Source organism: Streptomyces sp. NPDC058955 (assembly GCF_042741435.1).
GTDB lineage: Bacteria > Actinomycetota > Actinomycetes > Streptomycetales > Streptomycetaceae > Streptomyces.
Map to the genome: position 1 here is coordinate 17,494 of NZ_JBHYKM010000008.1, position 41,845 is coordinate 59,338.

The 41,845-nt window shown below is 71.9% G+C and carries 40 protein-coding genes and 4 tRNA genes; 13 read left to right on the top strand and 31 right to left on the bottom strand.

The window, feature by feature from the left end; genetic code table 11:
• Nucleotides 1-113 precede the first annotated feature (113 nt).
• The 9 genes from rpoB to ACFW1I_RS05775 all read right to left on the bottom strand — a co-directional run bounded on the left by rpoB (nt 114) and on the right by ACFW1I_RS05775 (nt 9,337).
• Nucleotides 114-3,596 carry a DNA-directed RNA polymerase subunit beta gene (gene rpoB, locus ACFW1I_RS05735; RefSeq protein WP_384666382.1) on the bottom strand — a complete coding sequence of 1,161 codons (3,483 nt, stop codon included), beginning with the start codon at nt 3,594-3,596 and terminating at the stop codon, nt 114-116.
• Nucleotides 3,597-4,143: 547 nt separating this feature from the next.
• Nucleotides 4,144-4,530, bottom strand: coding sequence for a 50S ribosomal protein L7/L12 (gene rplL / locus ACFW1I_RS05740; protein WP_384666384.1), 387 nt, complete (start codon nt 4,528-4,530; stop codon nt 4,144-4,146).
• Nucleotides 4,531-4,649: 119 nt separating this feature from the next.
• Entirely contained in the window at nt 4,650-5,180 is a 531-nt protein-coding gene (rplJ, locus tag ACFW1I_RS05745) for a 50S ribosomal protein L10 (RefSeq protein WP_384666387.1), read from the bottom strand.
• Between the two features lie 258 nt (nt 5,181-5,438).
• A complete protein-coding gene (locus ACFW1I_RS05750) occupies nt 5,439-6,368 on the bottom strand; it encodes a hypothetical protein (protein WP_384666389.1) in 930 nt (309 codons plus the stop codon).
• Nucleotides 6,369-6,534: 166 nt separating this feature from the next.
• Nucleotides 6,535-7,263, bottom strand: coding sequence for a 50S ribosomal protein L1 (gene rplA / locus ACFW1I_RS05755; protein WP_189847014.1), 729 nt, complete (start codon nt 7,261-7,263; stop codon nt 6,535-6,537).
• Between the two features lie 82 nt (nt 7,264-7,345).
• Nucleotides 7,346-7,780 (bottom strand): 50S ribosomal protein L11, encoded by a 435-nt coding sequence (rplK, locus tag ACFW1I_RS05760; RefSeq protein WP_030494213.1) that lies wholly within the window; start codon nt 7,778-7,780, stop codon nt 7,346-7,348.
• Nucleotides 7,781-7,953: 173 nt separating this feature from the next.
• The gene (nusG, locus tag ACFW1I_RS05765; RefSeq protein WP_384666391.1) at nt 7,954-8,826 is read right to left on the bottom strand and encodes a transcription termination/antitermination protein NusG; all 873 of its coding nucleotides are present in this window, start codon (nt 8,824-8,826) and stop codon (nt 7,954-7,956) included.
• Between the two features lie 44 nt (nt 8,827-8,870).
• Nucleotides 8,871-9,161, bottom strand: a complete 291-nt coding sequence (secE, locus tag ACFW1I_RS05770; protein WP_384666393.1) for a preprotein translocase subunit SecE — start codon at nt 9,159-9,161, stop codon at nt 8,871-8,873.
• 103 nt (nt 9,162-9,264) lie between these two features.
• Nucleotides 9,265-9,337: transfer RNA gene (locus ACFW1I_RS05775), tRNA-Trp, on the bottom strand.
• Nucleotides 9,338-9,540: 203 nt separating this feature from the next.
• Here ACFW1I_RS05775 and ACFW1I_RS05780 point away from each other — a divergent pair.
• Both ACFW1I_RS05780 and ACFW1I_RS05785 read left to right on the top strand, forming a co-directional pair.
• Entirely contained in the window at nt 9,541-10,767 is a 1,227-nt protein-coding gene (locus ACFW1I_RS05780) for a pyridoxal phosphate-dependent aminotransferase (RefSeq protein WP_384666395.1), read from the top strand.
• A gap of 119 nt (nt 10,768-10,886) precedes the next feature.
• Entirely contained in the window at nt 10,887-11,915 is a 1,029-nt protein-coding gene (locus ACFW1I_RS05785) for an adenosine deaminase (RefSeq protein ID WP_384666397.1), read from the top strand.
• Here the strand turns inward: ACFW1I_RS05785 and ACFW1I_RS05790 are convergent, their stop codons facing one another.
• The 6 genes from ACFW1I_RS05790 to ACFW1I_RS05815 all read right to left on the bottom strand — a co-directional run bounded on the left by ACFW1I_RS05790 (nt 11,916) and on the right by ACFW1I_RS05815 (nt 14,460).
• Nucleotides 11,916-12,989 carry a UDP-N-acetylmuramate dehydrogenase gene (locus ACFW1I_RS05790; protein WP_384666398.1) on the bottom strand — a complete coding sequence of 358 codons (1,074 nt, stop codon included), beginning with the start codon at nt 12,987-12,989 and terminating at the stop codon, nt 11,916-11,918.
• Between the two features lie 34 nt (nt 12,990-13,023).
• Nucleotides 13,024-13,452 carry a MaoC family dehydratase gene (locus ACFW1I_RS05795; RefSeq protein ID WP_031009344.1) on the bottom strand — a complete coding sequence of 143 codons (429 nt, stop codon included), beginning with the start codon at nt 13,450-13,452 and terminating at the stop codon, nt 13,024-13,026.
• Nucleotides 13,453-13,454: 2 nt separating this feature from the next.
• Nucleotides 13,455-13,907, bottom strand: a complete 453-nt coding sequence (locus ACFW1I_RS05800; protein ID WP_384666400.1) for a MaoC family dehydratase N-terminal domain-containing protein — start codon at nt 13,905-13,907, stop codon at nt 13,455-13,457.
• A gap of 82 nt (nt 13,908-13,989) precedes the next feature.
• On the bottom strand, nt 13,990-14,154 hold the full coding sequence (gene rpmG, locus ACFW1I_RS05805) for a 50S ribosomal protein L33 (protein WP_003956487.1): 165 nt from the start codon (nt 14,152-14,154) through the stop codon (nt 13,990-13,992).
• A 116-nt stretch (nt 14,155-14,270) separates the two neighbouring features.
• Nucleotides 14,271-14,343: transfer RNA gene (locus ACFW1I_RS05810), tRNA-Met, on the bottom strand.
• 44 nt (nt 14,344-14,387) lie between these two features.
• Nucleotides 14,388-14,460, bottom strand: a tRNA-Thr gene (locus ACFW1I_RS05815).
• A gap of 207 nt (nt 14,461-14,667) precedes the next feature.
• Here ACFW1I_RS05815 and ACFW1I_RS05820 point away from each other — a divergent pair.
• Both ACFW1I_RS05820 and ACFW1I_RS05825 read left to right on the top strand, forming a co-directional pair.
• The gene (locus ACFW1I_RS05820) at nt 14,668-15,927 is read left to right on the top strand and encodes an amidohydrolase family protein (protein ID WP_384666401.1); all 1,260 of its coding nucleotides are present in this window, start codon (nt 14,668-14,670) and stop codon (nt 15,925-15,927) included.
• A gap of 16 nt (nt 15,928-15,943) precedes the next feature.
• Complete coding sequence (locus ACFW1I_RS05825; RefSeq protein ID WP_384666403.1) at nt 15,944-16,600, top strand: NAD(P)H-binding protein; 657 nt, start codon at nt 15,944-15,946, stop codon at nt 16,598-16,600.
• A 64-nt stretch (nt 16,601-16,664) separates the two neighbouring features.
• On the opposite strand, the gene ACFW1I_RS05830 is transcribed toward ACFW1I_RS05825, so the two are convergent.
• Nucleotides 16,665-16,746: transfer RNA gene (locus ACFW1I_RS05830), tRNA-Tyr, on the bottom strand.
• Nucleotides 16,747-16,928: 182 nt separating this feature from the next.
• Between ACFW1I_RS05830 and ACFW1I_RS05835 the strand changes: the two genes are divergently transcribed.
• The 4 genes from ACFW1I_RS05835 (at nt 16,929) to ACFW1I_RS05850 (ending at nt 19,859) form a co-directional block, all read left to right on the top strand.
• Nucleotides 16,929-17,420 carry a YajQ family cyclic di-GMP-binding protein gene (locus ACFW1I_RS05835; protein WP_031009290.1) on the top strand — a complete coding sequence of 164 codons (492 nt, stop codon included), beginning with the start codon at nt 16,929-16,931 and terminating at the stop codon, nt 17,418-17,420.
• Between the two features lie 74 nt (nt 17,421-17,494).
• Entirely contained in the window at nt 17,495-18,001 is a 507-nt protein-coding gene (locus ACFW1I_RS05840; RefSeq protein ID WP_384666405.1) for a methylated-DNA--[protein]-cysteine S-methyltransferase, read from the top strand.
• The gene (locus ACFW1I_RS05845) at nt 17,998-18,624 is read left to right on the top strand and encodes an alpha-ketoglutarate-dependent dioxygenase AlkB family protein (protein ID WP_384666406.1); all 627 of its coding nucleotides are present in this window, start codon (nt 17,998-18,000) and stop codon (nt 18,622-18,624) included. Before ACFW1I_RS05840 ends, ACFW1I_RS05845 begins: the two co-directional genes overlap by 4 nt.
• An 8-nt stretch (nt 18,625-18,632) precedes the next feature.
• Nucleotides 18,633-19,859 carry an APC family permease gene (locus tag ACFW1I_RS05850; RefSeq protein ID WP_384666522.1) on the top strand — a complete coding sequence of 409 codons (1,227 nt, stop codon included), beginning with the start codon at nt 18,633-18,635 and terminating at the stop codon, nt 19,857-19,859.
• Here ACFW1I_RS05850 and ACFW1I_RS05855 read toward each other — a convergent pair.
• From ACFW1I_RS05855 to ACFW1I_RS05920, 14 genes are all read right to left on the bottom strand, one after another.
• Nucleotides 19,825-20,841 carry a hypothetical protein gene (locus ACFW1I_RS05855; RefSeq protein WP_384666407.1) on the bottom strand — a complete coding sequence of 339 codons (1,017 nt, stop codon included), beginning with the start codon at nt 20,839-20,841 and terminating at the stop codon, nt 19,825-19,827. The genes ACFW1I_RS05850 and ACFW1I_RS05855 overlap by 35 nt on opposite strands.
• Nucleotides 20,842-20,854: 13 nt before the next feature.
• On the bottom strand, nt 20,855-21,253 hold the full coding sequence (locus tag ACFW1I_RS05860) for a YccF domain-containing protein (protein WP_384666409.1): 399 nt from the start codon (nt 21,251-21,253) through the stop codon (nt 20,855-20,857).
• A complete protein-coding gene (htpX, locus tag ACFW1I_RS05865; protein WP_384666410.1) occupies nt 21,250-22,113 on the bottom strand; it encodes a zinc metalloprotease HtpX in 864 nt (287 codons plus the stop codon). The genes ACFW1I_RS05860 and htpX overlap by 4 nt, the downstream gene beginning before the upstream one ends.
• A 155-nt stretch (nt 22,114-22,268) precedes the next feature.
• Nucleotides 22,269-22,724, bottom strand: coding sequence for a large conductance mechanosensitive channel protein MscL (mscL, locus tag ACFW1I_RS05870; protein ID WP_384666412.1), 456 nt, complete (start codon nt 22,722-22,724; stop codon nt 22,269-22,271).
• Nucleotides 22,725-22,757: 33 nt separating this feature from the next.
• On the bottom strand, nt 22,758-24,284 hold the full coding sequence (locus ACFW1I_RS05875) for an NADH-quinone oxidoreductase subunit N (protein WP_384666414.1): 1,527 nt from the start codon (nt 24,282-24,284) through the stop codon (nt 22,758-22,760).
• On the bottom strand, nt 24,281-25,840 hold the full coding sequence (locus ACFW1I_RS05880; protein ID WP_384666416.1) for a NuoM family protein: 1,560 nt from the start codon (nt 25,838-25,840) through the stop codon (nt 24,281-24,283). The genes ACFW1I_RS05875 and ACFW1I_RS05880 overlap by 4 nt, the downstream gene beginning before the upstream one ends.
• 206 nt (nt 25,841-26,046) lie before the next feature.
• Nucleotides 26,047-28,026 (bottom strand): NADH-quinone oxidoreductase subunit L, encoded by a 1,980-nt coding sequence (locus tag ACFW1I_RS05885; protein WP_384666418.1) that lies wholly within the window; start codon nt 28,024-28,026, stop codon nt 26,047-26,049.
• Nucleotides 28,023-28,385: an NADH-quinone oxidoreductase subunit NuoK gene (nuoK, locus tag ACFW1I_RS05890; protein WP_384666420.1), complete on the bottom strand. Its 363-nt coding sequence runs from the start codon at nt 28,383-28,385 to the stop codon at nt 28,023-28,025. The genes ACFW1I_RS05885 and nuoK overlap by 4 nt, the downstream gene beginning before the upstream one ends.
• A complete protein-coding gene (locus ACFW1I_RS05895) occupies nt 28,385-28,936 on the bottom strand; it encodes an NADH-quinone oxidoreductase subunit J (RefSeq protein ID WP_384666422.1) in 552 nt (183 codons plus the stop codon). The genes nuoK and ACFW1I_RS05895 overlap by 1 nt, the downstream gene beginning before the upstream one ends.
• Nucleotides 28,933-29,502 carry a NuoI/complex I 23 kDa subunit family protein gene (locus ACFW1I_RS05900; protein ID WP_384666424.1) on the bottom strand — a complete coding sequence of 190 codons (570 nt, stop codon included), beginning with the start codon at nt 29,500-29,502 and terminating at the stop codon, nt 28,933-28,935. The genes ACFW1I_RS05895 and ACFW1I_RS05900 overlap by 4 nt, the downstream gene beginning before the upstream one ends.
• Nucleotides 29,503-30,471, bottom strand: a complete 969-nt coding sequence (locus tag ACFW1I_RS05905; RefSeq protein WP_031009261.1) for a complex I subunit 1 family protein — start codon at nt 30,469-30,471, stop codon at nt 29,503-29,505.
• Complete coding sequence (locus ACFW1I_RS05910; RefSeq protein WP_384666426.1) at nt 30,468-31,763, bottom strand: NADH-quinone oxidoreductase subunit C; 1,296 nt, start codon at nt 31,761-31,763, stop codon at nt 30,468-30,470. Before ACFW1I_RS05910 ends, ACFW1I_RS05905 begins: the two co-directional genes overlap by 4 nt.
• On the bottom strand, nt 31,760-32,350 hold the full coding sequence (locus ACFW1I_RS05915) for an NADH-quinone oxidoreductase subunit B (protein ID WP_384666427.1): 591 nt from the start codon (nt 32,348-32,350) through the stop codon (nt 31,760-31,762). The genes ACFW1I_RS05910 and ACFW1I_RS05915 overlap by 4 nt, the downstream gene beginning before the upstream one ends.
• Complete coding sequence (locus ACFW1I_RS05920; RefSeq protein ID WP_031009254.1) at nt 32,341-32,733, bottom strand: NADH-quinone oxidoreductase subunit A; 393 nt, start codon at nt 32,731-32,733, stop codon at nt 32,341-32,343. Before ACFW1I_RS05920 ends, ACFW1I_RS05915 begins: the two co-directional genes overlap by 10 nt.
• A 155-nt stretch (nt 32,734-32,888) precedes the next feature.
• On the opposite strand from ACFW1I_RS05920, the gene ACFW1I_RS05925 reads away from it, so the two are divergent.
• The 5 genes from ACFW1I_RS05925 to ACFW1I_RS05945 all read left to right on the top strand — a co-directional run bounded on the left by ACFW1I_RS05925 (nt 32,889) and on the right by ACFW1I_RS05945 (nt 39,612).
• Nucleotides 32,889-34,073, top strand: coding sequence for a sensor histidine kinase (locus ACFW1I_RS05925; protein WP_384666429.1), 1,185 nt, complete (start codon nt 32,889-32,891; stop codon nt 34,071-34,073).
• A 160-nt stretch (nt 34,074-34,233) separates the two neighbouring features.
• Nucleotides 34,234-35,520, top strand: coding sequence for a sensor histidine kinase (locus tag ACFW1I_RS05930; protein WP_384666431.1), 1,287 nt, complete (start codon nt 34,234-34,236; stop codon nt 35,518-35,520).
• A gap of 172 nt (nt 35,521-35,692) precedes the next feature.
• Nucleotides 35,693-36,352: a LuxR C-terminal-related transcriptional regulator gene (locus ACFW1I_RS05935; protein ID WP_384666433.1), complete on the top strand. Its 660-nt coding sequence runs from the start codon at nt 35,693-35,695 to the stop codon at nt 36,350-36,352.
• A gap of 277 nt (nt 36,353-36,629) precedes the next feature.
• Entirely contained in the window at nt 36,630-38,567 is a 1,938-nt protein-coding gene (locus ACFW1I_RS05940; protein WP_384666434.1) for a 2-oxoacid:acceptor oxidoreductase subunit alpha, read from the top strand.
• Nucleotides 38,560-39,612 carry a 2-oxoacid:ferredoxin oxidoreductase subunit beta gene (locus ACFW1I_RS05945; protein WP_384666436.1) on the top strand — a complete coding sequence of 351 codons (1,053 nt, stop codon included), beginning with the start codon at nt 38,560-38,562 and terminating at the stop codon, nt 39,610-39,612. The genes ACFW1I_RS05940 and ACFW1I_RS05945 overlap by 8 nt, the downstream gene beginning before the upstream one ends.
• A 43-nt stretch (nt 39,613-39,655) precedes the next feature.
• Here the strand turns inward: ACFW1I_RS05945 and ACFW1I_RS05950 are convergent.
• Nucleotides 39,656-41,845: bifunctional serine/threonine-protein kinase/ABC transporter substrate-binding protein (locus ACFW1I_RS05950; protein WP_384666439.1), on the bottom strand; the 2,190-nt coding region annotated here is incomplete at its 5' end.

Genomic DNA, 41,845 nt, shown 5'->3' on the forward strand with positions numbered 1-41,845 from the left:
TTTCCCGTCGACCACTTTGCTCAACCCCCCCACGGGTTTGTCTGGTGGGGGGTGTTTGTGGGGGGGACGGGGGGCCGGCGCACCTGACACCAACTCGGCCCCCCGGACTCCCGTCAGACCTCTTCGACGCTGCTCGGCTCGCGCCGGGACAGGTCGATGCCGAGCTCCTCCGCTGCGCGGAAGACGTCCTCGTCGGTGTCGCGCATCTCGATGGACATGCCGTCCGAGGACAGCACCTCCACGTTGAGGCACAGGGACTGCATCTCCTTGATGAGCACCTTGAAGGACTCGGGGATGCCGGGCTCAGGGATGTTCTCGCCCTTGACGATGGCCTCGTAGACCTTCACGCGGCCGGTCACGTCGTCGGACTTGATCGTCAGCAGCTCCTGGAGGGCGTACGCGGCGCCGTAAGCCTCCAGCGCCCACACCTCCATCTCACCGAAGCGCTGGCCACCGAACTGGGCCTTACCACCCAGCGGCTGCTGGGTGATCATCGAGTACGGACCGGTCGAACGCGCGTGCAGCTTGTCGTCGACCAGGTGGTGCAGCTTGAGGATGTACATGTACCCGACCGAGATCGGGTCCGGGAACGGCTCGCCGGAGCGGCCGTCGAACAGGCGCGCCTTACCGGTCGGGAGCACCATGCGCTCGCCGTCGCGGTTCGGGATGGTGTGCTGGAGCAGACCGGCGAGCTCGTCCTCACGGGCACCGTCGAAGACCGGGGTCGCGACGTTGGTGCCGGGGGCGACCTGGTCGGCGCCGATGGCCTGCAGGCGCTGCGCCCACTCGTCCGCGAGGCCGGAGACGTCCCAGCCGCGGCTGGCGAGCCAGCCGAGGTGGATCTCCAGGACCTGTCCCGGGTTCATTCGGGACGGGACACCCAGCGGGTTGAGGATGATGTCGACCGGGGTGCCGTCCTCGAGGAAGGGCATGTCCTCGATCGGGAGGATCTTGGAGATGACACCCTTGTTGCCGTGGCGGCCGGCGAGCTTGTCACCGTCGGTGATCTTGCGCTTCTGGGCGACGTAGACGCGGACCAGCTGGTTCACGCCCGGGGGAAGCTCGTCGCCCTCCTCGCGGTCGAAGACGCGGACGCCGATGACCTTGCCGGTCTCGCCGTGCGGGACCTTCAGCGAGGTGTCACGGACCTCACGGGCCTTCTCGCCGAAGATCGCGCGGAGCAGGCGCTCCTCCGGGGTCAGCTCGGTCTCGCCCTTGGGCGTGACCTTGCCGACCAGGATGTCGCCGGCGACGACCTCGGCACCGATGCGGATGATGCCGCGCTCGTCGAGGTCGGCGAGGACCTCCTCGGAGACGTTCGGGATGTCCCGGGTGATCTCCTCGGGGCCGAGCTTGGTGTCACGGGCGTCGACCTCGTGCTCCTCGATGTGGATCGAGGAGAGGACGTCGTCCTGCACGAGGCGCTGCGACAGGATGATCGCGTCCTCGTAGTTGTGGCCCTCCCACGGCATGAACGCCACGAGCAGGTTCTTGCCGAGCGCCATCTCGCCGTCTTCGGTGGCGGGACCGTCGGCGAGGACCTGGCCCTCGATGACGTGGTCGCCCTCGGAGACGACGACCTTCTGGTTGACCGAGGTGCCCTGGTTCGAGCGGGAGAACTTGTGCAGGCGGTACGTGTTGTACGTGCCGTCGTCGTTGGCGACCGTGATGTAGTCGGCCGACAGCTCCTGGACGACACCGGCCTTGTCGGCCTTGAGGACGTCACCGGCGTCGGTGGCACAGCGGTACTCCATGCCGGTGCCGACGAGCGGGGCCTCCGCCTTGATGAGCGGGACGGCCTGGCGCATCATGTTCGCGCCCATGAGGGCACGGTTGGCGTCGTCGTGCTCGAGGAAGGGGATCATGGCGGTCGCGACCGACACCATCTGGCGCGGCGAGACGTCCATGTAGTCCACGTCCGACGGCTCGACGTAGTCGACCTCGCCGCCACGCTTGCGGACCAGGACGCGCGGCTCGGTGAACTGCAGGTCGTCGTTGAGCGCGGCGTTGGCCTGCGCGATGACGAACCGGTCCTCCTCGTCGGCGGTGACGTAGTCGACCTCGTCGGTGACCTGGCCGTCGACGACCTTTCGGTACGGCGTCTCGATGAAGCCGAACGCGTTGACGCGGCCGTACGAGGCGAGCGAACCGATCAGACCGATGTTCGGGCCTTCGGGGGTCTCGATCGGGCACATGCGTCCGTAGTGGGACGGGTGCACGTCTCGGACCTCGAAGCCGGCCCGCTCGCGGGAGAGACCACCGGGGCCCAGCGCGGACAGACGACGCTTGTGCGTCAGACCCGAGAGCGGGTTGTTCTGGTCCATGAACTGGGACAGCTGGCTGGTGCCGAAGAACTCCTTGATGGAGGCGACGACCGGCCGGATGTTGATCAGGGTCTGCGGCGTGATCGCCTCGACGTCCTGGGTGGTCATCCGCTCGCGGACGACGCGCTCCATACGGGCCAGACCCGTGCGGACCTGGTTCTGGATGAGCTCGCCGACGTTGCGCAGACGACGGTTGCCGAAGTGGTCGATGTCGTCGGTCTCGACGACGATCTCGTTGCCGTTCTCGCCGATCGTCTCGGTCTCGCCCGCGTGGAGCTTCACGAGGTACTTGATCGTGGCGATGATGTCGTCGGTGGTGAGGATGCCGGCGTCGAGCGGCTCGTCGGCGCCGAGCTTCTTGTTCACCTTGTAGCGGCCGACCTTGGCGAGGTCGTAGCGCTTCGGGTTGAAGTAGAGGTTCTCGAGCAGCGTCTGAGCGGCCTCACGGGTCGGCGGCTCGCCCGGACGGAGCTTGCGGTAGATGTCGAGCAGCGCGTCGTCCTGGCCCTGGGTGTGGTCCTTCTCCAGGGTGGCGCGCATGGACTCGTACTCGCCGAACTCCTGGAGGATCTGCTCGGTGGTCCAGCCGAGGGCCTTCAGGAGGACGGTGACCGACTGCTTGCGCTTGCGGTCGATGCGGACGCCGACGAGGTCACGCTTGTCGATCTCCATCTCCAGCCAGGCACCCCGGGACGGGATGATCTTGGCGGAGAAGATGTCCTTGTCGGACGTCTTGTCGATGGAGGAGTCGAAGTAGACGCCCGGGGAGCGGACGAGCTGCGACACGACGACACGCTCGGTGCCGTTGATGACGAAGGTGCCCTTGTTGGTCATGAGCGGGAAGTCGCCCATGAAGACCGTCTGGGACTTGATCTCGCCGGTCTCGTTGTTGGTGAACTCGGCGGTGACGAAGAGCGGGGCGCCGTACGTGAAGTCACGGTCCTTGCACTCGTCGATGGAGTTCTTCGGCGGCTCGAAGCGGTGGTCGCGGAAGGTCAGCGACATCGACCCGGAGAAGTCCTCGATCGGGGAGATCTCCTCGAAGATCTCCTCCAGACCGGACTTCGTGGGGACGTCCTGTCCCGACTCAAGGGCAGCCTCGACGCGAGCCTTCCAGGCGGCGTTGCCGAGCAGCCAGTCAAAGCTCTCGGTCTGCAGCGCGAGGAGGTTCGGAACCTCGAGGGGCTCCTTGATCTTTGCAAAGGAGATGCGCAGCGGGGCGGTGCTTGCGCCGGTGTTCATGTTGTTCGAGGCGTTGCGCGAGGCGGCCAAGAGGGGGTCCTTCCGAGGGCTCGGACTCACTACGCGCGTACCGGTCCCCAGCAACGCTTCACGGCAGACGTTTCCTGAAGTGACCAAAAGGCCAGGTCAGACGGGGTCGGTCCACGAAGCTGATGCGAAGGTATGCCCCTGGTGACGGGCAGGGGGCAGCTAACAGGCAGCGCAAAGGGTCAGTGTAGCCACTTGGCTCACTGATGTCCAGGGCGACTGCTTCGCGACCCTCGTTGCTCTCAACTCCGCGGTACTCGCGCCGTGCGGCGCACCTCGATACTGCCCGTTCGGTCGTCGATCCATGCCTCGGAAACGGATCGTTGTGACGACGCGTCCTGAGAATTGCGCGCGGCGTGCCGTTCGTCAAGGCCCCCGCCCGCGAGCGGCGCACGGCGAAGATCACCATACTCCGCTTCCGGAGACCCGTACGACCCCCGCCACGCGGGTCCCGGGAACGCCGAAAGGCGACCACCCAGATGGATGATCGCCTTTCGTACCGCGAGCGTTACACGCTCAGCGGTGAAGAGTCGCTGCGCGCGACGAGGTGTTACTTGACCTCGACGGTGGCGCCGGCGCCCTTGAGGGCCTCGGCGGCCTTCTCGGCGGCGTCCTTGGCAACCTTCTCGAGGACCGGCTTCGGGGTGCCGTCGACGAGGTCCTTGGCCTCCTTCAGACCCAGGGAGGTCAGCTCGCGCACGACCTTGATGACCTGGATCTTCTTGTCACCGGCGCCGGTGAGGATGACGTCGAACTCGTCCTTCTCCTCGACCTCGGCAGCGGCGCCACCAGCGGCACCACCGGCGACGACGACCGGGGCGGCCGCAGCGGCGGTGACGTCGAACTTGTCCTCGAACGCCTTCACGAACTCGGAGAGCTCGATGAGGGTCATCTCCTCGAACTGCGCGAGCAGGTCTTCCTGAGAGAGCTTCGCCATGATGGGCGATCCTTCCACTAATTCGGCAGGTGCCGGATGTTCATGTGAGGCGGGCGTACAGACGGCCCGCTGCGACCCGCCGCGCCGTACCGGCGCCGCGGATCAATGCGCGAGCCGAATTACTCGGCACCGCCCTGCTCGGCCTGCTTGGCACGGAGCGCGTCCACGGTGCGGACGAGCTTCGACGGCAGAGCCTGGAAGAGCGAGGCAGCCTGAGACTGCTTGCCCTTGAAGGCGCCGGCCAGCTTGCTGAGCAGAACCTCGCGGGACTCGAGGTCCGCAAGCTTCTTGATGTCGTCGGCGGAGAGAGCCTTACCGTCAAGGACACCAGCCTTGATGATGAGGTTCGGGTTCTCCTTGGCGAAGTCACGCAGAGCCTTCGCCGACTCCACCGGGTCACCGGTGACGAAGGCGACCGCCGTCGGACCAGCGAAGTGGTCGTCCAGCGCGGTGATCCCAGCCTGGTTGGCCGCAATCTTGGTCAGCGTGTTCTTCACCACGGCGTACTGGGCGTTCTCACCGAGAGAACGACGCAGCGTCTTGAGCTGCGCGACGGTGAGACCCCGGTACTCGGTCAGCACCGCGGCGTTGGAGCTCTGGAACGCGTCCGTGAGCTCGGCCACCGATGCAGCCTTGTTGGGCGTCGGCATAGTGCGTCAGCCTCCTTCCGGGTGATGAGGACCGCTCAGAAGGGGCTGAACAAACGAAAACGCCCCGGGCGCAGGCGCACGGGGCTTAGCTCGACCTGATCGGGGTGAACCGAACCGGGAACTCTTCCACAGTCACCTGCGCGGGTCGCTCGCATCTCTCAGCGAATCCTTCGGCCACCGCGCCCTGACGGGCACAGCGACGACCAGCGGTCTTTGGCTTCTGTGGAAGCGTACGTGACGTCGGGCGTCAGGGGCAAATCAGCCCTCGGCGCCCGCGGCGTCCTCGGCGTCCTTCAGGCCCTCGCCCATGTCCTTGAGCATCTGGAACAGGTCGACGGTCTCGTCGGCCGGCGGGGCCTGGACGGCGGCCTTGGTGCCGTAGTCGCTGTAGTCGGCGCGGATGTTCACCTTGCCCTCGTCCATCTCCATGGCGATGTCCATGCGGGCCGGGTAGCCGTTCCCGTCGACCCAGACCTCGGTGTCGTAGCCCTTGAGACCGGTCTTCTTCACGTTCTCGACGAGCTGGGCGTGCTCCTCCTTGGAGAGGAGCTTCGAGGACTCGTTCGCCGCCAGCATCTGCTCGAAGGTGAGCGTGCCCTTGTAGTGCTCGGTCTCCATGCCGTTGACCTTCTCGGCACCGACGTGCTTGAGGTCCGGGGAGTCGAGCAGCAGGGCGAGCTGCTGGGCCGGGTCCTGGTTCATCTGGTCCAGGTTGCCGGTCATCTGCTTCTGGAGGGCCTTGTCGCCGGAGGCGTCGGCGGCCGCCTTCATGTCCAGCTTCATCCAGCGCTTGCCGTCCATCTCGGCGGCCTGCTTCTCGCCCATGTCCATGCACATGACGTTGCCGAGCATCAGCATGCGCATCTGCTCGGGGGCGTCCGGGCCGCCGGCGCTCAGCATGGAGCCCTTGATCGTGTAGTCCGCGACCATGGGGTCCCAGCCCTGCACGCCGGACATCTCCATCGTCCCGGACTCGGCGCCGACGCCCTCCATGCTCAGGGTCATCTTGACCTTGGCCGCCTTGGCCGCCGAGGTCTTCTCGTACGCCGCCGTCAGCACCTGCGTGACGTCCCCGGCCTTCGCCGCGCCCGCCGCCTTGCCGTCGCCCTCGTTACAGCCCGCGAGACCCGCCACGAGGCCCGCGGCGGTGAGCGCGACGCCGGCGCGCTTCCAGGTCGACTTGCCCATAGGTGTTCCCCACCCCTTGATCTTCGTCTTTGCGATCTTCGACTTTGCGTTCTCTTGAACCGTAACGCACCCGTACGACAGCGAGGACGCAATAAAAGCCGCCCCCCGTTCCTCCGGAGAGGAACGAGGGGCGGCTTGGGGACTGACTGCGTCAGAGCCGGAAGGCTCAGACCGCGGCCGGGTCCTCCTCGACGAGGAGGTTGCGGGTGCGGTTCGAGTCGACCGGGATGCCGGGGCCCATCGTGGTGCTGATGGCGGCCTTCTTGATGTAGCGACCCTTGGCGGCGGACGGCTTCAGACGGAGGATCTCCTCCAGGGCCGCGCCGTAGTTCTCCACCAGCTGCGTGTCGTCGAAGGACGTCTTGCCGATGATGAAGTGCAGGTTCGAGTGCTTGTCGACGCGGAACTCGATCTTGCCGCCCTTGATGTCGTTGACAGCCTTGGCGACATCGGGGGTCACGGTGCCGGTCTTCGGGTTCGGCATGAGACCACGCGGACCGAGCACGCGGCCGAGGCGGCCGACCTTGCCCATGAGGTCCGGGGTGGCGACCACGGCGTCGAACTCGTTCAGGCGCTGGCCCTTGGCGATCTCGTCGATCAGCTCGTCGGAGCCGACGATGTCGGCGCCCGCGGCGACCGCGGCCTCGGCACGCTCACCGGTCGCGAAGACCAGGACCCGGGCGGTCTTGCCGGTGCCGTGCGGAAGGTTCACGGTGCCACGGACCATCTGGTCGGCCTTGCGCGGGTCGACGCCCAGACGGAAGGCCACCTCGACGGTGCCGTCGAACTTGGTGGTGGAGGTCTCCTTGGCGAGACGCACGGCCTCGAGCGGGGCGTACAGCTTCTCCCGGTCGATCTTGGCGTCGGCAGCCCGGAGGGACTTGCTGCGCTTCACTTCTGCTCCTGTGATGTTTCAGGTGTGGAGTCGTGGTGCGGACCAAGCGCTGGTCCTACCACTGAGGTCACGAGGGGGGTGATCAGCCCTCGACCGTGATGCCCATGGAACGGGCGGTGCCGGCGATGATCTTCGACGCGGCGTCCAGGTCGTTCGCGTTGAGGTCGGGCATCTTCGTGGTGGCGATCTCGCGGACCTGCGCCTCGGTGATCTTGGCGACCTTGGTCTTGTGCGGCTCGCCGGAGCCCTTCTCCACGCCCGCGGCCTTGAGGATCATCTTGGCGGCCGGCGGAGTCTTGGTGATGAAGGTGAAGGAACGGTCCTCGTAGACCGTGATCTCCACCGGGATCACCCAGCCACGCTGCGACTCGGTCGCGGCGTTGTAGGCCTTGCAGAACTCCATGATGTTGACGCCGTGCTGACCGAGCGCGGGGCCGACCGGCGGGGCCGGGTTGGCCGCACCGGCGTTGATCTGGAGCTTGATGAGCCCCGTGACCTTCTTCTTCTTGGGAGGCATTGCTCTCTCCGGGTCCTAGTGAGAGTTTTCAGCCGATCCATCGGTTAAACGGTCTGGCGGAATACCCCACACAGATACCGGTTTTGGCGGCGCTCCCACAACCCGACCCGGTCTGCGGGGTTGTGAGAGCCCCTCTGACCTGTCCGGAAATCTGTGCTGGATCCCGAGAACGATCAGTTCTTCTGGATCTGGTCGAAGCTGAGCTCGACCGGGGTCTCGCGACCGAAGATCTCGACGAGGCCCTTGACCTTCTTCGAGTCCGGGTTGATCTCGTTGATCGTGGCCTGGAGGGTGGCGAAGGGGCCGTCGGTGACGGTGACCGAGTCGCCGACCTCGAAGTCGAGGACCTGGACCTCCAGCTTGCGGGCCGGAGCCGGCTTGCCCTCGGCCTCGGCGGCCTCGCGGGCGGCCTTCTCCTCGGCCTCCGGGGCGAGCATCTTGACGATCTCGTCCAGGGTCAGCGGGTACGGGTCGTAGGCGTTGCCCACGAAGCCGGTGACGCCGGGGGTGTTGCGGACGACGCCCCAGGACTCGTTCGTCAGGTCCATGCGGACGAGGACGTAGCCGGGGAGCTTGTTCTGCTTGACGTTCTTCCGCTCGCCGCCCTTGATCTGGACGATCTCTTCCTCGGGCACCTCGGCCTGGTAGATGAAGTCCTCGACGTTGAGCGAGACGGCGCGCTGCTCCAGGTTGGCCTTCACGCGCTTCTCGTAGCCCGCGTAGGTGTGGATGACGTACCACTCGCCGGGCAGGGTGCGCAGTTCCTCGCGGAGGGCGGCGACGGGGTCGACCGGGGCGGCCGGCTCGGCCTCCTCCTCGGTCTCCTCGACCTCGACGGCCTCGTCCTCGTCGGTCTCCTCGACCTCGTCGGCGAGCTCGGACTCGTCGTCCTCGGCGTCCTCGACGGCGGAGTCCTCGGCGGCCTCGTCCGCCGCGGCGTCCGCAGCCTCGGCCTGGTCCTCGTCCTCGTCGGCGGCCTCGATGACGTCCAGCTCGTCCTCGGCGGGCTCGGACTCGAAGGCGTCGTTCAGGTTCGCGTCAGACACGGTGGCTGCTTCTTCCTGCGATACAGATGGGGTGGAACAAAAAGTCAGCCGAAGACGTACTTGACTGCTTCCTGGAAGCCAAAGTCAATCACGGTGACCAGGCCGATCATCACGACCACGAAGACGATCACGACGGTGGTGTACGACGTCAGCTGGCTGCGGGTGGGCCAGACGACCTTGCGGAGCTCCGCGACGATCTGGCGGTAGAAAACGGCGAGACGGCCCAGGGGGCCCTTCTTCCCGCGCTTGCCGCCCTTGCGGCTCTTCTTCTTCGACTCAGCGGAGGCGTCGTCTTCGGCATCAGGCATGTCGATGGAGCCTACGGCGTCCGTCACGATCTCTCACCTGATTCCGGGTCGGCCGTGCCGCGCCCGGGTGGAGCCGCACGGCGGTGCAATGAAGTACGTACATGCGCACAACACCTGGCGGTGTGTGTAGCAGGGCCGGAGGGACTTGAACCCCCAACCGCCGGTTTTGGAGACCGGTGCTCTACCAATTGAGCTACGACCCTTTGCGGTGTCCCCCAACCTACCCCATCAGTGATCGGGTCGGTGCGGGCCAACGAGGAGTGAGTGTACGTGGTCTTGGGGCCTCACGTCGAACAGGAACCCCGACGACCTGCCGACGGGCCCCTTCCCGACCGGTATCGACCGCTCCTGTCCGCTCCCTGAAACCTGCGTGCCGGGCCGGGAAACGGTCTGGGACGATGGCCGTATGAGCGCTGCTACCCCTCCCACCGAGCGTCGGGTCTCCGCCCGGATCGGTGCGATCTCCGAGTCCGCCACCCTCGCCGTCGACGCCAAGGCAAAGGCCCTCAAGGCCGCCGGGCGCCCGGTGATCGGCTTCGGTGCCGGTGAGCCCGACTTCCCGACCCCGGACTACATCGTCGACGCGGCCGTCGAGGCCTGCAAGAACCCGAAGTACCACCGGTACACGCCGGCCGGCGGCCTGCCCGAGCTGAAGGCCGCGATCGCCGCCAAGACGCTCCGCGACTCCGGCTACGAGGTCGACGCCTCGCAGGTCCTGGTGACCAACGGCGGCAAGCAGGCGATCTACGAGGCGTTCGCCGCGATCCTCGACCCGGGCGACGAGGTCATCGTCCCCGCCCCGTACTGGACCACCTACCCGGAGTCGATCCGCCTCGCCGGCGGTGTCCCGGTGGAGGTCGTCGCCGACGAGACCACCGGCTACCGCGTCTCGGTGGAGCAGCTGGAGGCGGCCCGCACGGAGAAGACGAAGGTCGTCCTCTTCGTCTCCCCGTCGAACCCGACCGGCGCCGTCTACAGCGAGGCCGAGACCGAGGCGATCGGCCGCTGGGCCGTCGAGCACGGCCTGTGGGTCCTCACCGACGAGATCTACGAGCACCTGGTCTACGGCGGTGCGACCGCCGCCTCGCTGCCGGCGGTCCTGCCGGAGCTGCGCGACAAGTGCATCGTGGTCAACGGCGTCGCCAAGACGTACGCGATGACGGGCTGGCGCGTGGGCTGGATCATCGGCCCGAAGGACGTCGTGAAGGCCGCGACCAACCTGCAGTCGCACGCCACCTCCAACGTCTCCAACGTGGCCCAGGTGGCCGCGCTGGCCGCCGTCTCCGGGAACCTGGACGCGGTCGAGGAGATGGGGCGGGCCTTCGACCGCCGCCGCCAGACCATCGTGCGGATGCTCAACGAGATCGAGGGCGTCGTCTGCCCGACCCCCGAGGGCGCGTTCTACGTGTACCCGTCGGTGAAGGGCCTGCTCGGCAAGGAGATCCGCGGCAAGCGCCCGGAGACCTCGGTCGAGCTGGCCGCGCTGATCCTGGACGAGGCCGAGGTCGCGGTCGTCCCCGGCGAGGCGTTCGGCACCCCCGGCTACTTGCGCCTGTCGTACGCGCTCGGCGACGAGGACCTGGTCGAGGGCGTGTCCCGGATCCAGAAGCTGCTGGCCGAGGCCCGCGACTGACCGAGCCGTACAGGGCGGGCCCCGGTTCCTCCGGAACCGGGGCCCGTTTTTGCGTTCGGTCGGGTATCGATCGGGGAATCGCCGTGCATACCGCCAATCGGGTAAGGCAGGATCGGGCGATGGAGCACCCCCGCGATCTCACCCTGTTGCCCAAGGCCCACCTGCACCTGCACTTCACCGGTTCGATGCGGCCCTCGACCCTCCTCGAACTGGCCGACAAGTACGGGGTGCACCTGCCCGAGGCGTTGAAGAGCGGTACGCCCCCGCAGCTGCGGGCGACCGACGAGCGCGGCTGGTTCCGCTTCCAGCGGCTGTACGACATCGCCCGCTCCTGCCTGCGGTCCCCGGAGGACATCCAGCGGCTGGTGCGGGAGGCGGCGCAGGAGGACGTGCGGGACGGTTCGGGGTGGCTGGAGATCCAGGTGGACCCGACCTCGTACGCGCCGCACCTGGGCGGTCTGATCCCGGCCCTGGAGATCATCCTGGACGCGGTCGACTCGGCGGCCCGGGACACCGGGCTCGGGATGCGGCTGCTGGTCGCCGCCAACCGCATGAAGCACCCGCTGGAGGCGCGGACGCTCGCGCGGCTCGCGGTGCGGTACGCGGACCGGGGCGTGGTGGGCTTCGGACTCTCCAACGACGAGCGCCGGGGCATGGCCCGTGACTTCGACCGGGCCTTCGCGATCGCCCGCGAGGGCGGTCTGCTCGCGGCCCCGCACGGCGGCGAGCTGACCGGCCCGTCCTCGGTGCGGGACTGCCTGGACGACCTGCGGGCGGCCCGCGTCGGGCACGGCGTACGGGCGGCGGAGGACGAGCGGCTGCTGCGGAAGCTGGCCGAGCGGGGCGTGACCTGCGAGGTGTGCCCGGCGTCGAACGTCGCGCTGGGCGTGTACGAGAAGCACGAGGACGTCCCGCTGCGGACCCTCTTCGAGGCGGGTGTGCCGATGGCGCTGGGCGCCGACGACCCGCTGCTCTTCGGCTCCCGGCTGGCGGCCCAGTACGAGATCGCCCGCCGCCACCACGGCTTCACGGACGCGGAGCTGGCGGAGCTGGCCCGCCAGTCGATCCGGGCCTCGGCGGCCCCGGAGGACACCCGGGAGAAGCTGCTGTCCGGGGTGGACGACTGGCTGGCCGCGCCGGTGGCGTGACTAGAGGCTGACGCCGACCGTCACGGGCTCGTTGACGAGGGTGACGCCGAAGGCGGCGTGGACGCCGGCGACGACCTCACGGGCGAGGGCCAGCAGGTCCTCCGTGGTCGCCTCGCCGCGGTTGGTGAGGGCGAGGGTGTGCTTGGTGGAGATCCGGGCGGGCCCGGAGCCGTACCCCTTGGTGAAGCCCGCCTTGTCGATGAGCCAGGCGGCGGAGGTCTTGGTGTGGCCGTCGCCGGCCGGGTAGGCGGGCGGGGCGACGTCGGGGCCGAGCCGGTCGGCGACGCGCGTGAGGAAGGTCTCGTACTCCGCCGCCGTGAGGATCGGGTTGGTGAAGAAGGAGCCGGCGGACCAGGTGTCGTGGTCCTCGGGGTCGAGGACCATGCCCTTGCCGGCGCGGAGCCTCAGCACGGTCTCGCGGGCGTGGGCGAGCGGCACCCGCTCGCCGGCCTCGACGCCGAGGGCGCGGGCGGTCTCCGGATAGGCGATCGGCGCGGAGAGCCCGCCGGCGTCCTCCAGGGCGAAGCGGACGCGCAGCACGACGTACCGGTCGGGGTGCTGCTTGAAGAGGCTGTGGCGGTACGAGAAGGCGCACTCGGCGTTGGTGAGGGTGACGGTCTCCTCGGCCCGGCGGTCGTAGGCGACGACCTCGGTGATCGTGGCGGAGACGTCCTGGCCGTAGGCGCCGACGTTCTGGATCGGGGTGGCACCGGCCGAGCCGGGGATGCCGGCGAGGCACTCGACGCCGGCGAGCCCGGCCTCGACGGTGCGGGCGACGGCGTCCGTCCAGACCTCGCCCGCGGCGAGTTCGAGGCGGGTCCCGTCGCGGGAGAAGCCGGTGGTGGCGATGTGCAGGGCGGTGCCCTCGAAGCCCTTGTCGCCGATGACCAGGTTGGAGCCGCCGCCGATGACGAGCAGCGGGGTCCCGGCCGCGTCGGCCTCGCGGACCGCGGCGATCACCTCGTCGTCGGTGGTGGCCGTGACGAGCCGGGTGGCGGGGCCGCCGAGCCGGAAGGTGGTCAGGGGGGCGAGGGGGGCGTCCTTGAGCTGCTGCACGGGCTCAAGGGTACTCACGTGAGTACGCCGCCCCCCTGACCGAAGGCGTCGGTCAGGCCAGGCGTACGACGGCCCGGCTCATGCCCAGCACCTTCTGGCCCGCGCTGGTCGCGGTGAGGTCCACCCGGACCCGGCCGTCGTCGAGCTTGGCGGCGACCTTGGCGGAGACCTCGATCACGGCGCCGACGCCGTCGTTCGGGACGACGACCGGCTTGGTGAAGCGGACGCCGTACTCGACGACGGCGGCGGGGTCGCCGGCCCAGTCGGTGACGACGCGGATCGCCTCGGCCATGGTGAACATGCCGTGGGCGATGACGTCCGGGAGGCCGACCTCGACGGCGAACTTCTCGTTCCAGTGGATCGGGTTGAAGTCCCCGGAGGCGCCCGCGTACTGGACGAGGGTGGCGCGGGTCACGGGGAAGGTCTGCGCGGGCAGCTCGGTGCCGACCTCGACCTCGTCGTAGGCGATCTTCGCGGTCATGGTCATGCCTCCTCGGGGGCGCGGGAGACGAGCTTGGTCCAGGCGGTGACGACGTGCTCGCCGGTCGCGTCGTGGACCTCGCCGCGGATGTCCAGGATGTCGTTGCCGGCCAGCGACTTGATCGCCTCGATGGTGGAGGTGACCGAGAGGCGGTCGCCGGCGCGGACGGGCCGGGTGTAGGCGAACTTCTGGTCGCCGTGGACGACGCGGCTGTAGTCGAGGCCGAGCTGCGGGTCCTCGATCACCTGGCCGGCGGCCTTGAACGTGATGGCGAACACAAAAGTCGGAGGGGCGATCACATCGGGGTGGCCGAGTTCCTTGGCCGCCTCGGTCTCGGTGTAGGCGGGATTCGCGTCGCCGATCGCCTCGGCGAATTCGCGGATCTTCTCGCGGCCGACCTCGTAGGGCGCGGTGGGCGGATAGGTCCGTCCCACGAAGGACTGGTCGAGCGCCATGCCTCGATACCTCCTGTGATGTGGTGCCGACAAACGCCACGAGGCCGCCCCCTGGTGGGGACGGCCTCGTGAACGAGCCTGATTAGCGCGTCTCGCGGTGCGCGGTGTGCGAGTTGCAGCGGGGGCAGTGCTTCTTCATCTCAAGACGGTCCGGGTTGTTACGCCGGTTCTTCTTGGTGATGTAGTTCCGCTCCTTGCACTCCACGCAGGCCAGCGTGATCTTCGGGCGGACGTCGGTGGCAGCCACGTGAGTGCTCCTTGACGGACGGATGGATGGATGGGCGCACCCCCGCACTCGAAAGTTTGGGGGAGCATGAAAGAGTAGCCGATCGCAGGACCGACCCCACAATCGGCTACCGTGTGTAGCGGTGACCGGACTTGAACCGGTGACACAGCGATTATGAGCCGCTTGCTCTACCGACTGAGCTACACCGCTTTGATGTCGGTAGCCCCGCCCGAAGGCGGGATTCCCTACACCAGAGCCCCAATACGGAATCGAACCGTAGACCTTCTCCTTACCATGGAGACGCTCTGCCGACTGAGCTATTGGGGCGAGCGAGGAAGACATTACACGGTCTGCGGCCCATCACCCAAATCCGTTTCGTCCGCCCGCCCGGGCGGGCCGTCACCCCCGCCCCGTACGCCACTCGTGGACTCATCGGTACGACTATTGCGCTCCTCCTCGAAGGCGGCGCCGCCCGCCCCTAGGCTCTGCCCCACGCTGCGTGATCTCGATCTTGGTGACTTGGTGAGGAGCCCGATGTCGGCCGACAGCAAGCAGCCCCGTCAGCCCTCGGACGACGGGGGGCGCGCGGCGACCGAGGACGCGAACTCGCTCCTGCTGTCGAACGCGCGGCTGACCGACGGACGCACCGTGGACGTGCGTCTCGTGCGGGGCCGGATCGAGGCCGTCGGCACCGCGGGGAGCCTGAGCACCGCCGGCGCCCGGGTGGACCTGGCCGGCCATCTGCTGCTGCCGGCGCCGGCCGAGCCGCACGCCCACGCCGACACGGCGCTCTCCGCCGACACCCCCGGCCCGGTCTCGTACGCCCCCGAGGAGGTGCAGCGGCGGGCCACCGAGGCGGCGCTGCTCCAGCTCGGCCACGGGGCGACCGCGCTGCGGGCCCATGTGCGGATCGGCGGGGTGGACGCGCTCGGCCCGCTGGAGGCCGTCCTCCAGGCCCGGCGCTCGCTGCGCGGCCTGGCGGACCTGACCGCCGTGGCGGTCCCCCGGCTGCTCACCGGGGCGGCGGGCGCGGACGGGCTGGCGATGCTGCGGGACGCGGTGAAGATGGGCGCCGGGGTGGTCGGTGGCTGCCCGGACCTGGACCCGGACCCGACGGGGTACGTGGAGGCGGTGCTGGAGGTCGCGGCCGAGCACGGGGTGCCGGTGGACCTGCACACGGACGGCGACGACCCGGCGCGGCTCGCCCGGTTCGCGGCGATGGCGGGCGGGCTGCGGCCCGGAGTGGCGATCGGCCCGTGCGCGGGGCTGGCCAGGCTGCCGGAGGACGTGGCGGGCCGGACGGCGGACCGGCTGGCGGCGGCGGGCGTGACGGTGGTCTGCCTGCCGCAGGGCGGCTGCGCGGGGACCGAGCGGCGGGGTACGGCCCCGGTGCGGCTGCTGCGGTCGGCGGGGGTGCGGCTGGCGGCCGGCAGCGGCTCGCTGCGGGACACGGCGAACCCGGTGGGGCGCGGGGACCCGCTGGAGGCGGCCTTCCTGCTGGCCTCGCAGGAGGGGCTCGACCCGGCGGAGGCGTACGGGGCGGTGAGCGCCGCGGCGCGGCGGGCGATGGGCCTTCCGGAGGTACGGGTGGAGGCCGGTTTCCCGGCGGAGCTGGTGGCGGTGCGGGGCGAGCGGCTCGCGGGCGTGCTGTCGCTGGCGTACAGCCGGATCGTGGTGCACCGGGGGCGGGTGGTGGCGCGGACGAGCGCGGTGCGGGAGTACTGCGACTCGGCGGCGGCCCTCGACCTGCCCCGCCAGGCCAGGACCGATCCGGGAGGCCCGGCGGCCCGCTGAGCCGTACGGTCGGAACATGCGCATCGTCATCGCTGGAGGACACGGTCGGATCGCCCTGCGCCTGGAGCGGCTGCTCTCGGCGGGCGGACACGAGGCGGTCGGGCTGATCCGCCGCCAGGAGCAGGCGGAGGACCTGCGGGCGGCGGGCGCGGAGCCCGTCGTGCTGGATCTGGAGTCGGCTTCGGCGGAGGAGGTCGCGGAGGTCCTGCGGGGCGCGGACGCGGCCGTCTTCGCGGCGGGCGCGGGCCCGGACAGCGGGGCCGCCCGCAAGGAGACGGTGGACCGCGCGGCGGCGGTCCTGTTCGCGGACGCGGCGGAGCGGGCCGGGGTCCGGCGCTTCGTGGTCGTCTCGTCGATGGGCGCGGACGCCCACCACCCGGGCGACGACGTCTTCGACGTCTACCTGCGGGCGAAGGGCGCGGCGGACGACGCCGTCCGGTCCCGGACGGGCCTGGAGTGGACGATCCTGCGCCCCGGCATGCTCACGGACGACGCCGGCACGGGCCTGGTCCGCCTGGAGGCCGCCACGGGCCGCGGCCCGGTCCCCCGCGACGACGTGGCGGCGGTCCTCGCGGAGCTGGTGGACTCCCCCGGCACGGCCGGCCTGACCCTGGAACTGGTCTCGGGCTCGACCCCGATCGGGGTGGCGGTCACGGACGTGGCCGGCAACTGACCGCGGGCCCGCCCCCGGAAACGAGTGAAGGTCCCCGGTGCGAACACCGGGGACCTTCTTCACGTGGCGACGCCAGGATTCGAACCTGGGTAGGCTAAGCCGACGGATTTACAGTCCGCTCCCATTGGCCACTCGGGCACATCGCCATGGGTTGCTGCCTTGGTTCACCGCTGTTCTGCGGTGTTCCCCGGCAACGACGTAAACAATACCTGATCCCGCGGGGTGGTTCGCCACCGGATGGAGCGACGGGTGATCAGAGGTTCGGGCGGTGGCTCACCCCCTAGGCTTTGGGGGTACCCCACAGCACCCGAGCAAGGAGCCACTAGTCATGGCCGACTCCAGTTTCGACATCGTCTCCAAGGTCGAGCGGCAGGAGGTCGACAACGCCCTCAACCAGGCCGTGAAGGAGATCTCGCAGCGCTACGACTTCAAGGGAACCAACGCCTCGATCTCGTGGTCGGGCGAGAAGATCCTGATGCAGGCGAACGGCGAGGAGCGCGTGATGGCGATCCTCGACATCTTCCAGTCCAAGCTGATCAAGCGCGGGATCTCGCTCAAGTCGCTGGACGTCGAGGGTGAGCCGCAGCTGTCCGGCAAGGAGTACAAGCTCTTCGCGTCGGTCACCGAGGGCATCTCGCAGGAGAACGCCAAGAAGGTCGCGAAGACCATCCGGGACGAGGGCCCCAAGGGCGTCAAGGCGCAGGTGCAGGGCGACGAGCTGCGGGTCAGCTCGAAGAGCCGGGACGACCTGCAGGCCGTGCAGGCGCTGCTCAAGGGCAAGGACTTCGACTTCGCGATCCAGTTCGTGAACTACCGCTGATCCCGCGTCCGGCCGGTCAGGGTCGTGTCCGGAAGCCGCCAGCCGTGCGGCGGCGGGGCTCGCACACTGGAGGCATGGACGACATCACCGTGTACGCGTACGCCGACGGCCCCCTGGGCGAGATGCTGCTGACCGGGCAGGTCTCGACGGGGGGCCGCGCCGTGCTGCGGTCGCTCTCGCTGCCGGGGCAGAAGGGGGCCGTGGCGGTCGGGGACGGCTGGGTCCGCGACCAGGCGGCCTTCGCCGGGGTCGCGGCGCAGCTGGAGGAGTACTTCGCGGGGCGGCGGGAGCGGTTCGACGTGCCGCTGGCCGCGGACGCCGGGACGGAGTTCCAGCGGCGGGTCTGGGCGGCGCTGGAGGAGATCCCGTACGGGACGACCGTGAGCTACGGCGAGATCGGGCGGCGGGTCGGGGCCGGCGGGGCCGGGGTCCGGGCCGTGGGGACCGCGATCGGGCGCAATCCGCTGCTGGTGGTGCGGCCCTGCCACCGGGTGATCGGCGCGGACGGGAGTCTGCGCGGGTACGCGGCCGGGCTCGACCGCAAGCGGTCGCTGCTGGATCTGGAGGGAGCCCTCGCGTGACCGAGGGGCTGTTCCCGCGCGAGCGGGCGGAGCCGGCGCCGGGCGCGGTGCACGTGCCGGGGTGGCTGCCGGTCGAGCGGCAGCGGGAACTGGTCGAGGCCTGCCGGGAGTTCGGGCGCGGGCCGCTGGCGTACCGGCACACCGTGCTGCCCGGCGGGGGCGTGATGTCGGTGCGGTCGCTCTGTCTGGGGCGGCAGTGGGTCCCGTACCGGTACCTCGACTCCGTCGCGGTCGAACTGCCGGACTGGCTGGTCGCCTTGGGGCGGGCCGCGGTGGCCGAGGCGTACGGGGAGGACGGCGGTTTCGCGCCGGACACCGCGCTGGTGAACTTCTACGGGGACGGCGCCCGGATGGGCATGCACCAGGACAAGGAGGAGCGGTCCGGGGCGCCGGTGGTGTCGCTGAGCCTCGGCGACCGGTGCGTCTTCCGGCTGGGCAACGCCGAGGGGCGGGGGCGGCCCTGGAACGATGTGGAGCTGGGCTCGGGGGACCTGTTCGTCTTCGGCGGGGAATCGCGGTGGGTGTACCACGGCGTGCCGAAGGTGTTTCCTGGGACCGCCGATCCGTCGCTCGGGCTCACCGGGCGGCTCAACATCACTCTGCGGGAGACAGGTCGATCGTGACCACGGAAATGCGCCGGTCCCTCGGCGTCGTCGACGCCGTCGTCATCGGGCTCGGCGCCATGGTGGGCGCCGGGATCTTCGTCGCCCTCGGGCCGGCGGCCGGCGCCGCCGGGACCTCGGCCGGGCTGCTGACGGCGCTGGGTCTGGCCGCCGTGGTGGCGTACTGCAACGCGATGGCCTCGGCCCGGCTGGCCGCCCTGTATCCGGAGAGCGGCGGTACCTATGTGTACGGTCGCGAACGGCTGGGTCCCTTCTGGGGGTATCTGGCGGGCTGGGCCTTCGTGGTGGGCAAGACGGCCTCCTGCGCGGCGATGGCGCTGACCGTGGGGGCCTATCTGTGGCCGGACCAGGCGCACGCGGTCGCGGTGGCCGCCGTGGTGGCCCTGACGGCCGTCAACTACGGGGGCGTGCAGAAGTCGGCGCTGCTCGCGCGGGTGATCGTGGTGGGGGTGCTGGCGGTGCTCGCGGCGGTCGTCACGGCCTCGTTCGCGGGCGCCCCGGGGGGCCGGTCCGGGCTCGGCGGGGAGGTCACGGCGGGCGGGGTGCTCCAGGCCGCGGGTTTGCTCTTCTTCGCGTTCGCGGGGTACGCGCGGATCGCCACGCTCGGCGAGGAGGTGCGCGATCCGGCGCGGACGATCCCCCGGGCGGTGCCGATCGCGCTGGGGCTCGCGCTGGGTGTCTACGCCCTGGTCGCGGTGGCGGTGCTGGTCGCGCTCGGGCCGGTCGCGCTGGCCGACTCCGCCGCGCCGCTCGCCGACGCGGTCCGGGCGGCGGACGCCTCCTGGCTGGTGCCGGTGGTGACCGCGGGGGCGGCGGTGGCGGCGCTGGGCTCGCTGCTCTCGCTGATCCTCGGGGTGTCCCGTACGACGCTGGCGATGGCCCGGGACGGGTATCTGCCCGGCGGGCTCGCCGCGGTGCACCCGCGGTTCCGGGTGCCGCACCGGGCGGAGCTGGCGGTGGGCGCGGTGGTGGCCGTGGTGGCGGCGACGGCGGACGTGCGGGGCGCGATCGGCTTCTCGTCCTTCGGCGTCCTCGCCTACTACGGCATCGCCAACGCCTCGGCGTGGACGCTGGGCGGCCGGAACCGGGTCCTGGCGGCGCTGGGGATCGCCGGGTGCGCGGCGCTGGCCGGGGCGCTGCCGCTGGGGTCGGTGCTGGCGGGGGCGGGGGTGCTGGCGGCGGGCGTGGTGGCGTACGCGGTCAGTCGAGGACGACCCGGACACCCTCGGCCCTGAAGCCGTCGACCCATTCGCGGAAGGTGGCCGGGCGGGGCTCGGTGCGGAGCGGGGTGACGCCGAGGCAGGCGCGGGCGATGTCCGCGTGGTGCCAGATCAGGGTGCAGCCGGAGAGTTCGGCGCCGAGGGCGCGCGGGGAGCTGAAGGGGTAGGCGAGGCCGGGGCCGTGGACGGCCTCGGTGAGCGCGCAGACGAGGCCGTCCTCGTCGGTGATCCCCCGGCCGTCGAGCGTGTACGTGGCGCCGGGGACGGGTTCCGGAAGGTCGTACGAGCGGAGGCCGGCCTCGTGCCGCCAGACGGCGCGGGCGGCTCCGGTGAAGCGGCGCCAGGTGCCGGGCTCGGCGGGGCCGCGGCGGTCGTGGAAGAGGTCCCAGACCTCCCGGGTCCGCGGCGGTATCAGTCCGGTGCGGGGGAAGGCCACGGTGAGGTCGAGCAGGCCGTGGTGGCCGCGGGCGGCGTCCCAGCCGGTGACGGGGCCCGCCGTGCCCTCGTGCCGGTGGCTCCCGCTGCGGCGGAGGACCTGGTAGCGGAGCTCCTCGAAGCCCGGGGTGCCGGTGGCGAGGGCGTCGCGGAGGGCGCCGCGCGGGGAGCAGCCGAGGAAGGTGACCTCGGTGGGGAGGGGGTCGGGGCCGGGGAGCGGGATGAGGTGGGCGCAGGGGACCGCGCCGGTGGCGCCGCCGTGCAGGCGGCGCGGCGGGCCGGCCGCCTCGATGGTGACGACGTCGCCCCGGGCGTCGAGGACGCGGACGGCGGTGAACCGCCAGGGGCCGTCGGGGGTCTCGACGTCGAGGGTGCCGAGCGGGGCGGTGCCTTCGACGATGGCCTGGGTGACGGCGCGGGCCAGCTCGCCGCGGGGTTCGCAGCCGCGGAGTTCGTGGCGGAGGCGGGGGTGCGGGGCGGGGTCGCCGTAGAGGCCGTCGACGTCGTGGCAGAGGGCCAGCACGTGACGGCCGGAGAGCAGGGCGTAGCGCGGTTGGTGCACGGTGCGGCCGGCCTCAGAAGCCGGGGCGGCCGTACGCCTGGTCGGTGGGGACGATGTCCTTGCCGAGGGGCAGCAGGGAGACGGGGATGAGCTTGAAGTTCGCGATGCCGAGCGGGATGCCGATGATCGTGATGCAGAGCGCGATGCCGGTGACGATGTGGCCGATGGCGAGCCACCAGCCGGCGAGGACCAGCCACAGGACGTTGCCGACGCAGGAGGCGGCGCCGGCGTCGGGCTTGTCGACGACGGTGCGGCCGAAGGGCCAGAGGGCGTAGAGGCCGATCCGGAAGGCCGCGAGGCCGAAGGGGATGCCGATGATCGTGATGCAGAGGAGGAGGCCCGCGGCGAGGTAGCCGAGGAACAGCCAGAAGCCGGAGAGGACGAGCCATATGACGTTGAGGATGGTCTTCACGGACGGCGACCTGCCATCTCTTCGAGGCGAGCGATCCGCTCGGCCATGGGCGGGTGGGTCGAGAACATCTTGGACAGCCCCTGCCCCGGACGGAAGGGGTTCGCGATCATCATGTGGCTGGCGGTCTCGATCCGCGGCTCGGGGGGCAGCGGGAGCTGTTTGGTGCCGGCTTCGAGTTTCCGGAGGGCGGCGGCGAGGGCGAGGGGGTCGCCGGTGAGCTGGGCGCCGGAGGCGTCGGCCTCGTACTCGCGGGAGCGGGAGATGGCGAGCTGGATGATCGAGGCGGCGATGGGGCCGAGGATGACGATCATCAGGTAGCCGAGGAGGCCGGGTCCGTCGTCGTCGTTGGAGCGGCCGACGGGGATGAGCCAGGCGAAGTTGACGAGGAACATCACCACGGAGGCGAGCGCGCCGGCGACCGAGGAGATGAGGATGTCCCGGTTGTAGACGTGGCTGAGCTCGTGCCCGATGACGCCGCGGAGCTCGCGCTCGTCGAGGAGGGCGAGGATGCCCTCGGTGCAGCAGACGGCGGCGTTGCGCGGGTTGCGGCCGGTGGCGAAGGCGTTGGGGGCCTGGGTCGGCGAGATGTAGAGCCGGGGCATCGGCTGGCGGGCCTGGGTGGAGAGCTCCCGGACCATCCGGTAGAGGGCGGGGGCCTCGAATTCGCTGACGGGGCGGGCGCGCATGGCGCGCAGGGCCAGCTTGTCGCTGTTCCAGTACGCGTACGCGTTGGTGCCGATCGCGACGACGAGTCCGACGATCAGGCCCGTACGGCCGAAGAAGCTGCCGATGACGATGATGAGGGCGGAGAGCCCTCCGAGGAGTACGGCGGTCCTCAGCCCGTTGTGCCGGCGGTGCACGGTACGCCCTCCAAGTGGTGCGGCAGGGGAACCCTTTGCTTCGTGGTCCACGCGTCCAGTGGACCCTCACGTACTGGTCAACGCCAGGCGGGAGGCTGCGGTTCCCCCGGCCGCACCGGGGGCGTGTTGCGCCGTTCGGGTGATCCTGGCCCGGGTCAGCGGGCGGCGGGGATCTTCTCCAGGTCCGCGCCCGCGCGGGTGGGCTCGACCTCGCTGGTGCAGTGGGCGCAGCGGGTGGCGATGGCGGGGATCTCGGTGAAGCAGCGGGGGCAGTCGCGCTTCTCGGACTTGGGGTCGGCCGCCTCCTCCTTGGCGAACCTCTCCTGGACCTTCGCCATGGGGACGACGAAGAGGAAGTAGAGGACGAGCGCGGTGATGACGAAGGCGATGGTGGCGGAGATCGCGAGGCCGTAGGGGAAGACGGTCTTGCCGACCTGGAACCTCGCCTCGCTGAAGTCGCCGACGGAGCCGGTGGCGAGGCCGATGAGCGGGGTGATGAACGCCTTGCTGAAGCCGGTGACGACGGCCGTGAACGCCGAGCCGACGGCGAGGCCGATCGCCATCGAGACGACGTTCCCGCGAAGTATGAAGTCCTTGAATCCGTTCAGCACGGCGTGTTGCTCCTAGGGGGTTTCCGTGGGGGGTCAGAAGAGGCCGGCCGTGGCGAAGCGGAGGGCGAACTGCGGGTAGCCCGACAGGACGGCTCCGACGACGGCGGTCAGCGCGATCGCCAGGGTGACGGGCGTGGGGGCCCGGCGCGGTTCGGCGGGGGGCGCGCCCTCCGGGGTGCGGAAGAGCAGGGCGGTCCACCGCAGGTAGTACGCGAGGCCGATGACGACGTTGACGCCCATGACCACGGCCAGCCAGCCGAGGCCCGCGTCGACGGCCGACGAGAACACGGTCACCTTGGCGAAGAGGCCGATGATACCCGGGGGCAAACCGGCCAGATTCAGGAGGAAGAAGGCGAGCGCGAGGGCGGCGGCGGGGCTGGTGGCGTAGAGGCCGGCGTGGTCGGCGATCCGCTTGCCGGGGTGGGTGCGGGCGACGAGGGCGACGACCGCGAAGGCGCCGAGGTTCACCACGGCGTACATGAGGGCGTACGCGACGGTGGCGCCGATCTGGTCGTCGCCGGAGTACGCGGCGGCGGCGATCGGCACCAGGAGGTAGCCGGCCTGGGCGACGGAGGACCAGGCGAGCAGCCGGATCGCGCTCCCCGCGCGCGTGGGGTCCTGCCGGAGCGCGGCGACGTTGCCGGCGGTCATGGTGAGGGCGGCGAGGACGGCGAGGGCGGGGCCCCAGACGTCGGCGTACGCGGGGAAGGCGACGACCGTCACCAGGATGAGGCCGGTGAAACCGACGGCCTTGCCGACCACCGACAGGTAGGCGGCGACGGGCAGCGGGGCGCCGCTGTAGGTGTCGGGGACCCAGAAGTGGAAGGGGACGGCGGCGACCTTGAAGGCGAAGCCGACGAGGGTGAGGGCGACGCCGGCCTCGGCGAGGGTCTGGAGCTGTCCGGGCACCTCGTCGAGGCGGGCGGCGATCTCGGTGAGGTGGAGGGTGCCGGTGGCCGCGTAGACGAAGCTGACGCCGAGGAGGGTGACGGCGGTGGCGGTCACCGAGGAGAGGAAGAACTTGAGGGCGGCCTCGCTGGAGCGCCGGTCGCCGCGCTTGAGGCCGACGAGGGCGAAGGCGGGCAGCGAGGCGACCTCCAGGGCGACCACGAGGGTGGCGAGGTCGCGGGAGGCGGGCAGCAGGGCGGCGCCGGCGGCGGAGGAGAGCAGCAGGAACCAGTACTCGCCGGCCGGGAGCTTCGCGCGCGTGGCGGGCAGCGAGAGCAGCGCGGTGAGGAGGGCGCCGCCGAGCACCAGGAGCTGGATGACCAGGGTGAAGTGGTCGGCGGTGTAGCTGCATCCGGCGGTCTGGGCGTGGCTGTCGGTCTGGGCGCCGGCGGTGAGGCAGAAGGTGGCGCGGTCGCCGGAGCGCAGCGGCAGGAGCAGGGCGAGGGCGGCGGCGAGGCCGGTGAGGGAGATCCAGCCGAGGAGCTGCTTGCGCTCGGCGGGGACGAAGAGGTCGGCGACGAGGACGCCGAGCGCGACCAGGGCGGTGAGCGTCGGGGGCGCGATCGTCAGCCAGTCGACGGACTGGACGAGAGAGGCGTCGGCGGTGATCACTGGGTGCCTCCCGCGAGGAGCTGCTGGACGGCCGGGTCGGTGAGGCCGAGGAGGACCGCGGGCCAGAGTCCGGCGAGGACGGTGAGGGCGACGAGCGGGGTCCAGGCGGCCAGCTCGTACGGCTGGACGTCGGCGAGCTCCGGTTCGCCGGCCGGGCGGGGGCCGCCCATGCAGACCCGGCGGACCACGATCAGCAGGTAGGCGGCGGTGAGCAGGGTGCCGAGGCCGCCGAGGGCCATGAAGACGAGGTACGCGGGGCGGCTCAGCCCGTCGGCGGGGTCGAAGGCGGCGAACAGGGCGAGCATCTCGCCCCAGAAGCCGGCCAGGCCCGGGAGGCCGAGGGAGGCGACGGCGGCGAAGGCGAGAAGGGCGCCGAGGCGGGGGGCGCGGCCGTAGAGGGCGGCGCCGGTGGCTCCGGCGAGGGTGTCGAGGTCGGCGGTGCCGTACCGGTCCTTCACGGCGCCGACGAGGAAGAACAGCAGGCCGGTGATGAGGCCGTGGGCGATGTTGGCGAAGAGCGCGCCGTTGACGCCGGTGGGGGTCAGGGTGGCGATGCCGAGGAGGACGAAGCCCATGTGGCCGACGGAGGAGTACGCGATCAGCCGCTTGAGGTCGCCCTTGGCGCCGGGCCGCGCGAGCGCGAGGCAGGCCAGGGAGCCGTAGACGATGCCGGCGGCGGCGAAGGCGGCCAGGTAGGGGGCGAGGGTGTGCATGCCGTCGGGGGCGATCGGCAGCGCGATGCGGACGAACCCGTAGGTGCCCATCTTGAGGAGCACGCCGGCGAGGAGGACCGAGCCGACCGTGGGGGCGGCGGTGTGGGCGTCCGGCAGCCAGGAGTGCAGCGGCCACATCGGGGTCTTCACGGCGAGCCCGATGCCGATCGCGAGAACGGCGGTGACCTGCACCGATGTGGTCAGTCCGCGGCCGTTGTCGGTGGCGAGCGCCACCATGTCGAAGGTGCCCGCCTTGATCCCGATCAGGAGCAGGCCGAGCAGCATGACCACGGAGCCGAGCAGCGTGTAGAGGATGAACTTCCCGGCGGCGGCGCGGCGGCCCTCGCCGCCCCAGCGGGCGATGAGGAAGTACATCGGGACGAGGACCATCTCGAAGGCGAGGAAGAAGAGGACCAGGTCGAGGACGGCGAAGGTGGCGAGGGTGCCGGCCTCCAGGACGAGCAGCAGCGCGACGAACGCCTTCGGGGACGGGCCCGTGGGCGGCTTGGAGTAGGAGTACAGCGCGCACAGGAAGGTCAGCAGCGCGGTCAGCACCAGGAGGGGGAGCGAGATGCCGTCGACGCCGAGGTGGATCCGCACGTCGAGTGCCTTGATCCAGCTGATGTCGGTGGTGGCCTGCATCCGCGACGGGTGGTCGTGGTCGAAGCCCAGGGTGAGGACGAGCGCGGCGAGGAGGATCGCGCCGGTGACGGTGACGCCGTGGCGGAGCACCGCCTGCTCGGGCGACTTCCCCTTCAGTCCGGGCGGGGCGGGCAGGAGCGCGGCGGCGGGGGGGGGGGGGGGGGCCCCGCCGCCCCCCCCCGCCGGGGCCGCCCCCGCCACAAGGCCGTCAGAGTCGGCCCCCCCCCCGGCGGGCCGCGTGGCGGGGGGGGGGGGGGGCGGGCGGGGCGCTCGCGCGGGGTGGGGGGGGGGGGGGGTGCGGGGGGGGGGGGGGGGGGGGGGGGGGGGGGGGGGGCGGTGGGGGGCGCCCCCACGACGACGAACGCGAGGAGGAACTGCATCACGGATTCGCTGATATCGATCACGGCTCACGCTCCGGCGAAGGCGTTGGCGAGGGCGACGGCGGCGATCGCCAGGACGACGGAGCCGGCGAGCAGGGCGCTGAGGTAGGTCTGCGTGTTGCCGGTCTGGCCGCGGCGGACCAGCCATCCGAGGCCCTTGGCGGTGCCGGCGGCGCCGCTCACATAGGTGTCGACGACCTCGCGGTCCAGGAAGCGGACCAGGGAGGCGGCGCCGAGCACGGGGCGGACGAACACCTTCCGGTAGAGGGCGTCCAGGTGGAAGCCGTCGGCGGCCGGGCCGTACAGCGGGCCGAGGAGGGCGCGGCCGGGGTCGGCCGGGTCCTCTGCGGGGTGCGGCAGGTGCAGCGCCTCGGCCTCGACCAGACCGGCCTCGGCGTCCGGGTGGGCGACGTGCGGGGCCTTGACGGCGGGTACGGCCCTGGCGGCGAGGGTGCGCCAGACGGCGTAGGTGACGGCGCCGCCGGCGACGGCGAGGCCGGTGCCGAGCACGGCGGTGGTGAGGGTCGGGGTGAGGGCCTCGCCGTCGAACCAGTCGTCCAGGAAGGCGGCGCTCAGGCCGAAGCCGAGGGACGGGATCGCGAGGACCCACAGGACGGCGGTCATGGCGATCGGCTGCCTGCCGTGGTCCGGGGCCTCCGCGCCGTGGCCGCGGAAGGTGCGGAGCCAGAGGCGGAGCGCGTACGCGGCGGTGAGGAGGGCGGTCAGCAGGCCCGCGACGAGGACGGTCCAGCCGGCCCCGGCGGGGACGCCGGGCCGGTCGCCGAGCGCGGTGTGCTCGGCGGCGACCAGGACCGCCTCCTTGGAGAAGAAGCCCGCGAAGGGCGGGATCGCGGCGAGCGCGAGGAGGGCGACGGTCATCGTCCAGTACGCGTCGGGGATCCGCTTCGCCAGGCCGCCCATCCGGGACATCGCGGTGAGCGAGTTGGTGCCGGCGGCGTGGATGACCGCGCCGGCGGCGAGGAAGAGCAGCGCCTTGAAGGCGGCGTGCGAGAGGAGGTGGAAGACGGCGGCGCCCCGGTCGCCGACGGCGAGCGCGCCGGCCATGTAGCCGAGCTGGCCGATCGTCGAGTAGGCGAGGACCCGCTTGATGTCGTCCTGGGCGAGCGCGGCGAGCGCCGAGCCGACCATGGTGACCGCGGCCATCACGGCGAGCACGGTCAGCGCGGCGGCGGAGGCGGCGAAGACCGGGAGCAGCCGGGCGACGAAGTAGATGCCGGCGGCGACCATGGTGGCCGCGTGGATGAGCGCGGAGACCGGCGTCGGGCCGGCCATGGCGTCGGGGAGCCAGGTGTGCAGCGGGAACTGCGCGGACTTGCCGGCGACGCCGGCGAGGAGCAGCAGCGCCACCACGGTGGGGTGGTCGAGGCCGCCGCTCGCGACGGTGGACAGGATGCCGTCGATGCGGAAGGTGCCGGCGTCGGCGGCGAGGGCGAAGAGCCCGAAGAGGAAGGGGACGTCGCCGAGCTTGGTGACGAGGAACGCCTTCAGGGAGGCGGACCGCGCCTCGGGGGTCTCCCAGTAGTGCCCGACGAGGAAGTACGAGCAGATGCCCATGATCTCCCAGCCGACCAGGAGCACCATCAGGTCGCCGGAGTAGACGACGAGGAGCATCGCGGCGGTGAAGAGGGAGACCAGCGCCGCGTACGAGGGGTAGCGGGGGTCCTCGCGGAGGTAGCCGGTCGAGTAGATCTGCACGCAGCTCGCGACCAGGCCGACCAGGACGGCGACGAGGGCGGCGAAGCCGTCGATGTGGACGCCCAGGGTGATCGGCACGGAGCCGGTGGGGGTCAGCTCGGTGGCGGCCTCGATCACCGTGTTCCCGCCCTGGCGGATCGCGACGAGGACGGCGAGGACGGCGGCGGCGAGCGTCGGCAGCACGGCGAGCGGCCGGACGAAGCCGGGCGCGGTGCGGCCGACGGCGAGCCCGGCGGCGGCGCCGAGGAAGGGCAGCAGGGGGACGAGGACGGCGAGGGTCGTGGTGGTCACGCGGCGGCCTCGGCCTTCTCGTCGGTGCTCTCCGGGGTCTCCCCGGTCTCCCCGGTCTCCGCCGTGTCGCGGAGCCGGTCGATGTCGGCCGTGCCCCGGTTGCGGTAGACCATCAGGACGATGGCGAGGCCGATGCCGATCTCGGCCGCCGCGACGGCGATGGTGAAGAGGGTGAGGGCCTGGCCGGCGTGGAGGGCGTCGCGGAGCCAGACGTCGAAGGCGACCAGGTTGAGGTTGACGGCGTTGAGCATCAGCTCGACCGACATCAGGACCAGGATCGCGTTGCGGCGGGCGAGGACGCCGTACAGGCCGACGCAGAAGAGGAGCGCGGCGAGGACGGCGGGGTAGGCGAGGTGCATCAGTCCCGCTCCCCTTCCGGCTTCTTGCGGGACAGGACGATGGCGCCGACCAGGGCGGCGAGCAGCAGCACCGAGAGCGCCTCGAAGGGCAGCACCCAGTGCCGGAACAGGATCTCGCCGGTCACGCCGGTGGAGCCCTGCGCGGGCCCGTCCAGCTCGATCCAGGTCGTGCGGAAGGCGTCGGCGACCACCCAGACGAGGGCCGCCGCGGCGGCGACCGCGACGGCGAGGGCGACCGGCCGGTTGCCGGAGTCGGCGTCCGGGGAGCGGCCGATCGGGGCCTTGGTCAGCATGAGCCCGAAGAGGAGGAGGACGACGACGGAGCCGACGTAGATCAGGACCTGCACCCAGGCGATGAACTCGGCGGTCAGCAGGAGGTACTCGACGGCGAGGCCGCCGAGCGCGACCACCAGCCAGAGCGCGGCGTGCACGAGCTGCCTGGTGGTGACGGACACGATCGCGGCGCCGAGGGTGACGAGGCCGACGAGGAGGAAGGCGATCTCGACGCCGGAGGGCGAGAGGAAGCCGTGGCTCTGTGCTGCCAGGTTCACTGCGGGCCCTCCTGCTGCTGGGTGGCCTCGGCGGCGGCCTGGGCCGCGGCGGCCTTCTCGGCGGCCTTGCGGGCGGCGGCGATCTCCTTGGGCTCCTCGGCCGCCGGGTCGAGCGCGGGCGGTTCGGGGACGGTCCACATCCACTCGCGGAGCTTGTCCCGTTCGTGGGTGAGCTCCAGGATGTCGGTCTCGGCGTACTCGAACTCCGGCGTCCAGAAGAGGGCGTCGAAGGGGCACACCTCGATGCAGATCCCGCAGTACATGCAGAGGGAGAAGTCGATGGCGAAGCGGTCGAGGACGTTCCGGCTGCGCTCGCGGCCGCCGGGGGCGGCGGCCGGGACGGTCTCCTTGTGGGAGTCGATGTAGATGCACCAGTCGGGGCACTCGCGGGCGCACAGCATGCAGACCGTGCAGTTCTCCTCGAACAGCGCGATCACCCCGCGCGACCGGGGCGGCAGCTCGGGCTGCGCGTCCGGGTACGGGGCGGTGACGCTCCTGCGGGTCATGGTGCGGAGGGTGACGGCGAGGCCCTTGGCGAGGCCGGAGCCGGGGATCTTCGGGGACATCTAGCTGATCGCCACCTTCACGATGCCGGTGAGCGCGATCTGCGCCAGGGCGAGCGGGACGAGGGTCGTCCAGGCCAGCTTCTGGAGCTGGTCCTCGCGGAGCCGGGGGTAGCTCACCCGCAGCCAGATGACGACGAAGGCGAGGACGGCGGTCTTCAGGAGCGTCCACAGCCAGCCGAGGCCGTCGGCGCCCCCGGGGCCGTGCCAGCCGCCGAGGAAGAGGACGGTGGTGAGGCCGCACAGGACGACGATGCCGGCGTACTCGGCGAGCAGGAAGAGCGCGAAGCGGAGGCCGGTGTACTCGGTGTACGCGCCGAAGATGATCTCCGAGTCGGCGACCGGCATGTCGAACGGCGGGCGCTGGAGCTCGGCGAGGCCGGCGACGAAGAAGACCAGCGCGCCGACGATCTGCCACGGCACCCACCACCACTCGAAGGCGTCGAGGACGCCGGTGAGGGAGACGGTGCCGGCCGCCATCGCGACGGACGCGGCGGCGAGCAGCATCGGCAGCTCGTACGCGAGCAGCTGGGCGGCGGTGCGGAGGCCGCCGAGGAGCGAGAACTTGTTGGCGGACGCCCAGCCGGCCATCAGGCTGCCGAGCACGCCGACGCCCATGACGGCCAGCACGAAGAAGATGCCGGCGTCGACGAGCGCGCCGACGGCGCCGTCGCCGGGGCCGACCGGGATCGCGACGAGGACGAGCAGGTACGGGAGGAGGGCGACGGCCGGCGCGAGCTGGAACACCCGCCGGTCGGCGTCCTTCGGGACGACGTCCTCCTTCTGCGCGAACTTCACGCCGTCCGCGACGAGCTGGGCCCAGCCGTGGAAACCGCCGGCGTACATGGGGCCGAGCCGCCCCTGCATGTGGGCCATCACCTTGTGCTCGGTCTGCCCGACGACCAGCGGCAGCACGAGGAACGCGGCGAAGACGAGCAGGAGCCGGACGGCGACGTCGAGTGCGTCGTTCACGCGGGATCGCCTCCGGCGGGGTCGGGGGTGGTGTCGGGGTCGGTGCCGCTGCCGTCCGCGGCGGGCTTGTCACCAGCGGCGGGCTTGGCCTCGGGGGTGGGCTCGCCCGCGGCGGGCTTCGCGTCGGGCGCGGGCGCGTCCGGGGCGGCCTCGTCGCCTGCGGCGGGCTTCGCCTCCGGCGCGGGGGTTTCGGGGGTTTTCGGGGTGTCGTCGAAGGCCGGGCGGGCGTGGTGCCAGGGGGCGTCCGCGCTGCGGGTGCGGGGCGGCGGCGAGGCGGCGGCCGGGGGCTCCCCGGCCTGCTCCGCCTGCTGGCTCGCCGAGCCCTGGCTCGCGCTGCGCATGCGGCGCGGGGTGCCCGGGGCCGTCTGGCTCGCGGAACCCTCGGACGCCGAGCGCGTGCGGCGGGCCGGGGGCGCTCCGGTCTCGGGGGTCGCCTGAGCCTCCGGGGCCGCCTGGCTCGCGGAACCCTCGGACGCCGAGCGCGTGCGGCGGGCCGGGGGTGCTCCGGTCTCGGGGGTCGCGGGAGCCTGCGGGGCCTCGGGGGCAGCCGGGGTGGCCGACACCTCCGGAGCCGCCTGGCTCGCGGAGCCCTGGGAGGCCGTGCGGGCGCGGCGGGGGGCCGGGGTCTCCTGGGTCGGCGTGCCTTCCGCCGTGGTGCGGGTGCGGCGGGGGCGGTCGGCGGCGGCGGCTCGGGCGGGGCGTTCGGGGGCCGGGGGGAGCTGGCCCTTGAGGGGGCCCCATTCGTTGGGGTCGGGGACGCCCGGCGGGAGCATCTGGCGGCGCTTGGGGCCGCCGTCGTGCGCCTCGCCCGGCTCCTTCGCGCCCGGCCACGCCTTGGCGACGCGGGCCGCGAGGACGAAGTCCTTGCGCAGCGGGTGGCCCTCGAAGTTCTCGGGGAGGAGGAGCGGGGTGAGGTTCGGGTGGCCCTCGAAGACGACGCCGAACATCTCGTGGGTCTCGCGCTCGTGCCAGGCCGCGCCCGCGTACACGCCGATGGCGGTGGGGAGCGAGGGGGCCTCGTGGGGCACGGTGGTGCGCAGCAGCAGGCGCCGCACCCGGCCGGTCTCCAGGGCGACGACGTGCGCGCAGACGCGGAAGCCGGTGCCGGGCTCGTCCACCGCGCTCAGCCAGTCGAAGTAGGTGCAGCCCAGCTCGTCCCGGGCGGTCCGCAGCGCGTCGAGCCAGTCCGTGGCGGGGACGTCGACGGTCAGCAGGTCGTACGCCCGCTCCGCCGCCGCCTCGTCGCCGAAGAGGTCCGTCACGGCTTCGGGAAGGGAGTCGTAGCGGTTCATCGGTCGTCGCCTCCCGGCGGCGGGGTGACCAGCCCGCTGGTCAGCTGGGCGACGGACGCGCCGGCGCCGCCGTACCGCTCGCCGAGCGACTCGCGGGCGATCTTCTCCTGGAGCTTGAGGATGCCCTGGAGGAGCGCTTCGGGGCGGGGCGGGCAGCCGGGGACGTACACGTCGACGGGGATGATCTGGTCGACGCCCTTGGTGACGGAGTACGAGTCCCAGTAGGGGCCGCCGCAGTTCGAGCAGGCGCCGAAGGAGATGACGTACTTGGGCTCGGGCATCTGCTCGTACAGCCGCTTCACGGCCGGCGCCATCTTGTCCGTCACCGTGCCGGAGACGATCATGAGGTCGGCCTGGCGCGGGCCCGGGGCGAAGGGGATCACGCCGAGGCGGATGAAGTCGTGGCGGGCCATCGACGCGGCGATGAACTCGATCGCGCAGCAGGCGAGGCCGAAGTTGAACACCCAGAGGCTGTAGCGGCGGCCCCAGTTCAGGACCACCTTCATGGGCTCGGGGGCCAGGCGGGAGAGCGTTCCCAGCTTCGGCGCGGGCAGGGGCACGGCGCCCCCTGCGGGTGTTACGTCCATGCCAGGACGCCCTTCTTGTACGCGTAGAGCAGGCCGACGGCCAGGAAGCCGAGGAAGACGAACATCTCGACGAGGGTGGTGGCGCCGTAGCCGGGCGCGGCGAAGACCGTCGCCCACGGGAAGAGGAAGATCGAGTCGACGGCGAAGATCACGTAGAGGAAGGCGTAGACGTAGTAGCGGACCTGGGTGTGGGCCCAGCCCTCCCCCACGGGGTCGACGCCGCACTCGTAGGTGAGCAGTTTCTCCGGGGTCGGCACGACGGGCCGGAGCAGCCGGCCGGCGCCGAAGGCGACCGCGACGAAGAGCACGCCGACGACGGCGAGCAGGCCGACGACGGAGTACGTATCGAAATAGTCCGCCGCGACTACGGTCGGTTCCCGCACGTCCGCCGCCCCTCAGTCCCTCGCCGCCGTTTTCACGGACGCGAGTCTAGGCCCTGCTAAAAGGAGCGTAAGCAGGCACGGGTGGGGTTATCCCCCGGGGCCGACACCCACCTCCCCCATGGCCCGCAGGGGTCGGGGGGCGGCAGGCTGAGGGCATGACCGCTGATCACCCGAGCCCTCCCTCCCCCGCCGTCGCGGCCGTGGACCCGCCCGCGCGGCGGCGGACCGCGTACGGGAAGGAGACCTGGAAGGAGATCTCCTTCCTCCTCCTGAACCTGCCCACCGCCCTCGTGGGCTTCGTCTACGCCGTCACCTCCGTGGTCGTCGGGGTCGCCCTGTCGGTCACCGTGATCGGTCTGCCGCTGCTGGCGGCGGGACTGGCGGGGGCGCGCGGGATCGGGCGGTCCGAGCGGGCGCGCGCCCGGGGGCTGCTGGACGTGGAGGTGGCCGAGCCGTCGCCGCTGCCGCGGGCCGGCGGCGCGCTGCCGTGGCTGTGGACGCGGCTGAAGGACCCGGTGGCGTGGCGGACGCAGCTGTACGGGCTGATCCGGCTGCCGTGGGGGGTGGTGACCTTCGCCGTCACCCTGGTGTCGCTGGTGGCGCTGTGGCCGGTGCTGCCGTTCATCGCGCGGGGCCTCGCGGCGGCGGACCGGGGCATGGTGCGGGGTCTGCTGTCGCCGTCGGACGAGCTGGAGCGGCGGATCGCCGAGCTGGAGTCGGACCGGGGCGTGGTGGTGGACACGGCGGCGGCGGACCTGCGGCGGATCGAGCGGGACCTGCACGACGGCGCCCAGGCACGCCTTGTGGCGCTGGCGATGGGGCTCGGCCTGGCGAAGGAGAAGCTGCACGAGGACCCGGACGCGGCGGCGGCGATGGTCGCGGAGGCGCACGGCGAGGTGAAGCTGGCCCTCCAGGAGCTGCGGGACCTGGCGCGGGGCATCCATCCGGCGGTGCTGACCGACCGGGGGCTCGGGGCGGCGCTGTCGTCGCTGGCGGGGCGGTGCACGGTGCCGGCGACGGTGACCGTCGATCTGGACGAGCGGCCCGCGGAGGCGATCGAGGGGATCGCGTACTTCACGGTCTCGGAGCTGCTGCAGAACGTGTCGAAGCACGCCCGGGCCCGGTCGGCCTCGGTGGAGGTGTGGCGGGCGAAGGACCGGCTGCTGCTCCAGGTGCGGGACGACGGTGTCGGCGGGGCCCGGCTCGACGGCGGCGGCACGGGTCTGGCCGGTCTCGCGGAGCGGCTCGGCGCGGTGGACGGCGTGCTGGTCGTGGAGTCGCCGGAGGGCGGCCCGACGACGGTGACGGCGGAGCTGCCGTGGCGGGCGCGGCGGGGCTGAGGCCCGCGCGCCCTCCCGTGGGGGTGGGGTTATCCCCCCTCGGGAGACGCCGACCCGCCTCATGGTGCGGAGGGGGTGCCGGACGGAACCCTGGAGTCGTACCCACCGAAGCTCCCTTTCCTCCTCCCCTCTCCCCTCCTCACCAGTGAAGGACGTCCCGATGGCATCGCCGCTCGTTCCCTCCGCCCTTCGGGCCCCCTTCCAGGGGCGGACCTGGCGGGCCTTCCTGTTCACCCTGGTCGGGCTGCCGCTGAGCGTGGTGGCGTTCTCGCTGGCGGTCTCGCTGACCGCGACGGGCGCCGGGCTGCTGATCACCTTCCTGGGGGTGCCGGTGCTGGCGGCGGCGCTGGTCGTGTGCCGGGGGTTCGGGGCGGTGGAGCGGGCCCGGGTGCGGGGGCTGCTCGGGGCGGACGTGCCGGCGCCGGAGCCGGTGCGCGGGCGGACCGGCGGGCCGTTCTCGTGGATGGCGGCGATGCTGCGGAGCGGGGCCTCGTGGCGGCACCTGCTGTACGCGCTCGTGCACTTCCCGTGGGCGGTGTTCTCCTTCTGCGTGTCGGTGACGGTCTTCTCGGTCGGCTGGGGCCTGTTCACGTATCCGCTGTGGCGGTGGGTCTTCCCGACGTACCTGAGCCAGGACGGGATCCAGCTGTACGGGGACGAGGACCGCGCCCTGTACGTCGACTCGCCCTTCGAGGTGGGCGTCGCCTTCGCGATCGGGCTGCTGGTGGTGCTGGCGTGGCCGGCGGTGGTGCGGGGGCTGACGGCGGTGGACCGGGTCCTGGTGGCGGGGCTGCTGGGCCGGGGGCGGCTGGCGGAGCGGGTGACGGAGCTGGAGTCGGACCGGGGTGCGGCCGTGGACACGGCGGCGGCGGACCTGCGGCGGATCGAGCGGGACCTGCACGACGGGCCGCAGGCGCGGCTGGCGTCGCTGGCGCTGGACCTGGGGATGGCGAAGGAGACGCTGGCCCGGGACCCGGAGGCGGCGGCGGTGCTGGTGGACGAGGCGCACGGCGAGGTGAAGCTGGCGCTGAAGGAGCTGCGGGACCTGGCGCGGGGCATCCATCCGGCGGTGCTGACCGACCGGGGCCTGGACGCGGCGCTGTCGGCGGTGGCGGCGCGCTGCCCGGTGCCGGTGTCGGTGACGGTGGAGCTGCCGGGGCGGCCGGTGCCGGCGATCGAGGGCCTGGCCTACTTCACGGTCTCGGAGCTGCTGCGGAACGTGGAGCTGCACGCGGGGGCGCGGCGGGTCTCGGTGGACGTGTGGCGGTCGGCGGAGCGGCTGATGCTCCAGGTGCGGGACGACGGCGTGGGCGGCGCGGACCCGGCGCGCGGCGGGGGTCTCGCGGGGCTGGCGGAGCGGCTGCGGTCGGTGGACGGCGTGCTGGCGGTGGACTCGCCGGAGGGCGGTCCGACGACGGTGACGGCGGAGCTGCCCTGGCGGGCCTGAGGCGGGTGCGCCGTGCCGGGGGCCGTCCGGGTCCCCGGTGATGTTTCTTTCCGCCGGCCCCTTTCGCACGGCCTTTCCTGCGATGCTGATCACGCGACGCCGACCGGGTCGCACGGAGCGAGCAGGGGACATGGGGGCAGCGGGCGTGGGTGTGGGTGAGGTGGCGGGCCGGGTGCGTGTGGTGATCGCCGAGGACTCGGTGCTGTTGCGCGAGGGGCTGACCCGCCTGCTGACGGACCGGGGCCACGAGGTCGTCGCGGGGGTCGGGGACGGCGACGCGCTGGTGAAGACGGTGGCGGAGCTGGCGGACGCGGGCGCGCTGCCGGACGTGGTGGTGGCCGACGTGCGGATGCCGCCGACCCACACGGACGAGGGCGTGCGGGCGGCGGTGCGGCTGCGGGCGGAGTATCCGGACCTCGGGGTGCTGGTGCTGTCGCAGTACGTGGAGGAGCAGTACGCCACCGAACTGCTGGCCGGTTCCACGCGCGGTGTGGGCTATCTGCTGAAGGACCGGGTCGCGGAGGTCCGCGAGTTCACCGAGGCCGTGGTGCGGGTGGCCGAGGGGGGTACGGCCCTGGATCCGGAGGTCGTGCAGCAGCTGCTCGGGCGGAGCCGGCAGCAGGACGTGCTGGGGCATCTGACGCCGCGCGAGCGGGAGGTCCTGGGTCTGATGGCCGAGGGCCGGACGAACTCGGCGATCGCGAAGCAGCTGGTGGTCAGCGACGGCGCGGTGGAGAAGCACATCGGGAACATCTTCCTGAAGCTGGGCCTGTCGCCGAGCGAGGGCGACCACCGCCGGGTCCTCGCGGTGCTGACGTACCTCAGGTCCTGAGCGGGCCGCCGCCGCACCGGGGGCGGGCCCTGCCCCCGAGCCTTGATCTTCTGACACCCTGTCAGATACGTCCCTTCGGGCCCCTCGGGGTCCTAGGGCGGAAGAACGAGTCGGAATGCCGCGTTCCGGAGCAATCCGGGTAGGCGCAGAACAGGACAACGCAGGACACAAGGGCGTCTCAGGCAGAGGCCCATCATGTGAGAATCCCCGGGACCGCCCACCTCGCAGTCGTAGGGTGGGCGAAGAGTCCCGCTTGCCGCTAGGGAGGTCCAGTTCAGTGACCAGCCAGGTCAGTAGCGAGGCCGGCGAGGCCCTGCTCGGGGAGCAGCGCAGCGCCCCGGCGGAGGCCCGCCACGGCACCGAGAAGGAAGTCCGACGTCTCGACCGGGTGATCATCCGGTTCGCGGGCGACTCCGGTGACGGCATGCAGCTCACGGGTGACCGCTTCACCTCGGAGACGGCGTCCTTCGGGAACGACCTGTCCACGCTGCCGAACTTCCCGGCCGAGATCCGCGCCCCCGCAGGCACCCTGCCCGGCGTCTCGTCCTTCCAGCTCCACTTCGCCGACCACGACATCCTGACCCCCGGCGACGCGCCGAACGTGCTGGTCGCGATGAACCCGGCCGCGCTGAAGGCGAACATCGCCGACGTGCCGCGCGGCGGCGAGATCATCGTCAACACCGACGAGTTCGCCAAGCGGGCCATGGCCAAGGTCGGGTACGCGACCTCGCCGCTGGAGGACGGCTCGCTGGACGGCTACCGGGTCCACCCGGTGCCGCTGACGACCCTCACGATCGAGGCGCTGAAGGAGTTCGGCCTGTCCCGGAAGGAGGCCGAGCGGAGCAAGAACATGTTCGCGCTCGGACTGCTGTCCTGGATGTACCACCGGCCGACCGAGGGAACCGAAGCCTTCCTGCGGTCCAAGTTCGCGAAGAAGCCGCAGATCGCCGAGGCGAACGTGGCCGCCTTCCGGGCGGGCTGGAACTTCGGCGAGACCACCGAGGACTTCGCCGTCTCCTACGAGGTCGCCCCCGCGACCCGCGCCTTCCCCACCGGCACCTACCGCAACATCTCCGGGAACCTGGCCCTCTCCTACGGCCTGGTCGCCGCCTCGAAGCAGGCGGAGCTGCCGCTCTACCTGGGCTCCTACCCGATCACCCCGGCCTCGGACATCCTGCACGAGCTGTCGAAGCACAAGAACTTCGGCGTGCGGACCTTCCAGGCCGAGGACGAGATCGCCGGCATCGGCGCCGCGCTCGGCGCGGCCTTCGGCGGCTCCCTCGCCGTCACCACGACCTCCGGTCCGGGCGTGGCCCTGAAGTCCGAGACGATCGGCCTCGCGGTCTCCCTGGAGCTGCCGCTGCTGATCGTCGACATCCAGCGCGGCGGCCCCTCCACCGGCCTGCCGACCAAGACCGAGCAGGCCGACCTCCTGCAGGCCATGTACGGCCGCAACGGCGAGGCCCCGGTCCCCGTCGTCGCCCCGAAGACGCCGGCCGACTGCTTCGACGCGGCCCTGGAGGCGGCCCGGATCGCCCTCACCTACCGCACCCCGGTCTTCCTGCTCTCCGACGGCTACCTCGCCAACGGCTCCGAGCCCTGGCGGATCCCCGAGGTCGCCGACCTGCCCGATCTGCGCACCCCCTTCGCCACCGGCCCGAACCACACCCGGGCCGACGGCACCGAGGTCTTCTGGCCGTACCTGCGCGACCCCGAGACCCTCGCCCGCCCCTGGGCCGTCCCGGGCACGCCCGGCCTGGAGCACCGGATCGGCGGCATCGAGAAGCAGGACGGCACCGGCAACATCTCGTACGACCCCGCCAACCACGACCTCATGGTCCGCACCCGGCAGGCCAAGGTCGACGGCATCGCCGTGCCCGACCTGGAGGTCGACGACCCGGACGGCGCCCGGACCCTGGTCCTCGGCTGGGGCTCCACGTACGGCCCGATCACCGCCGCCGTGCGCCGCATCCGCCGCGAGGGCGGCCACATCGCCCAGGCCCACCTCCGCCACCTCAACCCCTTCCCGAAGAACCTCGGCGAGGTCCTGAAGGGGTACGAGAAGGTCGTCGTCCCCGAGATGAACCTCGGCCAGCTCGCCACCCTCGTCCGGGCGAAGTACCTCGTCGACGCCCGCAGCCACACCCAGGTCAACGGCATGCCGTTCAAGGCCGAGCAGCTCGCCGCCGCCCTCAAGGAGGCCATCGATGCCTGAGAACCTGCTGCACCTGGTGCCCAAGGCCGAGGCCGCCCAGACGATGAAGGACTTCAAGTCGGACCAGGAGGTCCGCTGGTGCCCCGGCTGCGGCGACTACGCCGTCCTCGCCGCCGTCCAGGGCTTCATGCCCGAGCTGGGCCTGGCGAAGGAGAACATCGTCTTCGTCTCCGGCATCGGCTGCTCGTCCCGCTTCCCGTACTACATGAACACCTACGGGATGCACTCCATCCACGGCCGCGCCCCGGCCATCGCCACCGGCCTGGCGACCTCCCGCCGCGACCTGTCGGTGTGGGTGGTGACCGGCGACGGCGACGCGCTGTCCATCGGCGGCAACCACCTCATCCACGCCCTGCGCCGCAACGTGAACCTGAAGATCCTGCTCTTCAACAACCGGATCTACGGCCTCACCAAGGGCCAGTACTCCCCCACCTCCGAGGTCGGCAAGATCACCAAGTCGACCCCGATGGGCTCCCTCGACGCCCCCTTCAACCCGGTGTCGCTCGCCCTCGGCGCGGAGGCCACCTTCGTCGCCCGCACGGTCGACTCCGACCGCAAGCACCTCACCGAGGTGCTGCGCCAGGCCGCCGACCACGACGGCACCGCGCTGGTGGAGATCTACCAGAACTGCAACATCTTCAACGACGGCGCCTTCGAGGTCCTCAAGGACAAGGACCAGGCCAAGGAGGCCGTCATCCGCCTGGAGCACGGGCAGCCGATCCGCTTCGGCGCCGAGCTCGACAAGGGCGTCGTCCGCGACCCGGCCACCGGCGACCTGGAGGTCGTCGCGGTCACCCCGGAGAACGAGTCCCGGATCCTCGTCCACGACGCGCACGCCGCCTCCCCGACGACCGCCTTCGCGCTCTCCCGCCTCGCCGACCCCGACACCCTCCACCAGACCCCCATCGGCGTCTTCCGCTCGGTGGAACGCCCGGTCTACGACACCCTGATGGCCGAACAGCTCGACAGGGCCGTCGCCCAGCAGGGCGAGGGCGACCTGGCCCGCCTGCTGACGGGCAACGACACGTGGACGGTGGTCGGCTGACGGGCCGGCCGACCCCGCGGACGAGGGCGTCCCGGCCTCCGGGTCAGGGCGCCTTCCCCGTCTCCTTCCGCCTCTTCTTCTCCTTCTCGGCCGCCTCCTCGTAGTGGCCGAGGTAGCCGACCTTCCCGCCCGCCTCCACGCGGTGGACGTACACCTGGTGCAGGAAGCGGAAGCCGTTCGAGGTGTCGAAGCCGTACTTCTTCGCCACCCCTTCGTACGTGAGCTCCCGCAGCCGGCGGGTGAGCGCGCCCCGCTGCACGGCGAGCCCGCTCGCCGCCACTCCCCGCATGGTCTCCGCGATCGCGAGGGTGACGTCGTACGCCTCCGCCGCGTACCGCTCGACGGGATCCGTGGCGGCCCGCCCCCAGCGCGCCCGGTAGGCGGCGGTGAACTCCTTCGCGGGCTCCGTCGCGAGGGCGGCCGGGTCCACGTACGAGGTCCCGAAGTACCAGCCCTCGGCGACGGGTCCCGCGCCGCTCAGGAAGTCCGGTTCGAGGACGCTCTCGACGGCGCCGCACACGCCGGTGAAGCCCGCCGCCGCCAGCGCGCGGGCGCACCGGGCGGCCCGCGCCGGTGACAGGCCCGCGTAGAGGACGCCCTCGGCTCCGGACGCCTTGACGGCGCGCGCCGCCGGGCCGAAGTCGTCGGTCTCCGCGTCGACCTCGTGGCGGCTGGTGGTGGTGGCGACGCCGGCCGCGGCGAGGCTGTCCTTCAGGGAGGTGCCCATCGCCCAGGCGATGTGTCCGGCGGCCCGGTCCTCGACGACCGCGACCCTGGGCAGCTTGCGGGCGATGACGACGGTGGAGAAGCCGAGCAGGAGCAGTTCGACCTGGGTGCGCATCTCGAAGTAGGAGGGTTCGCCGACGAGATCGGGCATCACCGTGAAGTCCACGCCGGTCGCCACGTTCGCGTACACCAGGGAGTTGCCCTGGTAGATCTTGGCGGCGGCCGTGACCACCTCCGGCGAGGTCGGTCCGATGACGGCGAGGACGGCCCGGTCCTTGCCGATGGCGGTGGCGGTCCGGGCGGCGCGGGCGGGGTCGCCGGCGTCGTCGTGGACCTTCACCGCGAGGCCGAAGGTGCGGTCGGGGCGGGCGTTGAACCGCTCGACGGCGAGCCGGACGCCGCGTTCCTGGGCGCGGCCGTCGGCCTTGCGGGGGCCGCTGAGGTCGGTCTGGACGCCGATCGTGTACGTGGGGAGGTTCCCGGCCGTGGCGCTCGTGGTGCCCAGCACGCCGCCGTCCGTGCCGCCGGTGGCGCCGCTGCCGGAGCCGCCGATCAGGCCGCCGAGGCGGGCGGCGAGGGCGCCCGCGGTCACCACGAGGGCCGCCGAGCCGCCGGCCAGCAGGGCCCGCCGGGACGGTCCGCGCGGCGGCGGCGGGGGGACGACGGCGGTCGGTTCGGGGACGGGCAGGTCGAGGACCCGGGCGGAGCGTTCGGCGATCAGGGCGGGCAGACCGGGCGGCAGCAGCTCCCCGACGGGTCCCCCGGTGCCGCCGAGCGCGTCCCGCACGGCCTCGGCGGTGGGCCGGGCGGCCGGGTCCTTGGCGAGGCAGGCGGCCACCAGGGGCCTCAAGGCGGCGGGTACGGCGCCGAGTTCGGGCTCGTCGTGGACCGTGCGGTAGACGACGGCGGCCACCGTGCCGGTACCGAAGGGTCGTTCGCCGGTGACGACGTACGCGAGGACGCAGCCGAGCGCGAACACGTCGGCGGGCGGGCCGACTTCGCCCGCCCCGGCGGCCCGGGCCTGTTCGGGGGCGAGGTAGCCGGGGGTGCCGATCATGGCGTCGGTGGCGGTGAGGGCGGTCGCCCCGGCGACCCGGGCGATGCCGAAGTCGATGAGCCGGGGCCCGTCGACGGCGAGCAGGACGTTGGCGGGCTTCACGTCCCGGTGGACGAGCCCGCCCGCGTGCAGGTCGGCGAGGGCGTCGGCGAGCCGGGCGCCGAGGGCCCGTACGGCCGGTTCGGGGAGCGGCCCGTACAGGGCGAGGGTCTCGGCGAGGGAGGGCCCGGGGACGTACTCGGTGGCGAGCCAGGGCTCGCGGGCCTCCGGGTCGGCGCCGAGGACCCGGACCGTCCAGCGGCCGGTGATCCGCTCGGCGGTGCGGGCCTCGCGGCGGAAGCGCTCGCGGAAGGCGGGGTCGGGGGGGGGGGGGGGGGCGGGGAGCGGGTGACGGGGGGGCGCGCCGCCCCGGGGGGGGGGCGCGCGCTGGAGACCCCGACGACCCGGAGC

Bases quoted from the DNA above. Each gene is read 5' to 3' on its own strand.
- rplL (WP_384666384.1), bottom strand. From the start codon at position 4,530: ATGGCGAAGCTCTCTCAGGAAGACCTGCTCGCGCAGTTCGAGGAGATG.
- rplJ (WP_384666387.1), bottom strand. From the start codon at position 5,180: ATGCCGACGCCCAACAAGGCTGCATCGGTGGCCGAGCTCACGGACGCG.
- ACFW1I_RS05750 (WP_384666389.1), bottom strand. From the start codon at position 6,368: ATGGGCAAGTCGACCTGGAAGCGCGCCGGCGTCGCGCTCACCGCCGCG.
- rplK (WP_030494213.1), bottom strand. From the start codon at position 7,780: ATGCCTCCCAAGAAGAAGAAGGTCACGGGGCTCATCAAGCTCCAGATC.
- ACFW1I_RS05780 (WP_384666395.1), top strand. From the start codon at position 9,541: ATGAGCGCTGCTACCCCTCCCACCGAGCGTCGGGTCTCCGCCCGGATC.
- ACFW1I_RS05785 (WP_384666397.1), top strand. From the start codon at position 10,887: ATGGAGCACCCCCGCGATCTCACCCTGTTGCCCAAGGCCCACCTGCAC.
- ACFW1I_RS05795 (WP_031009344.1), bottom strand. From the start codon at position 13,452: ATGACCGCGAAGATCGCCTACGACGAGGTCGAGGTCGGCACCGAGCTG.
- ACFW1I_RS05800 (WP_384666400.1), bottom strand. From the start codon at position 13,907: ATGGCGCTCGACCAGTCCTTCGTGGGACGGACCTATCCGCCCACCGCG.
- ACFW1I_RS05820 (WP_384666401.1), top strand. From the start codon at position 14,668: ATGTCGGCCGACAGCAAGCAGCCCCGTCAGCCCTCGGACGACGGGGGG.
- ACFW1I_RS05825 (WP_384666403.1), top strand. From the start codon at position 15,944: ATGCGCATCGTCATCGCTGGAGGACACGGTCGGATCGCCCTGCGCCTG.
- ACFW1I_RS05835 (WP_031009290.1), top strand. From the start codon at position 16,929: ATGGCCGACTCCAGTTTCGACATCGTCTCCAAGGTCGAGCGGCAGGAG.
- ACFW1I_RS05840 (WP_384666405.1), top strand. From the start codon at position 17,495: ATGGACGACATCACCGTGTACGCGTACGCCGACGGCCCCCTGGGCGAG.
- ACFW1I_RS05850 (WP_384666522.1), top strand. From the start codon at position 18,633: ATGCGCCGGTCCCTCGGCGTCGTCGACGCCGTCGTCATCGGGCTCGGC.
- nuoK (WP_384666420.1), bottom strand. From the start codon at position 28,385: ATGCACCTCGCCTACCCCGCCGTCCTCGCCGCGCTCCTCTTCTGCGTC.
- ACFW1I_RS05900 (WP_384666424.1), bottom strand. From the start codon at position 29,502: ATGTCCCCGAAGATCCCCGGCTCCGGCCTCGCCAAGGGCCTCGCCGTC.
- ACFW1I_RS05910 (WP_384666426.1), bottom strand. From the start codon at position 31,763: ATGAACCGCTACGACTCCCTTCCCGAAGCCGTGACGGACCTCTTCGGC.
- ACFW1I_RS05915 (WP_384666427.1), bottom strand. From the start codon at position 32,350: ATGGACGTAACACCCGCAGGGGGCGCCGTGCCCCTGCCCGCGCCGAAG.
- ACFW1I_RS05925 (WP_384666429.1), top strand. From the start codon at position 32,889: ATGACCGCTGATCACCCGAGCCCTCCCTCCCCCGCCGTCGCGGCCGTG.
- ACFW1I_RS05930 (WP_384666431.1), top strand. From the start codon at position 34,234: ATGGCATCGCCGCTCGTTCCCTCCGCCCTTCGGGCCCCCTTCCAGGGG.
- ACFW1I_RS05945 (WP_384666436.1), top strand. From the start codon at position 38,560: ATGCCTGAGAACCTGCTGCACCTGGTGCCCAAGGCCGAGGCCGCCCAG.